Source organism: Falsiroseomonas sp. HC035 (assembly GCF_050563525.1).
Classification (GTDB): Bacteria; Pseudomonadota; Alphaproteobacteria; order Acetobacterales; family Acetobacteraceae; genus Falsiroseomonas.
Window position 1 is genome coordinate 1 of record NZ_JBNXUN010000022.1, and the last position, 57,671, is coordinate 57,671.

Sequence of the window (57,671 nt, forward strand, 5' to 3'; positions counted from 1 at the left end):
GCGGTCGCCGGCACCACCAGCGTCGCCCTCACCGCCACCACCGGCGGCATCAGCCAATCCGCCGCCCTCACCACCCCATCGCTCAGCGCCTCCGCCGCGACCGGCAGCATCGCGCTGAACAGCGCCAACGCCGTCGGCAGCTTCAACGGCGTAGCCGGCGGCGCGCTCGGCTTTGTCTCCACCGACGCGCTGACGGTGACCGGCGCCAGCGGCACCATGGTGACAATCACTGGCCCCGCGCTGACGGTGCAGGGTGCGGTCGAGGCAGGGACCACCGCCAATCTCACCGCCGCCCTCGGTGCCATGGCCTTCAACGACAGCGTCACGGCCGCCACAGAAATCATGCTGACGGCCGCCGGCGACATCACCCAGACCGCCGCCGGGCGCTTGACGGCGCCACGCTTCACCGCCAGCGCTGGCGGTGGCATCGCGCTGGATCGGGCCAGCAATGGTTTGGATCTAATCAAAGGCATGACCGCGGCCGAGGGCAGCCTGCTGCTGCGCCTGGGCGACAACCCCGCCGTCGTCGACGGAGCACTTGCGGCAACGCAGTTCCTCGTGGTGACGGCAGGGGGCGCTCTGACGCTGAATGAACGACCGATCGCGACCGGTGGCACAGTTGAGATCAGTGCCGGGAACGGCATCACTCTCAACAGCACGGAACTGCGCGGCGCCGAGATCCGTGTCGCAGCCGGTGGCGGCAATCTGACGGCAACCGACGTCCAGGCGAACGCCACCGGCGACCTCGCCTTCACGATCAGGGGCGCCGGCCACACCCTCCGGCTGGATGGCGGCAGCTATCGGGGCGAACATGTAGTCATCGCGGCCGGTCCGGCCGGGGATGCTGCTTCGATCCTTGGCTTCTCCAATACCGACTTCACGGTCGGCACGGTCCTTCTGCTGGCTGCCGGCGGCGGCATCGGAGAGGCCGGCGACCTCCTCTCGACCATCGCCGGCATTGCCACAGCGGCGCGACCCCTGGTGATCTTCGAAACGCGTCGAAGCCCAGGTGCGCTGCGCGACCTCGATCCGGCGGTGTTCACGGCAGCCACCCGGGATAACCCTGCCCTGGAGCCAGGTGTGCAGCCCTGGCAGGTGAACAGCGAGCGCCTGACACCGCGCGCTGGTGGCCGGATCTTCGGCACCGGACTGCCCGGCGGTGATGGCAGCCCGGCGGCGACCCGCAACGCCGCGGGCGACGTCAGGCTTAATCTCGATGCCGGACAGAACCCGATCTTCCTGCTGATCGACGGCGGCGATGCGACCGGACAGGTGGTGGCCGGCCGGATCGGCGTGCATGGCCTGCCGGCGGGCGGGCGCGCGAGCGGAACGCCGGTTGTCGACCTGACGGGGTTTGTCAATGGGTTCGGTGGGACGACGGCGGCCCGGTTCGGCCTGACCACGGCAACACCGGTGAGCGGCCAAGCCCTGTACCGGATCAACGACTGCGTCATCAGCACGCTAAACTGCGTGGCGACGGCGATCGCGCAGCCTCTGGTCCTCCCGCTGCTGAACAACTTCAGCCTGCAGGGCGTGCTGCCCTCCCTCGACCAGGACGTTCTCGTGCCCAACATCGCTGAGGAGGATTACTGACCATGGCGAAAGCAAACAGGCCGCACAGCCGTCGGCGGCTGCCCGCGCCCATCCTCAGCCTTGCCGGCCTGGCCATCGTGGCAGTCGCGGGTTGCGCCGTGCCGCCTGACCAGGCCTATGTGACGCTTGGCGCACGGCAGGTGGCCGAGACGCGCCCTGCCGGCGTCGATGCGACCGGCGCCACCTGCATCAGCCAGGCCAGCCGCGCCCCAGCGCTCGAGCTTCCGGTCGCTGCCGCGCGCGACGTATTCTGCGGCGGTGGCGTACTGCCGGCGGCACGGGTCTTTGCCCTGCGCGGCCCCTCCGGTCCGGCCGACCTCGACCAGATTGCATCGGGCGGAATCTGGCGGCGCTGGCTGGACCAGCGGCTGACCTGCGAGGCACCGCAGCCGATCCGGCTCTCGGATGGCACGGAGGCCCGCCTGCTGCCGTGCCGCCGCTTGCAGAGCAGCCTGATGCATCTGGCCATCGTCACCAGGGGGTCGGATGGCCCTGTCGTCGCCGACGGTTACGGCGCGACGCTGCCCGTCGTGGAACGGATTGCGCGAGGCGCCGACCAGGGCGCAGGGCAGGCCGGTACGCAAGCCGCGGCGCTGAATCTCGCCGTGCAGCAGGCGCTGGCACGTGCCTATGGCCCTGCCGCCGCTTCGGGAGCCGACGACGCCAGGTTCTACGACGAGGCGATGCGCCTGGGGCAGGAACAGAACCTGGCCGAGAACTACGCCGAGGCCGAGCGGGCCTATCGCGCCGCCGTCGTCATCCAGCAGCGCGGCAACCCGAACAATCCCGATGCGATCAACCCCGTCGTGCTGCAGGCCTTCAACATCTCCAACCAGCAGCGATTCAGCGAGGCGGAGGCGCTGTTCCAGCGCGCCGAGACACTGGTGGCCTCGTCGTCCGACCGCACGGCGCGGGCACGGCTGCAGCACTACCGGGGCCTGCATGCATTGAACCTGCGGCAGGATGCCCAGGCGCTCGAACTGCTTGCCGAGGCGGAGGCCGGCTACCTGGACTTCGTGCCGCCGGACCTGCTGACCGCCCGCACCGAGACGCAAAACATCGCGATCGACCCCAGTTTGCCGGTCAACGCCCAGACGGGGGTCATTGGGCTGATCGAGGTACGTCGGGCGCGCGCAACCCTGCTGGCCCGTGGCGGCAGGGAGGATGCGGCCGCCGCCGCCCTGGCAAGCTCCCGCGACCTGCAGCGCCGTGTTGGATATTCCCGTGCGACTGTTACTGGCCGCGCCCTGCGCACCGAAGCGGCACTGCTCTCGGCACAGCGCGTCCCGCAGCAGGCCGCGTCGATCCTGGACCGGGCGGCGGAGAGCTTCGGCCAGGCGGCGCCCGGTCAGCAGCGCTCGGAGGCGCGGACGCTGTTCCTGGCCGGGCAGCGCTGGCTGGAAGCCGGCCAGTTGGACGCCGCGCTGAGCAGCTACCGGGCCGGCACCGAGATCCTCCGTAGCCGGCGCATCTTTTTGGGATCGCAGCAGGTGCTGGGCTATCTGGACGCCCTTGCCGCCGCGGCGGCTCACGACCCGGCCGCGGCGCCATCGCTGCAGGTCGAGATGTTCGCGGCAGCGCAATTCGCGCAGGCCGGCCAGACTGCGCGATTCATGGCAGAATCGGCCGCACGCCTCGCCTCCGGAACAGCTCAGGGCCGTGACGCGGTTCGGCGGATGCAGGACCTCGATCGCGATTTGCGCGACCTTTTCGCGGCGCGGGACAGTGCAGCCTCGCAAGACCGGGTTGCCGAGATCGACGCCCGCATCGCGGACCGCCTGACGCAACGTGCGGAGGCGGAAAGCGAGGTTGCGACGGCAGCGCCGGCCTACCGGCAGTTGTTGCAGGCGTCGCCTGCGGCGAGCGATGTCGCGAGGGTCCTGAACCAGCGGGAGGTGCTGGTGCAGTTCCTGCTCGGCCCGCAGCACGGATACGCCCTCGCGGTGCGACCCGATGGGCAGGTGACCGCCAGCCGGATCGAGCTTGGCGAGGCGGCGGCCGATATGCTCGTGCGCCGGGTGCGCGCCAGCATGGAGGCGAATATCGCGCAACCGGAGGACGTTCCCGCCTTCGATACGGCCGGGGCACATGCCCTGTACCAGCGGCTGTTCGCGCCGCTCGGCGCCGCCATGGCCGGCGCCGACCGCCTGGTGGTGGTCCCGACCGGCCCGCTTCTGGCCCTGCCGTTCGGCCTGATGCTAACGGAGCCGGCGGCGCCAACGGCGTTGCACGACGCAGCGTGGTTGCTGCGCCAGTTTGCCCTGGTGCACACCACGTCGCCGCAGGCGCTGGTCACGGTGCGGAACGGCGCCCCGGCCTCGACCGCCGCGCGACCCTATATTGGGTTTGGCAATTTCCAGCCGCCGACCGCGGCACAACTGGCGGCAAGCTTTCCAAGCGACCGTTGCGGCAACGATGCCCTCGCAGCCAGCCAGTTGAGGGAATTGCAGGGCTCCAGCCTTGAGATCAGCACCGCCGCGGCGCTCCTCAGGGCCGGGCGCGGAGCGACTACCCTTGGGCCAGATTTCACTCTGGCTGCCGTCAAGGCCGCACGGCTGGGCGAGAACCGGATCATCCACTTCGCGACCCACGGGCTCACGCCGACCGATCTGTCCTGCATCGACGAACCCTCCGTCATGGTTTCTGTCGGTCGTGGTGCGCCCGATGCGTCCGCGGCCTTCCTGCGGGCCAGCGAGATCAGTACCTTCCGCCTCGATGCCGACCTGGTCATCCTCTCGGCCTGCAATACCGCAAGCCCGGCAACGGCCGCGGCCGGTGCGGCCGGCGAGGCGCTTTCGGGGCTGGCCCAATCCTTCTTCTGGGCCGGGGCGCGGGGCCTGCTGGTGACGCATTGGAACGTGGCGGAGGTGGCCGCAGTCTACACCATGACCCAGATGCTGCAGCTACAGGAGGAAGGGGCCGATTCCGCCGTGGCTCTGCAACGGGCGCAGCTCGACATGCTGCAAAGGTCCGGTAGCGGCCCCTTCCCCTCCGTCTATGCGCATCCTCGCTTCTGGGCCGGCTTCGCGCTCATCGGCGATGGCCGCCGCTCACCCGCCCAGCGTATGGAGGCCCGGGCGACGTCGCTTTAGAAAAACGTCCCTTCCAGGCCCGCCCGATGTCAGGTCGTGCCGTCACGGCTGACGCTGGCGGGAACCAGGCCGCCTTTGCCGCCGTTGCACGCCGAGGCACGGGAAGGCCGGCGGGATGCCTCCAGGACCCACCGGCACAGGATCGCCGGGAGGCTGGGCGGGCACTGCGCAACGAGGCCGGGGGCTGCCAGGGCATCCGGGCCACACCTGTGCCCGGACCCGCGGGGTAGGGAGTTGGTCGGCATGGCGGATCGTGGAACGGTGGTCATCACGGGCGCCTCCGCCGGCGTCGGGCGCGCCACCGCGCACGCCTTCGCGCAGCGTGGCTGGAACGTCGCCCTGCTCGCGCGCGGTGTGGCGGGGCTTGAGGCCGCCCGCACCGAGGTCGAGCGGGAAGGCGGTGCAGCCCTGGTCCTGCCGCTCGACGTTGCGGACCCCGAGGCCGTGTTTCGCGCCGCCGGGCAGGCGGCTGCGACCTTTGGCGCCATCGATGTCTGGATCAACGCGGCGATGGTCACGGTGCTCGGCGAGGTCGCGGAAACCACGCCCGAGGAGTTCCGCCGCGTCACCGAAGTCACCTATCTAGGGTCGGTCCACGGCACCCTGGCGGCCCTGCAGCACATGCGCCCGCGCAACCACGGCACGATCGTGCAGGTGGGCTCGGCGCTGGCCTATCGCGCCATTCCCATGCAGGCGGCCTACTGCGCCGCCAAATTCGCGATCCGCGGCTTCACCGACTCCCTGCGAAGCGAGTTGATCCACGCCGGCAGCAAGGTGCGGCTGACGATGGTGCAGCTTCCGGCCGTCGACACGCCGCAGTTTGATTGGGCCCGCAACCACATGCCCCGCCGTCCGCGCCCCGTTGCCCCGGTCTTCGCGCCGAAGGCTGTGGCGAAGCATATCCTGCGTGCCGCGGAGGAGGCTCCGCGGGAGTTCTGGGTCGGCGGCCCCGCGGTGCAGGCGATCCTCGGCAACATGGTTGCGCCAGGTCTGCTGGACCGGATGCTGGCCACCAGGGCTTATGCCGGCCAACAGGCGGATGAGCCGGCGCAGGAACGCCCGGACAACCTGTTCGATCCCTTGCCCGGCGACCGCGGTGCACGGGGTCGCTTCGGAAATGAAGCCCGCGCCACCGTCGGCGGCTACGACCCGGCGCTGCTGCGTATCGGCGCCGCGCTCGCCGGGGTCGGGGTGCTTGGTGGCAGCTGGCTGTTGGGAAGGGCGATCGCCAGGGATCATCGCCGAGGGCAGCGAAACACGGCCGCGACTGCCCTGCGCATCATGCGGTCAGCCCGGTAGAGCAGGGTTCGATTGCGGGGATGGCGGGGACCAGCAGGCGGCCTTAAACCGGGCACAGATCTGCTCTCCGTTCCGAAGCATTGGCGATCCTGCGCTATCGGCGTAATCGGGCTGCATGACACCGCACCAGATCGCAGTGGGGGTCGGGCGCGTGCGCCTCGGCAACCATCTTCCCATCGCCTTGATTGCCGGCCCCTGCCAGATGGAGAGCCGCGCTCACGCGCTGGAAACGGCCGCGGCGCTGCGGGACATCGCGGAGCGGCTTGGGATAGGCCTGATCTACAAGACCAGCTTTGACAAGGCGAACCGGACCTCCGCCAGCGCGGCCCGCGGGGTTGGGATGGCTAAGGCACTGCCGGTCTTTGCCGAGATCCGGGAAAGCCTGGGCCTGCCGGTGCTGACCGATGTGCACGACGCCGCCCAGTGCGCGCCGCTGGCCGAGGTCGTGGACGTGCTGCAGATTCCGGCCTTTCTCTGCCGGCAGACGGACCTGCTGCTCGCCGCGGCGGCGACAGGCCGCGTGGTGAATGTCAAGAAGGGCCAGTTCCTGGCACCGTGGGACATGAAGAATGTCGCTGCCAAGCTGATCGGCGCGGGGAACCCGCAGGTGCTGCTGACGGAGCGCGGCGCTTCCTTTGGCTACAACACCCTAGTTTCCGACATGCGGTCGCTGCCCATCATGGCGCAGCAGACTGGCCTGCCGGTGATCTTCGACGCCACCCATTCGGTGCAGCAGCCCGGCGGCCAGGGCACATCCTCCGGCGGCCAGCGTGAATTCGTGGAGACCCTGGCGCGTGCCGCGGTGGCGGTCGGCGTTGCTGGCCTGTTCATCGAGACTCACGAGGATCCCGACAACGCGCCTTCCGATGGACCCAACATGGTGCCGCTGAACCAGTTCGAGGCACTGCTGCGCCGCCTGATGGCGATCGACGCCCTGGTGAAGGCTTTCGTACCCGGCCCCGCCACCGCATGAACCCCATCGTCCTGATCCCCGCGCGCTTGTCGGCGACCCGCCTACCCAACAAGCCGCTGGCGGACATCCACGGCGTACCGATGATCGTGCATGTCTGGCACCGGGCCATCGAGGCCGCGATCGGCGAGGTCGTGGTCGCGACCGATGCGGCCGAGATCGCCGAAGCCATACATCGGGTGGGCGGGCGGGTGCAGATAACCCGCAGCGACCACCCCTCCGGCTCCGACCGCATCCATGAGGCGCTGCAGGCCATCGATCCGGACCGGCGCCATGACGTGGTGGTCAACGTCCAGGGCGATCTGCCGACCATCGCGGCCGTGGCGATCCGGGCGGTGCTGGCGCCGCTGCGTGACCAGGCCGTGGACCTGTCCACCCTGGTCGCGGAGATCCACCGGGAGGAGGAGCGTACCGCGTCCTCGGTGGTGAAGATGGTCGGCTCTCGCCTGACGGAAGGCCACTTCCGCTGTCTCTACTTCACCCGCGCAACGGCGCCCTGGGGCGACGGCCCACTTTACCACCATATCGGCCTGTATGGGTGGCGGCGAACAGCCCTCGACCGCTTCATCGCCCTGCCCCCCTCGCCTTTGGAACTGCGCGAGAAGCTGGAGCAGCTTCGCGCGCTCGAGGCCGGGATGCGGATCGAGGCCGTGGCCGTGGATGATGTCCCCCTCGGCGTGGACACGCCGGCCGACCTGGAACGTGCGCGGGACCTGCTGGCATGACCGACGACCTGCGGCGCGAGGCCATGGTGCGCACCATTTCGCTAGAGGTGGCGGGCCTGCTGGAGTTGCGCCTGTCCCTGGAGGGGGCGTTGGGCGACAAGGCGATCGAAGCGGTATCGCTGATACTGGCGGGGTCGGGGCGGGTAATCGTCACGGGTATGGGCAAGTCAGGCCATGTCGGTCACAAGATCGCCTCGACCCTGGCCTCCACCGGAACGCCGGCGACCTTCGTGCACCCCGCCGAGGCGAGCCATGGGGATCTCGGCATGATCACCCGCCAGGATGTCGTGCTGGCACTCTCCTGGTCCGGCGAAGCGCCGGAACTCGTCGATGTCATTGCCTATTCCCGGCGCTTCGACGTGCCGCTGATCGCGATCACGTCGCGCCCGGAAAGTGCGCTGGGCGGCGCTGCGAACATCCTGCTGGCGCTGCCACGCATGCCAGAGGCCTGCCCGAACGGCCTGGCGCCCACCACCAGCACGACGATGCAGTTGGCCATGGGGGATGCGCTGGCGATCTGCCTGCTACAGGCGCGCGGTTTCTCGCCCGCGGATTTCCGCTCCTTCCACCCTGGCGGCAAGCTTGGCGCGCAACTGAAGCGGGCCCGCGACCTGATGCACGGCGGTGGAGAAATCCCCAGCGTCACCTTGTCGGCGACTTTGAGTGAAGCAATCGTTGAAATGACGTCCCGGCGCTTCGGCATCACCGGGGTTGTCGATCCGGAGGGGCGCCTGGTGGGCGTCTTGACCGACGGCGATCTGCGGCGCGCCTTCCAGGGCGGGTTGAACCTGAACCTGGCCGTGACGCAGGTGATGACCCGCGCGCCGCGCACCACTTCGCCCCAGGCCCTGGCCGCCGATCTACTGGGCCTGATGAATGAGCACAGCATTACCAGCGTCTTTGTTGTAGAGGCGGACCACCGGCCGGTTGGAATCCTGCACCTGCATGACCTGCTGCGGGCCGGCGTGGTGTGATGGTCAGGTTGGAGCCTGCCGCTGCGGTCGCCGCGTATCCGCCTGTCGCATAGAGGCAGTGAGGCGAATATTTCCGCAAGAGGCGCAATATCTTAACAGAGAGTGCAGATCTCCTCTAACAACATGCTAGTGCGGCGCAGCATAGTGTTATACGATGAGTCAAATAGGCGTGACCTAAGCCATCGCCCTCGGAGAATACTGCATGCCGGATCGGGTCGCCCCGTTCCCCACCCGACGCGCCGGAAACGTCGAGTTCCAGTCCCTGCCGATCGATGGCCCGCTGCTGGTCTCCGTGCGGCGCTTCGCCGATGCCCGCGGCGCCTTCGTCGAGACCTATTCGCGCCGGGACTTCGCTTCGGTCGGCATTCCGGATGAATTCGTGCAGGATAATCAATCCGTCTCCGTTTATGTCGGCACCGTACGCGGCCTGCATTTCCAGACGCCCCCGCACGCCCAGGGCAAGCTCGTGCGCGTCCTGCGCGGGCGCATCCTCGACGTCGCGGTCGACCTGCGCCGCGACTCGCCGACCTTCGGCCAGCATGTCGCGGCCGAACTGTCCGGCGAGAACGGGCTGATGCTCTGGGTGCCGCCGGGCTTCGCGCATGGCTTCATCACGCGGGAGCCGGAGACCGAGGTCGCCTACAAGGTCACCGCCCTCTACGCGCCGGAGTGCGACCGGTCACTGGCCTGGGACGACCCGGCGCTCGGCATCGACTGGGGCTTCGACCCGGCCGCCGCGACGCTGTCCGACAAGGACCGACGCGCGCCGCGCCTCGCCGATCTCGGGCCGGCCTTCTGATGCGCGTCCTGGTCGCGGGCCGCGAGGGCCAGGTGGCGCGGGCGCTGGTGCGCCGGCTCGCGGGACATGAGGTCACGGCGCTGGAACCGCCGGAGCTGGATTTGACGGACGACGCCTCCGTCGCCGCTGCCATGAAGGCGGCGCGCCCGGACCTCGTCGTCAACGCCGCCGCCTACACCGCGGTCGACCGCGCCGAGGACCAGGAGGCGCTGGCCTTCGCGGTGAACTGCGCCGGCGCCGCGCGGCTGGCCGCCGCCGCCGCCGCCCACGGCGCGCCCTTCGTGCATTTCTCCACCGACTACGTCTTCGACGGCCGCAAGGGCGCGCCTTACCTGGAAACGGACAGCCCCTCCCCGCTCGGCGTCTATGGCCGCAGCAAGGAGGAAGGCGAGCGTGCGGTGCTGGCCGCCAATCCGCGCAGCGTGGTGCTGCGGACCGCCTGGGTGTGCAGTCCGGACGGCGCGAACTTCGTGAAGACCATGCTGCGCCTGGCGGCGGAGCGCGACGAGCTGCGCGTGGTCGCCGACCAGCACGGCGCGCCGACCTTCGCCGCCGACCTGGCCGAGGCGGTGGCCCACATGGCGCCGCGGCTGCTGGCGGCGCCGGCGGGCGATGCCGCCCATGGCCTGTTCCACCTGACCGGCGCGCCGCACACCACCTGGCACGGCTTCGCCGAGGCGATCGTGGCCGAGGCGGCGCGGCGCGGCCACAAGCGGCCCCGCGTCACCGCCATCACCACCGCGGATTTCCCGACCCGCGCCGTGCGTCCGCCCGATGGCCGTCTGGACTGCAGCCGCATCGGCGCCGTGCATGGCATCGCCCCGGCGGATTGGCGGCAATCCTTGGCCACCTGCCTCGACACCCTGGTCGGACCGGCGTCTTGATATCCCCACACGATCTGGAGACTACGGCATGAAGGGCATCGTCCTGGCGGGCGGCTCGGGCACGCGGCTGCATCCGGCGACCCTCGCCGTCTCGAAGCAGCTGCTGCCGGTGTTCGACAAGCCGATGGTCTACTATCCGCTGTCGGTGCTGATGCTGGCCGGCATCCGCGAGATCATGATCATCTCGACGCCGCACGACCTGCCCCTGTTCCGACGCCTGCTGGGCGATGGCGAACGCTGGGGCCTGAAGCTGGAATATGCCGAGCAGGACAAGCCGCGCGGCATCGCCCATGCCTTCGTCCTGGCCGATGAATTCCTCGGGGGCGAGCCCTGCGCGCTGGTGCTCGGCGACAATTTGTTCCACGGGCACGACCTGGAGGAGCGGATGAAGGAGGCGCAGGCCAACGCCACCGGAAGCGGCGCCACCGTCTTCGCCTACCGCGTCGCCGACCCGCACCGCTACGGCGTGGTGGAGTTCGACGGCCAGAGCCGCGCGCTGACCCTCGAGGAGAAGCCGACCCTGCCGCGCTCCGACTGGGCGGTGACCGGGCTCTATTTCTACGACGGCCGCGCCGCGGCGCTGTCCAAGGCGCTGGAACCCTCGCCGCGTGGCGAGCTGGAGATCACCGACCTCAACCGGGTCTACCTGGACGAGGGCTCGCTGCGGGTGGTCCGCCTTGGGCGCGGCTATGCCTGGCTGGATACCGGCACGCATGACAGCCTGCTGGAGGCCGGCGAATTCGTCCGCGCCATCGAGAAGCGCACCGGGCAGAAGGTGGCGGCCCCCGAGGAAATCGCCTGGCGCATGGGCTTCATCGATGGCGACCAGCTCCGCGCCCTGGCTGCGTCGCTGCGTAACAGCGGCTACGGCACCTACCTTGAAAGCCTGCTGACGCGCGACGCTGACTGACTGCAACCGGTCGAACGAGGAGTCCGCATGAACATCCTGCTGACCGGCGGCCTGGGTTTCATCGGATCGGCCGTGGTCCGCCGCCTGATCGCCAACACGGATCATGTGGTGGTGAACGTGGACAAGGAGACCTATGCGGCGAGCCACGAGGCGCTGGATGGCGCGCGGGGCCATTCCCGGCATGTCCATGTGAAGGCGGACATCTGCGATGCGGAGGCGATATCCGCGGTGCTGGCACAGTGGCAGCCGGAAGTGGTGATGCTGTTGATTTGCACTAAGAGGTGACCCGGGAGGGGTCAGAGTTTTCGCTGAGAAATGACCCGTGGTGGACTTGCCCCGCTTTTGTGGAGAGGCATTGGGTCATGCAGCGGCCATTCTCTCGAACTGGGCGGGGCTTGTGAAGTCGAGCGTGGAATGGCGGCGGATTGGGTTGTAGAAGCTGTCGATGTACCGGCCGATGGCGGCTGCGGCGTCGGCACGCGTGTCGAAGGCGGTGCGCCAGAGGAGCTCGGACTTCAGCGTCTTGAAGAACGTCTCGACCATGGCATTGTCGAAGCAGTTTCCCCGCCCGGACATGGCGATCAGGATGCCGTTTGCCTTCAGTTCGGCCTGGTAGTCCACGGAACAACATTGGGTGGATTCACATGGTCGTCGCAACTTCTTGGCGGAGTGTTGCGCGATGGCGGGTCGGCGGCGTTCGGATCGGGCGTTACGGGACCAGGTGAGGTCGCCCGGGCGGCGTCGGGATGCGGGAACACCGACGCCGGTTCTGGGCGTTCATTGCGGCATGCATGTCGAGCGAGGACGCGGCAATGGAGGTGGGCGTATAACAGCCAGTCGGCTCGAGATGGTTCCGGGTAGCGGGCGGGATGGCGCCGTCGCACTTGTTGCGGTCCGCCAAGGCGCCTTCGGGACGCTACCTCTTGTTTTCTGAGCAGGAGGAGATGGTGGGTGCTGAACGGCTTTGCCCGCGGTCTCAAGCGCGACAAGGACGCCGTGGCTGCCGCCATGGCAACGCCATGGACCACCAGCCCCGCGGAGAGCCAGATCACGCGCCTCAAGGCGATCAAGCGCTCCATGTGCGGCCGCGCCGGCTTTCACCTGCTGCGCCAACGTGTGCTCCTAACCGCATGACCAGGAAGGTATCAGGGCGCCGGCCGTGGCCTCTGGTTCATGCTGGCGGCAACCCTCCGCAACCTCAGTTCCTGCCGCAGCAGAGCTTGTATTTTCGCCCCGACCCGCAGGGGCAGGGCGCGTTGCGGCCGATCTTCGGAACGCGTCCGCGGCTCCGTCTGGTCTTCCAGAACCGGTCGATGGCCACCACGCAGGGCGCGATCATGTCCGGCACCTCGGCGAGCAGTTCGTCGAGGCGATCCTCGTCCACCTCGAGATCGAACTTGTCGGTGCGGCGCCCCAAAGCGGTGGAACGCAGGCCGACAGCTTCGAGAAACTCTTCCGCCCAAAGATCTGCGATGACCTCGCATGTCTCATCGGTCAGGAACAGCGGCTCGAGGATGCCTTCTTCGTCCTGCAGGCCGTGGATGATCTCGTTGTAGCGGGCCATGATGGCACCGAGCACCGCCTCCGCCTCGGCAGCGTCCTCGAATACCGGAGGCTCGTCACCCCACACGAAGTGTAGCCATTCGCTCGGTATGATGATCTATGGACTAACAGCAATGCCAGCCAGAAACCCGTCCAGCTCCGACAGATCCATCGCGTATTCGGGTGCACGGCTGGAGCTAAGCCAAGCCTCAAGCAGATCGAGGCCCAGCCAGTCTGTTCCTGCAGAACGCGGATCCTGCTTCATCGCCGCCCCGTGTCCGAGCGGGCAACGTAGACGTTTGCCCCAGCCGGTCACGAGCGAATGGTCAGTCCAGCAGTTCATGCCGGCGGTTGACGCGCTGACGTGCAACAATCGCCGGAACAAACCAAACAAAATGCGGAAGAGCCCGGAAGCACCGGTCGCTTTCCGGCGGTATCCGCAATCAAGGCAGACCAGCTCGAGTTTTCGCCCGCGCAGTTCGTGGACCAGCCAGGGCGTCATGAGGCCTGTCTCGACCCCGACCGCCGCTCCATCTCCCGCATGCCGCCGAACGGCTTGCTCGATCATTTCTGGTTCCGTCGGGCACTGGCCGCGCCACAGCCGGCGGCCGGTGTCATCCACTACGCAGATCGCTGTCAGCTTCTGCGAAACGTCCAGGCCTACAAACCGGGTCATTGAACAGCCTCCCATCGCGCGAGATGCCGGACGACACCGTCCGGATCGAGGCACTATGAGCAGGTTCCGCCCAGGCCGCGATTACCCGATGTCCATACATGACACAGGGGCCGCCTCGCTCGTTTCGCACGAGTTCCGAGCCTCGCTCTCCCATTGATCCCAGAAGATGGCAGGGATATACTCTAGCGAAATCCTGGGGTGGCCTCATTCGCGGCCGTGTTCGAATATTTGAGAATCATGAAATTATTCGATCCTTTCTCCTTGTGGTGAGACGGCTGGGCTTGGCCAGAAGTTGATTTCGCGCTGTAGGTTGTAGGAAAGTGTGATAGCCAAGTGCCGGCGCGGCGTCGGGTGAACATTGTTTGATAGAGGATTGTTTGATGCCCGCTCCCGATGCCACGGTCTCCCTTGGCAAGGTCAGCTTCGGAAATCACTTGGCGCTGACCGTCATCGCCGGCCCTTGCCAGATGGAAAGTCGCGCCCATGCGCTAGAATTGGCTGTGGCACTGCGCGAGATCAGTACGAACCTAGGAATCGGCCTCGTCTACAAAAGCAGCTTCGACAAAGCCAATCGGACCAGCGCCGCAGGCGCCCGTGGAATCGGCCTTGACGCCGCTCTGAAGGTCTTTGCCGAAATCCGCGAGGGCGTCGGCCTGCCGGTGTTGACCGACGTCCACGACGCTGCGCAGTGCGCCATAGTAGCGGATGTGGTGGACATCCTGCAGATCCCCGCCTTCCTGTGCCGGCAGACCGACCTTTTGCTGGCAGCAGCGGCCACAGGTCGAGTTGTCAACGTGAAGAAGGGTCAGTTCCTGGCGCCGTGGGACATGAAGAACGTGCTGGCCAAGATCACCGGCGCCGGCAACACCCGCGTGCTGGCGACCGAGCGCGGAGTCACTTTCGGCTACAACACCCTCGTGTCGGACATGCGCGCGTTGCCGATCATGGCGGCGATGGGCGCGCCAGTGGTATTTGATGCAACGCATTCAGTGCAGCAGCCGGGCGGGCAGGGCACCTCATCGGGCGGCCAACGGGAGTTTGTTGCAGTGCTGGCCCGTGCGGCTGTCTCGGTCGGCATCGCTGCAGTGTTTATCGAGACGCACCCCGACCCAGATTCCGCCCCCTCCGATGGCCCGAACATGATTGCGCTGAAGGATTTCCCTGCATTGCTCGAGGACCTGATGGCGTTCGATGCCCTAGCCAAGCGCCGGATCGTGTCCGCCTAGGTACCGATTTCGAGTTCCTGCGGGTCCAGGTCCCAGGCCGAAAGCCTTAGTTCCAGTAGCCGTGCCATACCTTATCCGTAGGAAAGCCTACGATCCTAAAGATCTCGAAGTTACGCTAAGAGTGTTTCAGTGATAGAGCTGCTGAATTGTGGTACATTATCCGACCTTGCTGATTCAGTGTGATGCGATGGTGCGATGGTGTCCTGCTGCTCCGTTCGTGAGGTCTCCAGCGATCTAACCAGTCGAGCGGACCATTAAAGTAACGCCTGATGTTTTGAGTCCGGGGGCGAAGAACTTCGGAAGCAGGACAGCAGGGCATCCCTGCAGATGCCGCAACCCATCGAAGCTCGCCGTCCGACCTAAGGAGAGGAAATTTTGGCTGCTGTACTGAAGGGGTCCGTCGACAACACTAGGATCGAGGGGAAGCATTTAATTGTAGAAGGTTGGGTGGCACTCGACGATCAGCCGGTTGACATGCCGCTAGCGTTGCTAGTGAACGGCCGCCGGCTGGAGGCCAAACAGATGGTGATGCCACGCCGGGACCTGGAGCCAGCATTTGGCGAATGCCATGTCCGGCTTGGCTTCCGCCTGACCGCGGTACTGCGCCTCTCGCCCTTCGAGTACCCGACCGAGATCATCGTCCGGCCTGAGGTGCCGGACGACCTCAAGCCGCTTCCGATCCACCGCGACGCCACGATCCATAGCTTCACCCCAGCGATGACGACCGTGCAGGGCTTCTGGAGGCACATCCAGAATCCAGCATCGCGGGAGCGGCATGACGGTACGCTCAGCTTCATGGCGCTGCGGGCGCTAGCGCGCTTCCGCCGGCAGCGCCCGCTGCAGGCTGCGGCGCTCTGCGTACTGATTTGGCGGGACCTTCTAAGCACCGAGGTAGTGGCCGATGCTGCGCGGATCGACCGCTTCGGCCGCTACCTGCTGGAGCTACTGAGCTCGGCCGGAGACGAACTCTCAGTGCGCTGGTACGTCTCGATGGCAAATGCCCTTGCTTTCCTTCGCTACAAGCGCGGCGACATTGCTGGCGCCTGCTGGTACTTCGAGCGTGTGGTTTATCGAACCGAAGCCTTCAGCTGCACTTGGCTGTGCGCTCCGAACGGCCTTTCCGCTAGGTTCATGCTCGGCTACTTGGCGCTGATCCAGAAGGACGAGGCCTCCTGCCTCAGCCACATGAACAGCGTCGTCGCCTTCTACAAAGAACGCCTAGCTTTCGCGGAAGTGGCCAATACTTGGTCGCTGGACGAGGTGACCGAGGCAACGCGCCTGACGCAGCAGGCTTTCCAGATCGCTGAGATGCTGCGAGAGGGTACGAAGTCCCCGCGGCTGAACGCCGGCTCGGACTTTGAGCCCAATCGCATCTCGACGCAGCTAATCGCCCTGTTCTTCTCGCGTGGCCTGCTGCCGGTCATCAAGCTGGCGGATGTCGTCGGCGCCACAGGTTTTAGCCAGGCCACGACTTCCCATCGGGCGCCGGATGGCAAAGAGGCCACTGAAGCGGTATTGATCGGCCGCGAGCGCGAGCTGTTCCTTGGGGGCGGGGCCAACCAGCTGCGCGACCAGCTGACCGGGCGGATGCAGCTGACCAAGCAGCAGCTAGCGGATATTGCCCAGGTGCATGCCGAACGCCGCAGCATTATGCAAGCGGGTGTACATGGCGGTTACGTCCACATCATCGCGCCGAACAAGGAAACAGCGCTGAGCCACCTGCTTCCTGCCGACCTCCGGCTGCAGCAGTTCGACCTGACGCCGGTAAATGCATACCTGGAATCGGTGGCCAGCCGTTCGCACCCGACCGTCTACCGGCCGCACCTTATGCGTCGGCTGCACAATAGCGAACGTAGCTATTACCGCACCGACACGCACTGGACGCATCACGGCACCATCAACTATGTCGCGCACGCGCTCGAAATAGCGGGTATGCCGGAGGTGGCCGCAGCGATTCGGGCGGTGCCAGGTGAGCGCTTTGCCGGCCTGCAACAGGGCGACCTAGGCGTGAAACTGCGGATGCCGCCGGAGGATATTTCCTTAATCCGGCCGGCCCGGCCGAACGGCAGCCAAGTATTCACCAACGGCATCGTAAACGACGGCTCGGTGCGCCTGTTCCGGAACAAGCAGCCGCTAATAAATGAAAAGTTGCTAATGCTGCACGACAGCATGGGTACCTGGAGCCACAGCTTCTGTGCCGAAGTGTTCAGCGAGGTGCTTGCGATCCACTGCCCAGATCTTGATGCTGAGTACCTAAAAAAATATAAACCCAAATACCTGCTTTTTGTTCAAGTAGAGAGATTTTTTATTAGAGTGCCAAACAATGGTATTTCATTTAAAGAAATGGTAGCTCAGAAAGAGCAAGAAAAATCCGCGAAGCAGTCGGCGTTGCCGGTACTACAACAACTTATCGAATTAGGCGCGCCTTAGTCATTCCGGGGGAATCCCATTTATATCGGAGGTTTGCGGAGTAATGCGATGGCGACCACGACCCTAACAATCCCGCGTTGCTTCGGATGGAGCGAATCTAAAGTGAAAAGCAGCGTTGCAGAGCACCAAACGGAACTATTCGGTTACGACGGAGGTTTGCGACGATGTGATGCCAATACGAAATGGTGCGATTGGGCTTAATTTTATGCTTGTCGGTTTCCGAAGCGCTAGACTGATCGAACCGGGTAAACAATCGCCGAAAGCCGTTTGATTTTTTGACTTGATAAAGTAGCTGCTGGATATTTTTCGTCATTGCATGATGCTTAACGTTGAGGTGGATCGTGATGTCGACGGATGTAGAGAATGAGTTGCTGCTGGGTCTGGGATCCGCGCAAATTGGTGCCAACACCGTCGCTGCGGAACGGGCCGGGCTCGACGAACTGATCGAGGCGCTCGGTGGCCCACTTGGCACAGCTTTCAACGCAGCGGTGGAGCTAATCCGCAACGGCAGCCGCCGCATCATCGTTACCGGCATGGGCAAATCCGGCCATATTGGCCAGAAAATCGCCGCAACCCTCGCCTCCACCGGCACAACCGCTTACTTTGTCCACCCGAGCGAAGCAAGCCACGGCGACCTTGGTATGATCCGCACGGACGACGTGGTGCTAGCGTTGTCTTGGTCCGGCCAGACCGCCGAATTGTCGGACATTATTTCTTACACGCGTCGTTTCAGCGTCCCGCTCATCGCTATCACCTCCCAAGCGAAAAGCACATTGGCCATCGCAGCGGATGTCGCGCTGGTGCTTCCGCGCGCCGCCGAAGCCTGCCCGAACGGGCTGGCACCCACCACCTCCACCTTGATGCAGTTGGCGGTTGGCGATGCGCTTGCGGTCGCGCTGCTCTCGGCTCGCGGCTTCACCGCCACCGACTTCCAGCGATTTCACCCGGGTGGCAAGCTCGGCTCTCAGTTGAAGCGGATCGAGGAGGTGATGCGCCCGCTCAAGGACGTGCCGGCAGTATTGGGCGATGCCACGATCGGAGAAGCCTTGATTCGTATGAGTCAGCTTGGGTTGGGATACGCGCTAATCATCGGCCCTAAAAATCGGCTGCTTGGCATCATCACCGATGGCGACCTGCGGCGCAACATGTCGCCCGACCTAGTGGTGCGCCGGGTCGCCGAGATCATGACCCGGAAGCCGAAGATCCTTAACCCCGATCTGCTTGCCGCCGAAGGGCTGGCGCAGCTCAACCACATGGGAGTCACCGCCGCGCCGGTGGTGGATGCCTCAGGCACCGCCCTCGGCGGCGTGCACATGATCGATTTCGTTCAGGCTGGCGTGGTATGAGCGAGACTGGGCTAGCCCGCATCCTTGCCCTCATGCCAGTGCGCCGCGGTAGCGTTCGCATACCGAATAAGAATTTGCAGCTAATGGCCGGTCAGCCGCTGGTAGTCCGTAAGGTAAAGCAGCTTCAGCAATCTCGACACGTCACACAAGTAGTTGTCGGCACCAATTGTCCGGAAGCTCGCTCGCTTGCGCTCGCCGCCGGCGCCAGTGTCGTCGACCGCGACGAGGCAGCCTGCGATGAGGCGGTTTCTCCCGCGAACATTATGATAGGAGATTTCGTCAAGCGGGTAAATGCCGACATTATTGTGTGGTCGCACTGCACCAATCCGTTTCTTTATGCCCGACATTATGATGCCGCAATTGACGCATTCCTCGAAGCCGAAACCGAGGGCGCTGATTCCCTTCTCTCCGTAATTCGGATGCAGAGTCACATGTGGAACGAGCACGGCTTTCCCATCAACTACAACCCCTATGGCCCTAAACACGCATTGGCCAAAACTCTGGCGCCAGTGTTCTTTCAAGACGGCGGTATCTTCATCCAGAGACATGCCAATATGTTACTGAATTCCTATTTTTTTGGCAGACAGCCGAAACTGTTCGAGGTCGAGTTTCCCTACTCGCATGATATCAACGTGCGAAGCGACCTCGAAATTGGCCGCGCTCTCGCGCCGATGCTCGACCAAGTAGAGGGTTTCACCGCCGGCTATGTTTAGCTGAAAATCCACATATGCTGATGGCTCTGAAGCTCCTATATCGGTCGAGTGGTGGCTGGGGACGTTGTGGGCGGGCCGTTTAGCCGGCAGAGATAGCCGAAGATCTCGCGGGCCACGAAGCGTTCGAGACAGCGGATGATCTCGGGCTTACTCTTCCATTCGGAGGTACGCCGCCCGACGTAGTCGAGGGTGGGCTGGTTTCCCCGCACGCGGACGATATCGACTCGGTAGAGGGCGTACGACACCAAGAGCGAGCAACAGCAGGTGGCTCGGGTCGTTCAGCGTACGCACGAGCAGCTGTCACGGCAACGAGTGACGCTTATCAAGGCCCTCTGCGGTCATCTGGCCGAATTCAGTATCCTTGCGCCATTGGGGCCGCAAGCACATTGGGCGCCGGTCGTACAACGCATGTCCCGGCGAAATTGGCATCTTTGACCACGACACCAGCAGTCTCCGACTGCCGATCCCGCTGCCGACCCAGCGCCACCCGACACCTGCTTCCGACTGACGCCGATACCAGAATCAAGCCACGGCGACTTCGTCAGCGAGCTGCTAAGCAGCATTGATCAGCGAAATTATATTGCCTGCATTCACTGGCTCCGGCGCAAACTTCGTTATTCTGCCGCAAGCCACATTTTCTTCTATCTCACCGATGAAATAATCCGGCCTGGAAAGATCCAGCCGCTCAAGATTTGGTAACGCGTAGCTCCACCAGCAGACTCGAAGGTACTGCTCGCATAATGCGTCAGAAAAACGGCGGCGGATAGTGCGGGCTGGATTGCCACCAACGATCATGAAGGGCTCGACGCTCTTCGTCACCACAGAGTTGCTACCGATAATCGCACCATCGCCGATCGTGATGCCTCGCGCCAGCACCACATTGCCACCGATCCACACGTCGTTTCCGATCACCGGCACTGGCTTCTGCGGCGCCTCACAAATGACTGGAAGAGATCCAAAATCTGCTAGTGCGGCCTCGGTAATAAGGTGGTGTCGATCATAGCACAGGACGGAAGTAGTTGCCCGGTTGGTCGGATGCTGGACACCAAACAGCTGCATATGCGCGGCAATTGAACAGTAGCGTCCGATAGTAATGCCTACAGGAAGCCGCGAATAGGAATAAGAAAAGGCCCCCATCGTACAAAGATTGCCAAGAGAAAAAAAACTAGTATAGGGCTCGATAATGGTCGACTTTAACAATAACACAGGCTCGCTTTCATCAATCGCCGGATCGTTCATCCGGTGCCGTCGAAAGATCCGACGCTCGGCAAGGAGCTCTGCCAGCGGCCGCGTTACACGTATCTGGTAGTAGTCTCTATGTTCTTTTAGAAGCATGCATGCAACCTTCGTTTGGGGGGCTCCGAAGAAGCCAGACATCATTCTCGGATTGTGTTTTACAGATTACGTAAAGAGCTGTGCTCTTGATGAGGTTAAGCCGCCGCGTCGGCGGGCCGCAATGGGCAAGCTGACGTAGAGGATTGAACGATACCGCTTCGCTGTGAGAGAGGATGAGGCGGAGCAGGCTCCTGTTTAACAGGGTTGTACCGCACCTACCTTTCTGGACCCGGGATTCACTATGCGGCGCGCCTGAGATTGGTGTCGAGTGGCTCTTTTGCACAAAATGGCCGGAAGGGGGATTCATCTCGTGAATGCAGCATGATAGCTGGACGGTATAAGCAGACCGACACGGCTGACCTACAAGACCAGGAACTGGCCCGCCTACAACGAGGGGCTCAAGCGACGCGGCTCGCTGGCGGTCTGGTCTGATCAAGAGATGACCTGGGAAGCCGCGCCAACCGGCAGACGAGGCCGACAGCCCATCTATAGCGATGCCGCTGTCCAGACCTGCCTGACGATGAAGGTGCTGTTCGGCATGGCGCTGCGCCAGACGACCGGCTTCGTCGAAAGCCTCCTGCGGCTGATCGGCCTCGATTGGACCGTGCCAGATTTCAGCACCCTGCGTTCGAGAAATGGAGGCCGCCATGCGTCATGACCCGGCGGCTGCCGCCGTCACCATCATGCTGCGCAGCCTCAAGATGCACGGCATGGCGCAGGCCGCGGTCGAGCTCACCGAGCAGGGCGCGCCCGCCTTCCAGAGCGCGAGCCCCGTCCTGTCGCAGTTGCTCAAGGCCGAGATCGCCGAGCGAGAGGTTCGCTCCATCGCCTACCACCTCAAGGCCGCACGGTTCCCGACCTACAAAGACCTGACGGGCTTTGACTTTGCCAGCAGCCAGATCAACGAAGCCCTGGTGCGCCAACTGCATGCCGGTGCTTTCATGGAAAAGGCCGACAACGTCGTGCTGGTCGGCGGGCCAGGCACCGGCAAGACCCACGTCGCCACCGCGCTTGGCGTTCAGACGGTCGAGCATCACCGCAAGCGAGTGCGGGTTCCTTCACCCTGCGCCGGTCCTGCCGGGCCTCGACGGCACTGGCTGCCCGCGGCTCGCCCAGGCCGGCAATGGCGTCATGCTTCCAGGCCTCGAGTTCGGCAGGATAGAGCCCCTGCTCACGGCACCAGGAGCTGCGGGCGCCCTCGTCCTTCGCCGCCGTGGTGATCACCGCCTCCAGCCGCGCCGCCGGCGTCCACCGCTGGGTGCTCGTCAAGGCACCCGGTGCTGCCAGTGCCCCGGCTCGCCAACGCTCCAGCGTGGCGACACTGACACCTGCCTCACGCGAGACCACGTCGATGGCCGCGCTCTCCGGCGGCAGCAGCCGCGCCACGAGGCGATCCCTGAATGCTTGTCCATATCGAGCCACTGCTTGATGTCCACGCCCCCTCGTTGCGCGATCCTAAACACGCGACAACTCTCGTGACACAGGGGGGGTCTGGTTCAGGCTCGACCACGCGATCCCCTGAGAAACCAGATGCACCTGGAAAGCGCGCACATCATCGAGGTCCAGCAGTTCCGGCGAGCAGCCGAAATGTCGACTGAACTTTCCCACGGCGTAAAGGTATTATCGTTGGGTCGCCGGCGAGAGGTTGCGGACCGTCATGTCCTCGATCATGCGCCGGCGCAGAGGGCGGATCTCAGCCATCGAATGGCTCCTGTCAGGAGGTGGTGCGGCGCACCAACCTTGTCAGACAGGAGCCTGCTCCGCCTCATCCGCTCTCACCGCGAAGCGGTTTCGTTCAATCCCAAGAGTCTGCAGAACCTTGGCACGAATTCCTGCACCGAGGGCGGCAGCAGCCAGATCTCGTCCACCTTCCAGGGCCGAAAGCTCTTCGTCATTCCGACGAGCGAATGACCGCATGCACTGCTCGTCCAGCAGTTTCATGCGTTACCGGAACCGCTCCTAGGTACCGCGTTCCCCTGTTTGGAGGCTACTTCTGCAAGCCCCACCCTCAGCGGCCCGCTTCAGCCACATCTCCCCCGCCTCAAAATCTGCCGGCGCCGCTAGCCCCTTCATCAGATAGCGTCCCAGCATCTGCTGCGCCGCCGGGTGACCTTTCTCCGCCGCCTGCCGGAACCAGTCCTGGGCACGTGCTCGGTCTTCCGCTACGCCATGGCCGCCGCCCAGAAGCGCCCCGGCCGCGAACATCGCCCCGCAATGCCCGGCTTGCGCCGCGCCTTCGAAAGCCTGCAGCGCTCGGCCCGGGTCTCGAGGCCCACCGCGGCCATTCACCATCATTTCGGCATGGGCCACCGCCGCCTCTACCAATCCTTCCTCCGCCGCGCGCCGCAGCCAGCCGCGCGCTTCGGCCAGGGCCTCCGCATCCCCTACATCCTCTATCAAGAGCCGCGCGTACCAGAACTGGGCATTGACCACGCGCTCCGCCGCCACGCGCAGCAGGCGCCGCGCCTTGTCACGGTCCAGCGGCGCGCCGAGCCCCAGTGCATGGCAAACTGCCAGGTTGTAGGCCGCGACCGGGTCACCGGCCTCCGCTGCCGCGGCGAACCAGCTTTCGGTCTGGATGGGATCCGTCGCCAGCGCGTAGCCCGCGAGCGCCTGCCGCGCCGTGTCCACCTGAGCTACCATGTCGCCCAAGCTGGCGGCCAGAACTAGAAGCCGGCGCCCTTCCACCTCATCCTGCGAAACCCCAAGGCCGAGAAACGAAAGCGTCGCCAGGGCACGTGCCGCCTGGGCGTGCCCCTTGTCGGCGGCTCGGCGAAACCAGGAAGCCGCTTCCAGGTAGTTCGGCGGCAGTTTCCCGCCGCGGGCGTAAAGGTCGCCAACAAGCGCCGCCGCCTCTGCATCCCCAGCCAGCGCCGCGCGCCGCAACCAAGTCTCCGCCTGCGTCGGGTTCGCCGGAGCGCCGTCGCCCTGCAGCAGAGCCAGCCCCAGACGTGCCTGTGCCGGCCGCACGCCATGTTCGGCCGCGCGCTGGAACAGCGCGACGGCCGCCTCTGGGTCCTGCGCCACCCCCTGCCTCCGCTGCAGCATCACGCCGAGCACGTAGCAGGCGGTTGCCAAGCCCGCCGTCGCCGCCAGCCTGACCCACTCGGCCGCTTCCGCCGCTCCGGCCTCGCCGCGCGTGCTCAGCAGCAGGCCGAAGCCGAGCTGCCCCTGAGGGCACCCTGCCGCTGCGGAAGCGCGGTAGTGCCGCTCGGCCTCGCCAAGGTTACGCAACATCTCCGGACCGCTCGACAGAATGTATCCGGCAATCGCCTCACCCTCGGCGGAGCCAGCGTCAGCGGCCCGGCGTGCATGGTCGAGGGCGCGAAGATAATCCGGCTCACTGCGCCGGGTGCCGTCCCGGAACAGCATCGCCGAGGCAGGGCCTTCCGGCTCAGCGAAGGGCATGCCCTGCAGGTACAGCGTGGCCAGCAGGGCTTGCGATCGGCCCGACCCCGAATCGCCCGCCCGCTCCAGCCAAGCGACCGCCTCCGTCAGGTTCGGCGGAACGCCGCGCCCTTCGGCGTAGCAGCGGCCGATTTCATGCTGCGCGCCGGCTAGGCCAGCCCGTGCCGCGCGCAAATCCAGGCGAAAGGCATCCGTATCCTGCCCTACCAAACGCAGCCGCGCTGCGGCCGCGTGGCAGGCGGAAGGCGAGGCAAGGCTTGGCATCCGCAATAGGATGCGGTCGGAAATCCGGGAAGTGGACATGCGCGGCTTCATTTGAATCATTAGGGTTCGCGAAACGCTTCTGTGGCCGGCGGCAAAAGATTCTCGAAGAAGTAGCTCACCAGATTCCGCTCGCCGACCCGGATGTCGACGGTAACTGGCATGCCCGGCACCAGCCGAAAATCGGGCGGCATGTTGCGCAGCGCCACCTCTTCAAGCGTCACACGCGCCCGATAAAAGGGATTAACCAACTGTCCTCCCTCATCCACGCGGAACGAATCGGCGCTGAGCACACGAACATGGCCCCGGGCCTTGCCGTGCCGGATGAATGGGAAGCTTTGAAACTTGACGTCTGCGATCTGGCCAACTTGCACGAACCCGCTGTCGCTCCCGCGGACTTCGGCCTCGACTTCGAGCGCCGCGTTGAGCGGGATCATAGTGATTAATTCGCTCCCCGCAGCCAGAACGGAGCCAGCGGAAACACGGCCGACCGACAGCACAATGCCATCATTCGGCGCGGTGAGTTCGACAAGTTCGCGTCGCAGGCGCGCCTTATTGATCTGCTCCCGCACGTCAGACAGGTCGCGCTGCCGGAGTACCAAATCCTGTGAGGTGCTGGTACGCCACTGCTGCTCGTAGGCGTCGCGCTCCGCCTGGACGCCACGCATGTCATCCTGCGCCACTCGGATTGTCGCCTCCGCACTCGCAAGGGCGCGGGTCATCTCGACGCGCGTGTCCGTTGCAATCAGAGCATTGAGTCGGCTGCCAACCTGGGCCCGCTGCAACTCACGACGCATAGATTCCACCTGCGTGGCAAGCTGTAGGCGCTGCCTCAGATACTGCGCCTCGGCCTCGCCGCGTGCGATGGTAGACTCATAGCTGGCCAACCGCTGCCGAAAGCTTTCAATGCGGAACTCGCGTTCTGCCTTGCGCTGTCGGAAAAGACTGCTCTGTAGCGTTGCTGCAGGGGACTGCGTGACAGGTTGGTAATTGCGCCTCTCGTTTTCTGCCTCCAGTCGCTCCGTTTCCAGCGCGAGCACCGCGGCACGGTCCTCCAGCGCGGCTAGGTCGGCTGTGGCGAAGGTGGGGTCAAGCCGCGCGACAACGTCGCCCGCGCGCACCACCTGGCCAACCCGTACCTCGACCGACCGAACGATCGCCGCCTCGAGCGGCTGAATGTTCATTGTCGGGCTCTGCGATATGACGCGGCCGGAGGCGACCGCCACGCGGTCGATGGGCAGCAGGATGCCGACGGCGATCATGCTCAACACCAGCGCCAGGATGATCAAGGGTATGCTGCGCGCCAAAGCCGGGGGGCGCAGGTTGATCAATGCGGAGGACGGGGAACGGAATTCGAGCAGAACGAGGTCGCCACCGCGTGGTAGATTGACCGGAACCTGCGTGCTGCTCATGGCCCGTCTCCCGTCACCGTTTCGCGCCCTGCTGCATCCAGAGCTTGCGGTAGGTCATCGACCGTTCCAGCAACTCCTCATGCGTGCCAATCGCTTCGACTCCCCCCTTGTCGATGACGAGGATTGCGTCGCAGTTCACTAGCGACGCCAGGCGATGCGAGACGATGACCAGGGTCCGCCCCAACGCCATGCGGCGCAGGCCGGCGCTAACCAACGCCTCACTTTCCGGGTCGAGCGCGCTGGTCGCCTCGTCCAGGATCAGCAGCCGCGGATCGTTGATCAATGCGCGCGCAATGGAAAGCCGCTGCCGCTGCCCGCCGGACAGGTTCGTCGCGCCTTCTTCGATCATCGTGTTGTAGCCGGCCGGCAAACGCTCGATGAATTCCTCAGCGCCGGCCAGGCGGGCAGCGCGGACCGCATCCTCGATCGTCACATGCGGCCGCCCCGCCAGGATGTTCTCGCGTATCGTGCCGCGGAACAGGAAGCTGTCCTGCAGCACGACACCGGTGCTGCGCCGCAGATGGGCAAGGTCGATTTCGCGCAGTTCGACGTCGTCGAACCGGATTAGGCCCGAATAGCCGCGGGTGATGCCCTGCAGCAACCGCACCAGGGTGCTCTTGCCCGAGCCGCTACGGCCAACAACTCCAAGCACGGTGCCAGGTTCAATCTTGAGGTTGAAGTCCTGCAGGGCCGGCATTGCGGCCCCCGGGTAGGTGTAGCTGACATCCTGCAAGCTGATGGCGCCGGTAAGTCGCGGGCGGGCGCCAAGCACGCCGGAAGGCGTTTCGGGCGGCGCATTCAGCACCTCGGCCGATTGTTGAACGGCGGCCCGCACTTCTTCGATATCGGTCAGCATTCGAGAGAAGCTGACGAAGGGCCCGGCCACGCGCATAGACAGCATCATGAAGGCGACGAGGCTTCCCATGGCCATGGATTGCGGGTTCAGGATGACGAGATAGGCCCCTAGCAGGAACAGACCGCGTGACATGAGTTGCTCGAGCGGCAGGGCGAGCAGGGTGGGCCAGACCGCCAGCCGGCCTGCGCGCAGCCGCCCTTCGGTCACATCCGCGACCCGCACATCCCATTCCGCGCGGCGATGCGGCTCCATCGCCAGCGCCTTGATGGTCCGGATGCCGTGCACCGTTTCGACCATGAATGCGTTCTTGCGCGTCTCCGCCTTCATTGCCTCCGCCGAGACACGGCGCAGCGCCGGGACAAAGATGAGCGTGAGGATGCCCAGCAGCGCGGCCGCTACGCAGACGAGGGCGGCAAGGGTGGAATTCAGGATGAACAGCACCGGCAGCGCGAAGATCAGGACGGCGCTGTCCAGGACCGCCGCGCCAATGCGGCCGGTGATGAAGTCGCGCACGCGCCAAACTTGGCCCAGCCGGTGCGTCACGTCGCCCGCCGGGTTGCGCTCGAAATAGTCGAGTGGCAGCCGCAGCAGCCGTTCCAAGACATAAAGGTTGAGCCGCACATCAATGCGCGCCGAAAGGGTTAGTAGCAAGTTGTGTCGCGCGTAGGTCAAGGCGACCTCGTAAAGCACGACCACCAGGAAGAGGACGACGATCATAGTGAGGGTAGCCAGACCCTCCTGCTGCAGCACACGGTTCAACGTGGCCATCACCATCAGCGGTGCCGCGAGGCCCAGCAGTCCCAGCACCAGGGCCGCAACCACCGTGCCGCGGATCAGTGCGCGCTGCTGCAGCACCAATCGCAGGAGCCAGCCGAAGTTGAAAGGCGGTTCGCCCTTACGGTCGGCCTGGCCGCGCCGGAGCAGCACCGCTGTACCATCCCAGAGCGCGGCGAGCCGTGCCTCGTCGACCGGTGTCGGACGACTACCCTCGGGTGCTGCCGGGTCGCGCAGGAACACGGCCTCCCCGGATGGGCTTGCACCCAGCAGAAGCGCCGCGCTTCCATCCTTCAGCAACAGCACTGCCGGCCCATGCACCGGTTCGGCGATCAGATGGCGCCACCGTAGCCGCGCCGCCCGCGCCCAGAGGCCGTTGTCGCGCGCCCAGGCCACCAATGCGGCGGGCGATGATCCGTCGCGGGGTGCTAGGGTGCTGAATGGGTCAAGTTCCACGCCATGGAACCGGGCTGCCATGACCATGGCAAGGAGGCGCTGGTTGCCTGGCGGCGGAGCGGCGGGGATGGTGACCTGTGGTGTCAGCCCGTCTGGGGGTACCATTACCGGCGGTTCCGCCGCATGTGACGTAGCCCACGCATAGCCTGGACTGCCAGCCCGCGGCTGTCGCCGGAGGCGTTGCGGGGCTCGAAACGGGGAGCGTCCATGGCCAAGGCAGCCTCCTGGAATTGCGCGCAGGGGAAGGCGCTGGATCAGTGGTACACGATTTCGCGACGCAATAGCGGCCTTACGCGCCGAGGGAAAGGCTGGCCCGGAAGGAAACTGCACGAATGCTTTCAGACCTCCAAATAAAAAGAACATTTTCCTAATAAATAATTATGTATGCGACTCCTGTGGAATAAGTTTTAATTATCTAAAACTGAAACTGGTCTCAAATAAAAACTAGATCTGGTTGCGTTCCGATGTGTGCTTTCTATGCCCTAGGCTTTAACATTTTTTACTAAGCGCACCAAAGGTCGTTGCGCACCGCAGCATCACGGTGTACACGTTCACCATCAGGTGAGCAAGGGAACCGCGCGTGGCAACGATTTCCGGAGGCGATGGGGTTGAGGTCGGTATTAGTCCCCCCCAACCCGTAGCGCCAGGTGAAGAGGCCGACCCAAGTTTCGGCCAGGCTCTTAGTGGCGTTCAGGCAGCCATCGAGGCTGGCGCTGTCGTCCGAACCTTTAACCCGAACTCGCCGCCGGTCGTGCCGACCGACGGAACCCCCTACGTCCTGCTGATCGACCGTGAGACTCTCGCGGCGGCTGGCGGAACCGACAGGATCGTGGTGCCTGCTGGGGTCGACTACCTTGTTATCGAGGACGGCGTTTCAGTGCCGATCGAGATCCTGGCCAATCCGAATGGGGAGCAGGTCACGGTTGTTGGTGGTTCATCAGCGAACATCTACACTTCCTCTGGATCTATAAACGTCAACGACTCCGGGGGCGACAACTTGGTCGTCATTCGCGATGAGGAACCGGACGGCGAGGCGTTCGGCACAGCGGTGACCGGATCGGAGATCCGCCTAGGTGGCGGCGCCGATACCGTAGTCGCCGGCAGCGGCAACGACACCGTGGTGGCCGGCGCTGGTGACGACATCGTCTTTCTCGGCGCCGGCAACGACGTGACCTATGTCCAGGGCAACGACACCGTCGTGACTGGGTCGGGCAACGACACCGTCGGCGTCGATTTTGGCAACGTCCTCGTCGGTGGCAGCTCCGGCGCAATCACCTTCATCAACGGGTCGGGCACCAGCACTGTCGTCGGCGGCTCCGGGACCACAACTATCTTCGGTGGCACCGGCGGTGGCCTGTATTTTGGCGGCTCCGCCGGCAACAACGTGATGGTCGCTGGCGATGGCGCGACGACCCTAGTGGGCGGCGGGTCCGGCGACGTACTGTTCGCCGCCGGCCCGATCGGGGACCTGCTGGTCGCCGGCCCCGGCAACACTACGCTCAGCGGCGGCTCCTCGACTGGTAACAACACCTTCATCGCCGGCACCGGTAATGATCTGGTCGGTGGCGGCATCGGCAACGATACGATTATTGCCGGTACCGGTGACGATACCTATCGCGGCGGCGGCGGCGAGGACATGTTTGCCTTCTTCAAGGAACTCTCGGCCGGAGGCAATGTGCTGATCGGCGACTTCGCGCCGGGCGCCGACAAGATCACCCTGCAGGGTTACGCGGACAACATCGACGCGCTGGTCGCGGGTCAGGTGAAGTCTGCTGCGGGCGTCACCATCAACCTTTCCGATGGTACGCAGATCACCTTCGCCGGAATTGACGAGTTGAAGCGCGACAACTTCGTCTAGGACACAGGGGCGGCCGCCTAGTGGCCGCCCCACCCACACTCTCCGACTTCAGCGGACACTGGATCACCATGTCTCCCTGAGACAGGAGGCATGGTGCGGGATTTTAGCTAATGCTTGGTTGCCGCGCCGCCCTCTGTCGGCTGTAAGGCTGGGTGATGACATCGACAGACCCGCCCCGCCTCGCCGCCCCCAGCAAGATCAGCAATGCTGTCGCCGAGGTCCGTTCCTCCGCGCACATGCTGACATTGCAGCCAGGGCTCTATTGCATCTCGGTGGCCGAGCGCGGCAAGTCTGGCGACCAAGCCGGATTGCGCCCGACTACGCGGGTTTCCGCGCCGCCCGGGTTGCCCGGCGATCCTCATGACCTTGCCATTGTCGGCCTGCCCTCCTCCGAGTGGCTGGAGGCGCCGGGCCAGGCGATGCTGGTGCGCACGGCCCAGCGCAACACCCGCATCCTGCTGACAAGCTACCTGCCCCGCGGCGACGCAACGGCGACGCCCCCGAAGCTGCACATACAGCGCATCGGCGACATTGCGGATCTCTCGACACCGGTGACCGAGGGTTTGCCGGCGAAGCTGGACGCCGCGGTTCCACTTCTGGCGCCGGCGCAGCCCAGCATCTCGGCCCATCTGCAGGATCTTGGAGACGTACAGCGCGAATTCGGGGACTGGGTCGGTACGCCAGGTAGCGGCCGCTGGATCGAGGGTTTCAGCATCTCGCCCCCGGCTGGAATGGCCGCCGAGGATCTAGAATACCAGGTCGTCCTAGGCCGTGGGTGGCTCTCACCCTGGATACAGGGCGGCGGCTACTGTGGCAGCCGTGGCATGTCCCTGCCCGCACTGGGCCTTCGCCTGCGCCTCAGCCCGGCCGCCGCCGCCCGCTACGCCTGCCAAATCGAGGCGACCTTCGGCGACGGGACACGCATGGGACCTTTTGAGGCCGGCACCCTGTGCGAGGCGCCCAGCTTGGCACCGCTCGAATCCTTCCGCATCCTGTTCGCCGTCCAGGGCCTTGATCCAGCCGAGGCCGCAAGCGCCAATGTCGTCCTAGGATCCCGCCGGACTTCGCGGCGGGGCGTCCGGGCGAAGCTGTGAGGATCGCCGGGGCCGTGGCCGCCTCACGGCGTCGGGAGTGGCGCGCGTGAAATACCTGTTCATTCACCAGAACGCGCCGGGGCAGTACCTGCACGCGATCCAGCGCCTCACCCAGGACCACCACAACGAGGTCGCTACCATTAGCCTTGCCAACACCATAACCGTGCCGGGGACGCGCAAGGCGGTCTACGCGTTCCCACCCCGCAGAGTGGCGGGCGTCCATGCCCATGCGCAGGAGTTCGACGTCGCGGTGGCGCGGGCGGAGACCGTGGCCACGACCTGCGCCGAGCTCAACCGCCTCGGCTTTCAGCCCGACATCATCCTGGGCCATTCGGGGTGGGGAGAGTTGCTGAATGTCAAGGACGTCTGGCCCGACGCGCCGGTGGCCGGCTACTATGAATTTTACTACCGGACCGCCGGTGCGGATGTCGGCTTCGACCCGGAATTCCCGCTGGCTCCAGCGAACCGCGCCCGCGTGCGCGCCAAGAATGCAGTGAACCTGCTGAGCCTGCAGGTCACCGATACCGGGCAGACGCCGACACCGTGGCAGCGCTCGACCTATCCCGCCTGGGCGCGCGGCAAGCTTCGCCTGGTTCCGGAAGGTGTCGACCTGGATGCCTGCAGCCCCGACCCCGCAGCGCGTCTGCAGCCGCTGACGATCGGCAAGATCCCGCCGATCCCTCCGGGGGTGCCACTGCTGACCTATGTAGCGCGCAACCTCGAGCCCTATCGCGGCTTCCACGTGCTGATGCGGGCCTTGCCGAGGCTCCTGGCGACGCGCCCGGACCTTCGCGTTATGATCGTCGGCGCGGATGGCGTGAGCTACGGCAGCGCTCTGCGCAACGGCACATCCTACCGCCAGGCGCTACTGCAGGAACTCGGCAGCGCCATCGACCCAGATCGCGTGCACTTCGCCGGCCGCATCCCCTATGCCCAGCACCTTGCCGTGCTGCGCCGGTCCGACGTGCATGTATATCTGACCTACCCCTTCGTTGCCTCCTGGTCGCTGCGTGAGGCAATCGCCTGCGGCTGCCGCATCGTCGCCAGCGATACGACCCCGGTCCGGGACTTCCTGGTCGACCGCGGGACGGCGCTGCTCACCCCCTTCCTCGACAGCCATGCGCTGGCCGACCGAGTGCTGGAGGTGTTGGAGGACCGGAAGCTCGGCGACCGACTCGCCACGGCGGCGCGGCGCATGGCCATGCGCCGCCTTGGCCTCGACCGGCACCATGCCGCCTTCGATGCCCTTGTCGACGCGACAACAGGGCGCCGCTGAGGTGCCGAAGCCGCGGCCGGAGCCGACGCGCAGCGCCACCGCCGGGGCGCGCCTGGAATCCTGGGGCGAGTGCGGTAATGGCTGGCTCGCCGCCACTGGATGGATGCCTGATGCCGGCATCGCAGCACCTGGCGCCGCACAGGGCATCGTGCATTTCCGCGGCGGCAGCGCCGGCGGGCGCCTTCTGCTCGGCATAGGAGCGCCGGGGATGCGGCGCGGGTTGGCTGGGCACAGCTTCGTCGTCGCCATCGCAGGTGTCGCGGTGCGCGCCGACTTGGTCGCCATGGACATTTGGGACGGCAGCCAGGCGCACCGGCTGCCGGGGGAGGATGCCGCCCACGTCGCCGCCGACGTCATCCGCGTCCTGGCCCGTGCCATCCTGGCAACCAGCGGCGCCGCGCCCGAGGACCGGGCGGAGATCGCCGCGGCGCTGGCGGAGCCGCAGCAGCGCCCAGCGGTCGATGTTGCCGACCTTATGCTGCGCATCCGGCTGGAGATCGAGGGCAGCTTCACGATCCAGCCTGACGGGCTGCTACTGCAGGGCTGGCTGCTCGACCCTACGGAGGGCATCGCCGAGCTGCGGCTGCGGTCGGGTGACCGGGTCACCCCGCTGTCGCGGGAGCGGCGCTTGCCGATCCGGCGGCGCGACCTCGTCGAATCCGTGGCGGTGCCGCAGGGAATCGACGATCCGCATTTGGGGTTCCTGGCCTATTTCCCCGCTGCGCTGACGCCGGGCGCGCCCAGCTTCCTGGAGATTGAGACACGGGGCGGGGAGCTGGCGCGGTATCCAATTCCCGCACCGGGCTATGCGGCCGGTGCGGCGATCCGACGTATCCTCGGCGCGGTGGATCTGCCGCATGGCGACGTCGCGCCTCTGTTCGACAATGTCCTGGGACCAGTCATCCGAGGACTCAACCGCCAGCGCTTAGCCCTCCCCGTGACCTTCGACGAGCGCATCTTCGGTGTGCCGGAGCGCGAGCCGCTCTGCTGCATCGTCGTGCCCCTCTATGGCCGGATCGACTTCATGACCCACCAGTTGAGTCAGTTCGCCGAGGCGCCTCCCTGCCGGTGCGAGATCGTCTATGTGCTGGACGACCCGCGCCTACGCGCGGAGGCGGAGCAGCTTGCCGCGTCACTGCATGCCCGCTTTGGGATCGCGTTCCGGCTGCTGCTGCTCAGCCGAAATGTGGGATTCGCGCCAGCGATGAACCTGGGCGTTGCGGCAAGCCGTGCCCCGTATCTGTGTCTGCTGAACTCCGATGTCTTCGCCACCGAGGCCGGCTGGCTCGAGCACCTGGTCCTGCGGCTGCAGGCTGATGCCGGCCTTGGTGTGGTCGCGCCGGTACTACTGTTCGAGGATGGCACGCTGCAGCACGGCGGCTGCCGGATGTTGCCACGGGAGGAATTCAGCGGCTGGCGCTTTCCGCAGCATGAAGGGAAGGGACGAAAGCCAGCGGCGGCCACTGGTCTTGCCCCGGCCGAGGCGGTGACCGGCGCCTGCATGGTCCTCAGCCGCCTCGTCTGGACGCAGGCGCGCGGCTTTGATGAGGATTACCCCTTCGGCGATTTCGAGGATGCTGATCTGTGCATGAAGCTGGCCGAACAGGGGCTGCGCTGCGGCGTGGACCAGGATGTCCGCCTCTACCACCTGGAACGGCAGTCGCAGTCCCGCGGCGGGCGGTGGCGCCAGCACCTCACGGTGTTCGGAGCCTGGCTCTTCCAAATGCGGTGGCGCCACCGCTTTGCGGTTGCCGCGTGAGTGAGCAGCTCATGTGCAACTTATAGCCACAATACTGAAATGACTTCCATAAATTCACATTCACGTCCTCCTGCAGACTTGATTTGTGTGTTCAAATATCCGACAACCAGCACTCACGTTTAATTTGTCCTTAGCTTCTATCGTCTTCGTCAGGGGTGAGGTTTGGCACGCACTGTAGACATGGTGGCGCCCGGTGCCGCGTTAGCGCGCCGGGTTCGAAGGGTTGCGGCACCAGTGCCGCCGGTCGCGCCAGTGCCGGAGCAACGCGAGTTGCGCGTCCTGGTCATGTCCCATGCAGATCCGCGCGTTTCGCGTGGCGGTGCCGAAATTTCCGCATTTCAAATGTACGAGGAACTGCGTCGCCGCCCGAATACGCGCTGCTTCTTCATCTCTGCATCGGGTGGGCGGTTCTCCGAACGACTAGGGGTTCGGCTGATCCAGCCCTTCGGCGTGGACGAGTACGTCTATGTCGGGCACGCCTACGACCACTACATCCACTCGAATCCCGATGCGGAGTTTCCGGACGAGCTCATGCGTCTGCTGGGTGAGATGCGGCCGGACGTGATTCACCTGCACCATTACGCGAATTTCGGCGTTGAGGTGCTGTTGATGATCCGACGGGCGCTACCGGATGTGCGGGTTGTGCTCACACTTCACGAATATCTTGCCATCTGCAACCACTTCGGGCAGATGGTAAAGCGCCCTAATTTCGCCCTTTGCTACAAGAGCGGCCAGCGCGACTGTGCGCGCTGCTTTCCGGACCGTACCGAGCAGGACTTTTTCCTGCGGGATCTTTTCATCAAGCGCTTCTTCCGGCTGGTTGACCATTTTGTCGCGCCGAGCCGCTTCCTTGCGGACCGATATGTGGCGTGGGGCCTGGATCCGGCGCGCGTCTCGGTTGTCGAGAACGGTATGCCGGTCGCACCGCATGAGGTCCATGCCGATCCGTTCGATAAGATCGACAGCGGTCTGGTAATCGGCTTCTTCGGCCAAATCTCGCGCCTCAAGGGCATCGGCGTGCTGTTCGATGCTGCCAAGATCCTCGCGGATAGTGGTGTCACGTCGCTACGCATCGACGTGCATGGCGACGCGTCCAGCCAGCCGCCGGAGTTCCGTAAAGATTTTGAGGAGCGGCTGGCCGTAGCGCCGGACAACATTCGCTACTGCGGGGCCTACGACAATACACGCGTGCACCGCCTGATGCGCTCGGTCCATGCTGTCATCGTGCCCTCCATCTGGTGGGAGAATTCGCCGCTTGTGATCCAGGAGGCCCTGCTGAACCGGCGCCCGGTGATTTGCTCGGATATTGGCGGGATGGCGGAGAAGGTGCGCGACGGGGTGGATGGCTTTCACTTCCAGGCGGGCAGCGGCTGGGCGCTGGCAGCGCTCCTGAAGCGCCTCGCGCTTGCGCCGCAGATCTTGGCCGATCTCCGTCCTGGCTTGGCGGTGCCACCAAGCATTGCCGAGACGACCACCCAGGTTCTCGCTCTCTACGCCAGCCTGCTGGCTAACCCTTTGTCCACAGCCCAAGCTTCCGCGCCCGCAATGGCCGCGCCGTGAGGCGGGAGCCCGTGCAACACAAGGGTAGGACATCTGCAACTACCAAGGATATAAGCATGACTATTCGCGGTTCGATCGACAATCTGACCTCTTCCGGCGCCAATGGCTGGATCTTTGGCGGCCGCTCCGGAACGCCGCTCGTGGTGCAGGCGCTCGTTAGCGGGAAGATCGTCGGCGAAGCTATCGCGGACGAACACCGATCCGACCTGGAAGCGGCCGGGCTGGGTGACGGTCGCTGCGGCTTCACCATGAGCTTCTACGAGCAGCTCGATCCCATCTTCCTGCCTATGGTGCAGATCAAGCCGCAGGGCAGCGACCTGGACTTGCCGCGCACCAACCTAACCGGCTTCACCGAATTCTTCCAAGCGATCCACGCGCGCTATCCCGGCGCTGGCCGGACCCGTTCCGTCCTTGGCGGTCTATGGGTCGACCGCAACGATGCCGCGAGTGTTCTTGTTGGCCGCATCTCCTCCGGCGCGACGCCCGCCAATCTAGGGGTGCCGCTGGGGCAAATCATCCTCAACGGGATGCTGCTGCTGCCTGATATCGGCCCCAGCGCCGGCCTGTTCGGCGCCGAAGCTGCGACGGAGGTGCCCACGGGCGTTGCCCTGCATCCGAAGCTCGGTACGGCTTCTGAGACGATGCTGAACCAGGTGCCCGGCATAATGTTTCGGGACCCGCTACTGCCGATCCTGCGCGCGGTGCTGGATGACAACCCGCTCGTCTACCGCGTCGTCATGCAGGATGGGGGCGACAGTGCGTTCACCCAGCCTAGCGCCACGGATGCGCTGCCCTCCCCCGGTGAATGTATGCTCGCGGTCAGCGCGGTTGGCGGCACGGTGCTCGTCGACGTCGTGCGGAACAGCAACAACTTCCCGGAGTTTACCAAAGACGGACGGTCACGCTGGCTGGCCGGCGGAGGCGCCTCGATCGACATCGCTGCGGCGCAGGCCGCCTCTATCCAGACCATCCCCTTGTCGCCTAGCGACGTCCTACTAATCGGCGCGGGCACGATCTACCGGGTGCGGTCGGCCACGCATGAGGCCCGGGCCATGCTCATGTGGGTCGCACCGGCGCGGCAGACGCCGGTCCGCTTCCTGCTTGGGCAAGGCGGCACCTTCACAACCAAGCATTTCACCGGCGCAGCCCTGAGCGTCTGAGCCAGCACCGCCACAGATAGGCCGTCCCCTAAAACAGGGGACCATGCTGGGGGCGGTGACTGTGGACTTATTTATACCGTATCAGAAACTTGGCGGAACACGTGCAACCATGGGTCCATGTTGAAGCCCAGCATCAATACCGCGGCCGAAACGCCGAGCGTCGCCGGGTATATCGACTTCCACGGCTATGCTGCCGCTGCCGGCGGCTGGCTGTTCTGCGGCTGGGTCACCCGCCGCTGGGCGGATAATCTACCCGCGGATGCCGTCGTTGCACATTTCGAGCGTGGACAGCTTTGCGCCACGATCCTCAACTCCTGGCACGACCGGCCCGATATTGCCGGCCGCGGCATCGGGATTGTGGTCTTCCTCGGCGCGACCGGCCGGATCCTTGGCGATTTTGTTGGCCTCGAGGTGCGGAGCCCGGACGGAACGCTGAGGATTCAGGCGGCGCAGACCCTTGCGCATCTTAGGGAAGCCGACCTGGTCGCCCGGACAAGGCCCCTGGTGGTCTCGGGGACCGGCTCCAGCCGCGTGCGGCTGCTGGCCCTGCTGTCACGACAGATCTACGAGGGAGCCAGCACGCTGGCGCGGCTGCCGGTTGCGATCCACCTGGCTGTGGATGAGAGCATCCTGGTGCCACCCGACGGGATGCTGCTAATCGGCTGGTTCATCGACCCGACGCAGAGTGTCCGCAGCATCAGGCTGCGATCGGGATCCGCCATGTCGGACCCGCTCCAGCTTCGCTGGGTGGGGGTGGACCGGCCCGACATCGTCGCGGCGCTGGAGCCGAAATACGGCAGCCTGGATCGGCGATGCGGGTTCGTCGCCTATGCACCCGCGTCCGTCGCCGACCTCGACCGGCTCTACCTGGAGGTGGAGCTGAAGGATGGCGAGATCGGCTACGAGATGGTGCCACGGCCGGTGCGGCGTGGCCTGCCGGCGATACGACGTGTGCTCGAATGCATCGAGCTGACGCCAGACGAGCTGGAGGCGACCTTTGACAAGGTTATCGGCGCGCCCCTGGTCACCATCAACCGGCTGAGGCTGGCCGGCGAGCGTCGCGTCACCGAGATGTCCTTTGGACCGCAGCCGGACAGCCCGGTCTGCTCGGTGATCGTGCCGCTCTACGGCCGTATGGATTTCGCCATGTTCCAGCTCGCACTGTTGTCCGAGCACGGATTCGCCCACCATGAGCTGATCTACGTGCTGGACGACCCGCCGCGGAAGCGAGAGCTGTTAGACTTGGCACAGTCCGCCTACGCCCGGTTCGGCCTGCCCTTCCGGATCGTCCTGTTGGACACCAATCTCGGCTATGCGCCGGCCAATAACGTGGGCCTGGCGCGCGCCCGCGGCGAGTTCATCTGCTTCCTCAACTCCGACGTCATGCCACGGGAGCCTGGCTGGCTCGACCTTATGATTGATGATCTTCGCCAGGACCCAACGCTTGGGGTCCTCGGCGCAATGCTGCTGTTCGAGGATGGCACCGTCCAGCATGACGGTATGACCTTCACGCCGCTCCCGCAGTTCGCCGGCTGGCAATTCCCGATGCATCCGGGCAAGGGACGGATGCCGTCCCGCGTCAGCGGCGTACGGCGCGCCGAGGCGGTGACTGGCGCCTGCATGACGATGCGCCGCGCCCTTGCGCAGGATCTGCGCGGCTTTGATGAGGACTACATCACAGGGGATTTTGAGGACACCGACCTGTGCCTGAGAGTCCGGGATCGCGGCCTTTGGCCTGCCGTTGATGCGCGCGTCGTCCTCTACCACCTGGAGCGCCAGTCGCAGGTGACGCCGGACCGGCGCTGGCGCAGCTATCTGAGCCTGCTCAACGCCTGGACCCACACCCGGCGCTGGTTCCGCCAACCCAGCCCGCCCTCGTGTCGGATATGAGAAGCGCACGCGGGCGTCGTGGCGCGGAGGCGTTCGTCGGAGCACCGCGGAATTGATCGAGTCGGTACGGCTCTGGCACCTGGGTGACTCCGCGGGCGGGATCCGTGCCGTAACGGCGTGGGGCAGCGCTACCGGGCATGGCGTTCGCGTGGCGGTGGTCGATGACGGCTTCGAGCTGGGCCATCCTGATCTCGCCGGCCGCATCGACCTGGTCAACAGCTTCGATTTTGTCGACCGCGACACCACACCGGCGGCTGCACGCAACCAGGCTCATGGCACCGCGGTGCTAGGCTTGGTCGGTGCGGCAGCGGATGGACAGGGCGTTGTCGGCGCCGCGCCCGGGGCCACCCTGGTTGGTATTAGGACCGTCTTCGGTCAAGGGGCGGCGTCGCTGGCCGAAGCCGTCGCCACCGCCGCCACCCGGGCCGAGATCGTCACCAATAGCTGGGGCTTCTACGGCGCTTTCGCCGATGCGCCTTACGAGCCGGGGCGGCAGGCGCTGCTTGAGGCGCTTTCTGCCGCGGCGGCCGGCGGCCGTGGCGGGCTCGGCACTCTCATCGTGTCGGCAGCCGGCAATACGGACCGAACCCAAGCTGGCAACGTGACTGGCCACAGCGCCATCTCCGGACTGCACGAGGTCATTGTCGTGGCGGCCAGCAATATGGCCGGCAAGGCCGCCACCCAATCCACGCCCGGCGCCGGCCTGCTGGTCGCGGCGCCTGGCGAGCGCGTGCTGACAACGGACTTGTTGGGCACCGCCGGCTTCGGCGTGGGATCCGAAGCCGTCGTCTCAGGCACCTCCTTCGCCGCACCGCTGGTCTCAGGCATTGCCGCACTGATGCTGGAGGTGGAGCCGAGGCTGGGCGTGCGGGACGTACAGGCAATCCTGGCGGCAACTGCGCGCCCGGCTGCCGACGCCGTGACCAATGGCGCAACTGACTGGAACGCAGGAGGGGCGCGGTTCTCCACGACGCTCGGCTATGGCATTGTTGATGCCGCCGCGGCCGTCCGGCTGGCCGAGACTTGGCTCGCATCCGGATCAGGCCCGGCGACCTTCGCCAATGAGGCGGCATTGACCGCCACGGCGCCGGGCCGTTTTGTCCTGCCGGAAGCGGTACAGGCTGCCGGCAGGCCCCTAGCCCTGGCGCTCACAGGCGATCTGAGGGTGGAGGCGGTCTCGCTGAGCCTAACTCTGGACCCTGCCGCCGCGCTCGCCACCCGGTTGGCGCTCGTCTCGCCTTCGGGCGCGCGTAGCGAGCTCCTCGGCACCGGCATCAGGCCGCAGGCTGCCGCAGCGACACCGATGCCGGAACGCTGGACGATCACGTCCCAGGCTTTCCGCGGCGAGGCGGCGGCCGGCACCTGGACGCTGCTGGCGCTAGACACCAGCCTAGACGGCATCGAGGCCGGCATCGCCGATATCGTGCTAACCGCCTATGGCACACAAGCGCCGCGCGACGACCGCTGGATCTTCACCGATGCCCTGGCGAGCGGCGGCACTCTCGGTGACTATGATGGTGGCCGCGATGTGTTAAATGCGGCCGCCATGACCGGCGCCCTCGTGCTCGACCTTGCTGCCTCGGCGCAGCGGCTGGGCGCCGCCGCCATCACCCTTGCAACGCCGGGCGCCATCGAGAATGCGATCGGCTCTGCCGGCCATGACCAGATTGCCGGGACCGACGCCGCGAACATGCTGGCCGGCGGCGGCGGCAACGACACGCTGCTTGGCCAGGCCGGCAATGACACGCTGTGGGGCGGCACAGGGGACGACCTGCTGATCGGCGGCTCAGACGAGGATGTCGCCGGGTTCGCAACTCCGCGAGCGGAGATGACGTTCGGCGGCAGCGCGAGCCTGATGGTGGTGGAGGGACCGCAGGGCCGCGACACGTTGGAAGGCATCGAGTGGATTGAACTGGTAGATGGTAGTCGGCTTGCCACTGCAGCGGTTGCCGCCCAAGGCGGCTTCGCGGATACGGCCGCGCTGCAGCGCGGTGGCGTCCCAATGCTCGTGCTAATGCGCGACTATGTTGGGCCGGTCACTTGGGTGCAACGTGAACTAATTGGCTCCGATCAGGGTGAGGCGGTTGTCGCCTCCCCGCATGCCGACTTCCTGAACCTGCTTGGCGGTGACGATGCTGCCGTGGGCGGGGCTGGGGACGACGTGCTGGACGGCGGGCTTGGCTCCAACTTCCTATCGGGCGGCGCGGGCCGAGACGTGTTCTTTGTCGATGGCCGCGGTGGTGGCCAGACATGGAGCACGATCAGCGACTTTTGCATCGGCAGCGAGCAGCTTTCCGTCTGGGGTTGGCGGCCCGGCGTGAGCCGCAGCAGCTGGGAAGCCTGGTCAGGTGCACCGGGCTGGGAGGGCGCGACACTCAGGCTGGATCTGGATGGTGACGGACAGGTAGAATGCAGCGTGACCTGGACCGGCCTGCAGACTGACAGCCTGCCGCGCCCCGTTACGGTCGATGGGTTGCTTTGGTTTGTGTAGATTTGCGTTGTTCATAAGCAACGAAATAAGCCACCACGGTTGCTCACGCCAGCAGGCCGCACAATGTTCCAACCTAGTACTACTGTGTCATATAGTTGTGGCGCTGGGTGAGGAGGTGGCAGCAGGGACATCGCGGGATGCTGCGGGCGAATTGGCGAGCGATGCTGATCCTCCACGGTTTTCGTAGACGGGTTACGCGACGCTTGCTGTTTGCCGTTCTGCTTGGTCCGGCGGCCGGTAGTCCAGGGCTGTCGGCCCCGTTTGCCGGTCGACGCCGCCTCCCAAGTCATCTCGCGATCGAGCCATAACATCACCGAGCCGCGTCGCTTGAGTCCGTCGTCGTAGGCAGGCCAGTTCCTGGTCTTGTAGGTCGGCCGTGTCGGTCTGCTCATGCTGTCCAGCTATCACGCTGGATTAACGAGATGAATCCGCCTTCCTGCCAATTGTGCAACAGAGCCCTTGTGCGGCCACATGAACAGCAGCATTAGCCGCCCAATTTACTATTTTTATTAATGAGCTCTCGCAGAAGAGCATTTGTTGAACTTTGTTCTACAATAATAAGGTCGCTTTTCCTAATGAATTCCTGCATAAGCTGCGAAATTGTTGCAATTTCGCGGCGCGTTTGTCCGAGTATCGCAATAAGCTGGCTGTTATCGGCATCTGATCCTCTATAATATGACGACATAATATTTTCCTTCAACAATATGCAGCGACCACGCTTACCGAATGGCTGAGCGTCCGAATGGGTTCCGCGGCAGGGGCCGAAAAAACAAGCCAGCTAGAGGCTTTCGCCGAGGTCTGATGGCAAGAATCATGATAGGTTGGTCACGCATCATGTATCAGTATCTAAAATTTCCACCATCATCAACAGTTACAGCACGGTCGCAGGCGGAGTTCAACGCGCCGAGGCAATCAGGCAACATCTGCTCACGTCCCGACTCGAGCAAGGCGAGACAGGCTGATGGGCGCCGGGCTCCACCGCCAGCCGGCGCAGCGCGGCTCCGAAGTCACCGGACGGGTCGCTGGTAGTCAGGTTCTGGCGAAAAAGGCTGTTTAGATCGGGCGCCGGCGCTGCTTGAGTACTCCTGGTAGAGGAGGGCACGGCCATAATGGGCGAGTGGCAGGTGCGGCAGGAGGCGCTGTTCTATGGCTTCAGCCTTAAATGAGCATGTGCCCCCCGATCGGCTCTGTTGCACAAAGGAGCTGACGGTCAGGGTTCCCCTATCCCCGGACAGCTTCATCCCACGGCTTCAGTGACGGGGATCCCGAGCGCGGTGAAGCCATTCAGGACGGCCACACGAACCTGGAACTCGGCGACCTGACGGTCGAAGTCCCTCGCGGTCAGGCGTTGGCCCAGGAGTTTGACGCAGTGCATCTTGGTCTCTGCGCGGCTTCGGCGGTGATAGCCGCTCCATCGTCGCCAGATGGTCCGACCGAAGCGCCGCGATGCACGGAGGGCTTCATTCCGTGCGATCGCCCCGGCGCCATCGGCCTTCCAAGGCCTGGCGTTCCTCCGGGGCGGTATGATCGCGGCGGCGCCGCGGGCTGCGATGGCGTCGTGGCACCTGCGGGTGTCGAAGGCGCCGTCAGCGGTGACACTTGCGATCTCCTGGTCAGGCGGGATCTGATCGAGCAGCTCGGGCAGCATCGGTGCGTCCCCCACATCGCTGGTGGTGAACTCCGCCGCCCGGATTTCCAGCGTCTGCTCGTCAATTCCGATGTGTATCTTCCGCCAAACCCGGCGTTTGGCGCCGCCGTGTTTGCGCGCGCTCCACTCTCCTTCGCCCTCGACCTTGATGCCGGTGCTGTCGATCAGCAGGTGCAGCGGACCCTGCGACCCGCGATAGGGGATGTTGACCTTCAGGGTCTTCTGCTGTCGGCTCAGGGTGCTGAAATCCGGCACAGTCCAATCGAGGCCAATCAACCGCAGGAGGCTTTCGACGAAGCCGGTCGTCTGGCGCAGCGCCATGCCGAACAGAACCTTCATCGTCAGGCAGGTCTGGACAGCGGCATCGCTATAGATGGGCTGTCGGCCTCGTCTGCCGGTTGGCGCGGCTTCCCAGGTCATCTCTTGGTCGAACCAGACCGTCAGCGAGCCGCGTTGCTTGAGCCCCTCGTTGTAGGCGGGCCAGTTCCTGGTCTTGTAGGTCGGCCGTGTCGGTCTGCTCATGCCACCCAGCTATCACGCTGGATTCACGAGATGAATCCCCTTCCGGCCATTTGTGCAACAGAGCCCCCCGATCACCTGCTGCGTGCCAGCGACCGCTTCGTCGAACTGAGCGACATCCGCCGTCAGCTCGATCCCTTTTACAGCGCGATTGGCCGGCCGTCGGCCGATCCGGAGCTCATGATCCGGATGCTGCTGATCGGCTACTCCTGCGGCATATGCTCCGAGCGGCGCCTGTACGAAGAGGTCAACCTGAACCTTGCCTATCAGCCCGTTGACGAACTCGCCGCGGCCTGGTTCTGACGCCTGCGGCGAGTGGGAGCGGGTATCAGATGGCGCTGGGTCGGCAGCGGGATCGTCAGTCGGAGATGCCGGTGTCGTGGTCGGAGATGCCTCGCTCGCCGGGAATGCGTTCTACGACCGGCTGCAGGCCGAGCTCATCGCGGCCGGGTTCGACGGCTTCGTCGAGGGGCTGTGCGCGGCGCACTACTCGGAGGGGCGCGGCCGTCCGTCGCTGGCGCCGGGGCGCTACTTCCGCATGCTGCTGGTCGGCTACTTCGAGGGCATCGACAGCGAGCGCGGGCTGGATTGGCGCTGCGCCGACAGCTTGTCGCTGCGCGAGTTCCTCCGCCTCGGCGAGCGCGAGCGGGTGCCCGACCATTCCTGGCTGAGCCGGACACGCCCGCGGCTGCCGCTCGAGCTGCACGGTGCGATCTTCACCTGGGTGCTGCAGCGCCTGGCCGAGCGCGGCCTGGTGAAGGGCGAGCGAATCGGCGTCGACGCCTCGACGATGGAGGCCAATGCGGCGCTGCGTGCCATCGTCCGACGCGGCAGCAGCGAGGGCTACCGCGAGATGCTCACCCGCATGGCCCGCGAGAGCGGCATCGAGACGCATCCTCCGCCCCGCCCGGCGCCCTGCGCTGCGTCGACCTGTGCTGCCCCAGCACCGCGCAGGCCTTCCGCTCCAACGCGCCGAGCTCACGGACAACATGTTCGACGCAGGCCCGCCGTCGGGCGGGGATTACCACTTTCCCGATGTGGCTTCCTTGAGAACGATCTTCTCGAGCGTCAAATCCGACACCGCCTTCCGAAGGCGCGCGTTCTCCCGCTCAAGCTCCTTCAGCCGCCTCACCTGGTCCAGCTTCAGACCGCCAAACTCGGTCCGCCAACGGTAGTAGGTCGGCTCCGTCACCCCAATCGCTCGAACCGCATCGGCCACCGTTTTGCCCTGACCAATCAAGACCTCCGCCTGACGAAGCTTCGCCGCAATCTGGTCCGGCGTGTGCAGCTTTCGCCGCGCCATCAACGCCTCCCCTCGCAGTCGCCGCACTATATTACCGGCGGACTCATTCTGGGGGGGGCAGGTCAGAGCCCATCTCGGCCGGTGCTTGCGCCGCCACGACAACATCGCGAAACTCGTGCGCCGCCTCTAGGCTGCCCGCGTTCTTCTCAACGCTGTCGCTCTCGCCTAATCGAACAGTCCTCGAGATTAGCGCATCCTCATCCTGACTTCTGCGACATTGCCGTAGCAAACGGCAGCTTTCAGCTGTTGGCCGTGGTACAGTGACTGATCCCAGCGCATATGAATACACACACCTCCTCGCACCAAGAATCTGGTCTTTTCTTATCGGGGCATAAGCATAACATGCAGATAGGTTACATCCTTGTATCGGATTTCAACAAGCGCCTGCAACGCGAAGCTTTTTCGAAGGTGGGATGCAAGGTATTTTTTGAGGATTATGAGGATTCGGATCCTACTTCGGATTTGCCGGGTCTGCGTTCTGCTTTAGCGCGCCTCGGGCCCGACGACACGCTGGTCGTATGGAAGATAAGTCATCTAGGCAACTCTCTACCGCATTTTTTTGAGATTATGAGATATATTGATGAAAAACATGCCGTCTTGGTGTCCATTACGGAGGAGATAAGGCTGGACTCAAAAAATTCCTCGGAAGCCTTCAAATTAATTAGGACACTCGCAGAATTCGATCGAATCAAAAGTGAGGATCGAACGAGAGCGCGCATCACAGCAGCCAAATTGCGAGGTCGACGACTTGGGCGTCCAAGGAAATTGAACCGGGATCAGGTCTCCTATGCGTGCACCGCTATCAAAAATGGCCTTATGGCGCCAACTGATCTAGCTAAAATTTTCGACGTAAACATATCTACACTGCTGCGCTCCATTCGGCGAGCAAGCTGTGCCGACGGTAATGAATTGAAATCATGTCCAAGGTCATGAAGTTATAGCGCTTTACGTAATTTGCGTGGCGTTGACCTGCGTGGACGGCGGAGCATAAACTTGCGACGGCACCGTCAAATTAGAGCCTGGTAGCGCCTGAGCCAGTCGGCGGTGGCGGCGAGGCAGAGGACGCCGAGGAAGGAAGCGGCGGTTTTCGGCTATCCGGATTTCCCTTAGGAACGGGCAGCGCCAGTTCCTGTCATCCGTGTAATTTGCGCCGCCTGAGGTGACGGCCGGGCTATGAGGCCGGGCCGGTGTTTTAGACCGAGGCGGTGCACCGCGTACCCGGTCTCTGTTGCCAGAGGCCGGGGCCCGGGATCCGTCGCCTTTAGGCGCGGATGCGGGCGGCGAACGCCAAGTTTCGCCGCTTTGATGGCCCGGTGGAGTTCGCCCCACCCTTTCGGTTGCTGCGGCATGGCCGCGGTGGGCACTCCCTCATCCTTCCGTAGGCGAGAGAGCACCTCATCCGAGAGGGCTGGCAGAAGCTCCTTGTTCTTGTTGCCCGCGGCGAGGCCGCGGCGGGCAATTTCGGTGGCTGCCGCGCAGGCGTCACGCAGCGCGAAGGCGAGGTTGCCGATGGTGGTCGAATAGCCTGACCAGACTTCGACGACCTTAAGGCCCGCGAGGCGAGCCTTGCGGGTCAGCATGTGGACCAGGATGGTCCGCGCCCAGGCGTTGAGGCGCCAGTTGAGGGCGCGATTGCGTCCGCCGGAGCGCAGCTTGCCGAGGCCGCTCTCGATGGCGATGACGCCGGCGCGCTGGTGGCGTGCAGTGTCGATGATGCGTCCGCACAAAGCGGCCAGGGCTTCGCGGACTTGCTCTGACGATGCCTTGCGGTCGAGGCGCAGTTGCACTAGCGCGTGGTCCAGCACGCGCGTTTCGTCGAGCGACAGGACGTTGCCTGTGTTCTCGACGACGGAGATCCCGACCCAGTCTGGATTGAGGTCAATTCCGAAGGCCCGCCCCGGCAGGGCCGGGATCGGGCGTCGCCATTCTGAGTGGTTCGGCAGGTCCTGGGGATCGATGGTGATGTGGAGGTGGCTGGCGTCGATCCGGAAGGTGACGTTGATCGCCTTGGCCGCCGCTAGGGCGGCGGCCTGACGCAGGATGACGCCTGCGTTGCCTGTCATCGCCGGGAGGTCGAGTACGACTTCCCGGCCGTAGATTGTGAAGCGGCAGTGGCTGGCGTCTGGCGAGAGCCGGAAGTGGCGGTTGCCGAGATAGAGCCGGTCACCCCGCGTGCAAAACGGCCTTAGCCGATGGGCGCGCCATTCGTCGCGGGAGATGAGGCCGGCTTGGCGGCGTTCGAAGTGCCGGCGGGAGCCGAAGATCATGCGCTCGTCGGGGCGGGCCTTGCGGAGATCGCGCCCCTCGAGGGTTGCGCAATGTAGCGACCAGGCGTCGAGGATCCGCTGTCCCGCGAAGCGTGCTTTTACGAGATGCCGGAGGTCTTTCTCCGGCACGGTTTTGCCGTCACTAGAAGTGGCGTTGGCATAGGCCGTCCGCAGCGCGGCGGCGTAAATGCGGCGGCGGTCAGCGATGGCCGCCGCGCCGGCATCGTCCGTGCGGTAGGGGACGGAGATTGTTTGCATGAGCGCAATCTGTTCCGCCTTCGTTCACTCGTCAAGTGCGACCGGAACGCGTCAGCATTGCTGCCGCTTTCTACAGGTTAATCCGGATAGCCCGGTTTTCTCGTAGTGGGTGGCGACGGCGCGCCACTCCTTCAGCCTCGCCCAGAGGCGCTCGACGCGGTTGCGGTTGTTGTAGATCGGCTTTGGGCAGGCGACCGGCGCCTCGTTGACCTTCGGCGGGATTGCGGGGCGCGCTCCGAGGCTCCAGGCTTGGTCGCTGAATGCGTGACTGCTATAGTCGCGATCGGCCACGACGGCTCTGTTGCAAAAATGAACTGGCGGTCAGGGTTCCCCTTTCCCCGGGCAGCTTCATCCTACGGCTTCAGTGACGGGTATGCCGAGTGCGGTGAAACCGTTCAAGACGGCCACACGAACCTGGAACTCGGCGACCTGACGGTCGAAGTCCCTCGCTGCAGGCGTTGGCCCAAGAGTTTGACGCAGTGCATTTTGGTCTCTGCGCGGCTTCGGCGGTGATAGCCGCTACATCGTCGCCAGATGGTCCAACCGTAGCGCCGCGATGCACGAACGGCTTCATTCCGTGCGACCGCCCCTGCGCCGTCGGCCTCCCAGGGTCTGGCGTTCCTTCGGGGCGGTATGATCGCGACGGCGCCGCGGGCGGCGATGGCGTCGTGGCACTTGCGGGTGTCGAAGGCGCCGTCGGCGGTGACACTCGCGATCTCCTGGTCAGGCGGGATCTGATCGAGAAGCTCGGGCAACATCGGTGCGTACCCCACTTCGCTGGTGGTGAACTCCGCCGCGCAGATCTCCAGCGTTTGCTGAGCTTCAGGGACTTCTGTCGTCGGCTCGGGGTGCTGAAGTTCGGCACGGTCCAATTGAGGCCGACCAGCCGCAGGAGGCTCTCGACGAGGCCGGTCGTCTGGCGCAGCGCCATGCCGAACAGCACCTTCATGGTCAGGCAGGTCTGGACAGCACCATCGCTATAGATGGGCTGTCGGCCCCGTTTGCCGGTCGGCGCGGCCTCCCAAGTCATCTCGCGATCGAGCCATACCATCACCGAGCCGCATCGCTTGAGCCCGTCGTCGTGGGCGGGCCAGTTCCTGGTCTTGTAGGTCGCCCGTGTCGGCCGGCTCATGCTGTCCAGCTATCACGCTGGATTCACGAGATGAATCCCCCTTCCGGCCATTTGTGCAGCAGAGGCGGCATACTCGGGCAAAAATAGATTTGACTTCGAGCCCGGCCCAACGAACTTGGCTTTTGCAAATTCCTGATGTAACACAACGCCAGTGCCTTTAAGGATTTTTTGCCGTGGCCATGAAACCGAACATCGACCTGGATATGCTGACTGTGCCGGAGTTGACAGCGCTGATCAAAGCGGCCGGAGCTAAGCGGGATGCCAAGATGTCTGAGGCCAAGGCCTCCCTTCTCGCCGAATTCGAGGCCCGCTCCGCCGAGTTGGGGATGTCTTTCGACGAGTTGCGCGCCCCCACCGGCTCCCAATCCGGCCGCAAACCACGCAAGGATGCAGGAACACCTGTCGCACCGAAATTCCGTGGGCCCAATGGCGAGACCTGGACAGGCCGTGGTCGCAAGCCAGGCTGGCTGACGGTTCTGGAATCACAAGGCAAGATGGCCGCGGATTACCGGATCTGAGGCGTCGGTTTCTGGACGTCTTCGATTCGGTGCTGTCGCGGAAGTGGTGGGAAACCGGAGTGGCGTAGTCTTCGGCGAGTTCAACACGCCAATCCCGGCGTTGGCGTGCCGGGCGAAGACCACGCCCCGGAGCAGGATAGCGTTGAAGGGTCGGCCCTGTTTGCTGGGGAGGCCTGGTTTGATCCGATCGAGGCCGGGATCCGAGGCCGGATCCCCGGGCTGATCGAGGAACTGGTGGAGCAGGAATTGGCTGCGGCGCTGGGCCGCGGCCGCTATGAGCGGGGCGAGGCGGCGGGACACCGGCACGGGCACCGGAGGCGGCGCCTGACCGGCTCCTTTGGCCCGGTGGAGATTGCGGCGCCGCGGGCGCGATTGCGCGGGCCGGAGGGGACTGAGCGGGAGTGGCGCAGCGTGGTGCTGCCGCACTACGCGCGCCGGACCCGGCAGATGGAGGCGCTGATCGCCTCGGCCTATCCCTCGGGCACCAACACGCGACGGGCGCAGCGGGCGCTGGCGGCGCTGTTTTGCGGCGCGGTCGGCAAGGACGTGGTCAGCCGCGCCTGGCGCATGGCAAAGGCGGACTGGGATGCCTGGTGCCGGCGCGATCTCCGGACCGAGGACGTTGTCCGGCTGGTGCTGGACGGCACGGTGATGAAGGTGCGGCTCGACCGCAAGGCCACGACCATCTCGCTGCTGGTGGTGCTTGCCATCCGCCGCGACGGGCAGAAGGTGCTGCTGGCGGTGCGCAACATGGGCGGCGAGAGTGAGGCCGCCTGATGCGCGGTATTGGACGATCTCGTGGCGCGCGGGCTGCGGACGCCGGAGTTCCTGATCGTCGACGGCGCGGCCGGTCTCGAGAAGGCGCTGGCCGCGCTAGACCACTTTGATGTTGCACGGAATCGCGGGTTCTGATTCGACGCTGGTGATGCAGCGTTGAGGCGATGATGGCGGCATCTTTGTCTACGGACCTCCGGCGGCGCCTGGTCCCCGCGGTTGAGACGGGCAGCACGGCGCGGGAGGCGGCGCGACGTTTCGAGGTGAGCCCCTCGGCGGCGATCAAGCTGATGCAGCGGGTGCGCGAGACGGGCAGCGCGGCGCCGGCCAGGGTCGGCGGCTACCGAAAGCCCCTGCTGGCCGGGCACGAGGTCCTGTTGCGCGAGCTGACTACGGCGAAAGCGGGCATCACCCTGGCTGAGCTGCAGGCGGAGCTTACCGAGCGCGGCATCGAGGCAGGCTCACTGACGACCATCTGGGCGACACTGCGCCGACTTGGCCTGCGGCGTAAAAAAAGTCGCTGAGGGCAGCCGAGCAGGACCGACCCGACGTTGCCGAACGGCGCTGCCACTGGCGGGTGTGGCAGCGTTTCATGGACCCGGCGCGCTTCGTGTTCCTTGATGAAACCGGCGCCACCACGAACATGGTGCGCCGCTACGGCTGGGGACCACGCAACGAGCGCCTGGTGGATGCTGCGCCGCACGGCCACTGGAAGACCACCACCTTCGTCGCCGGCCTGCGCAGCACCGGCATCGTCGCGCCGCTGGTGCTGGATGGGCCGATGACGGGCGAAGCCTTCCGCGCCTATGTCGCGCAGTTCCTGGTGCCCACGCTGGCACCCGGCGACGTGGTGGTGATGGACAACCTCGCCGCCCATAAGGTGGCCGGCGTGCGCGAGGCCATCCGAGCGGCGCGTGCCCACGTCATGCTGCTGCCAGCCTACTCGCCTGACTTGAACCCCATCGAACAGGCCTTTGCCAAACTCAAGGCCGGGCTCCGCAAGGCGGGCGCCCGCACGCGTGAGGCGCTGTGGAACACCATCGGCCAACTGCTCGATACCTTCAGCCCCACCGAGTGCCGTAACTACCTTGCCAACTCTGGCTATGCATTCGAGTAAACCAAAAATGCTCTGGCGCCGCGGCCGCAAGCCGAAACACCCACCCGGCGTGCCGAAGCCCAGCGCCCAGCGCAACTTCACCGATCCGGAGAGCCGGATCATGAAGGGCCGAGACGGTTTCGTTCAGGCCTACAACGCCGAGGCCGCGGTGGATGCGGCCGCGCAGGTGATCGTGGCGCATGACCTAAGCAACAACGCCGCCGACCACGACTCGCTGGCGCCACTGCTCGACGCGGTCACCGCCAACACCGAAGCAACACCGATCGAGGTTTCGGCCGACAGCGGCTACTGCTCCGAGGCGAACCTGGCTGATCTCAACAGGCGCGGGATCCGCGGCTATGTCGCCACTGGCCGCGCCAAGCACCCCGATGAGGGTGAGGAGCAGCGCCGCGGGCCGTTGGTCTCGGCGATGCGTAAGCGGCTCAGACGCGCAGGTCGACGCAGCCGCTACCGAATACGCAAGCAGGTGGTTGAACCCGTCTTCGGGCAGATCAAGGGAGCACGAGGGTTCCGACAGTTCCTGCTCCGCAGGCCTCGGGAAGGTGAAACACGAATGGGCGCTGGTCTGCACCGCCCACAACCTCACCAAGCTCGCCAGGATGGCCGCAGCCTGACCCGCAGCTGCTGCACAGCTGCGATGACTATCGCTCAGGTCCCAGCATCATCAGCCCGAAATGCCGTTACCGGGACGCGCTCCTAGTTCGCCGCAGGACCAGGCCAGCCAAGTCCTGGCGCTGATTGAGCGACGGCTGGCCGATCCCTCGGCTGGCTAGCGACAGCGGCTCCGTTTCCCGGCCCTGGACCGGCCAGTCCTTTTCAGTTCACCTTGTGCCAATCGCGGAACCACGACACGAAGCGGGGAATGCCTTCCGCAAGGGTCGTCCGCGGCTCGAAGCCGGCCAGGCTGCGGATTGCCGAGATGTCCGCGAAGGTCTCTTCCACATCGGCGACGGGACGCGGCGTGTCCTGCACCACGGCACACCGGCCCAGTCCTTCCTCGAGCAGCCGTACCAGGGTCGCCACCTTCTCGGCCCGATGGTTGCCGATGTTCAGCAGCCTGGCGCACTCCCCGGCCGCCGGCGGGTGCGGCAGGCAGCCCAGGATGCCCTGGACGATGTCGTCGATGTAGGTGAAGTCGCGCTTCAGCTGTCCGCCATCGTACAGCGTTATCGGCGTGCCGGCGACGATGGCCCGGGCGAAGCTGTAATAGGCCATGTCGGGCCGGCCCCAGGGGCCATACACTGTGAAGAAGCGCAGCCCGGTCTGCGGCAGCCCGTACAGGTGGCTATAGGCCTGGCCCATCAATTCGTCCGCCCGCTTGGTCGCCGCGTAGAGCGAGACGGGCAGGTCCACGGGATCGGTCTCACGGAAGGGCAGGCTCGTGTTGCCGCCATAGACGGAGGAGGAGGAGGCATAGACGAAATGCCGCAGTGCGGGCATGCGGCGCGCCGCCTCCAGCATCACGACATGGCCCATGACGTTGGAGGCAACATAGGCATAGGGGTCGATCATCGAGTAGCGCACGCCGGCCTGGGCGGCGAGGTGGATCACCTCGGTGATCCCGGCATTCGCCTCCGCCAATGCGGCGAAGACCGCCTCGCGGTCGGCCAGGTCCACCTTCACGAAGCTGAAGCCTGGCTGCGACGTGAGCCGCGTCAGACGCGCCTCCTTCAAGGCCACGTCATAGTAGCTGTTGACGTTGTCGAGCCCGATGACCTCGTCGCCGCGCGCCAGCAGCGCGGCCGCGACGAAGGAGCCAACGAAACCCGCGACGCCCGTGACCAGGATCGTCATTCTGTGCCGACTGTCCGCATGAGGCGGCCATAGCGCGTTCAAAGCCCGGCCCGCGTCAAGGCTCGCGCCGGCCGGGAGCGGCGGAAAGGACTGGCCTGTCCAGGATGTGAAGCGCAATGAAGCTGGTGCTCTCGACCATCATGCGTGGCGGCCTCGGTGCTTCCCACTCCCGTTAGAGAGGAGCGCTCCAGCCGCCGCCGGACGCCTGTGTGCAACGACGGCGGCGGGATGTGCCGGGCAATCTGGCCGCTGACCCACGGGGTCACGCGGCTGCGATCAACATAAATGTTTATCCATTCTTATATAACTGTGTGCGGCGGAGGGAAAGTCGGCCACTGGAGCGGCGGCGTAGTGCGGCTGCGGGCGGAGTAAAACCCGGCCAGTGGGAGGCGGCCTACCCTGAGGGATCAGGGTGGGGCGCCGGGAGATGTTCGTGGTGGAGACCTACGCGGCGGTCCGGCGGTTCGTGTTCCTGGAGGGACATAGTCGGCGGGAGGCTTCCCGGGTTTTTGGGTTGAGCCGGGACACGATTGCCAAGATGTGCCGGTATTCGGCGCCGCCGGGATACGTGCGGACGCGGCCGGCGGACAAGCCCAAGCTGGGATCGCTGACGCCGGTGATCGAGGCGATTCTGGAGGCGGACCGGACGGCACCGCCCAAGCAGCAGCATACGGCCAAGCGGATCTTCGAGCGGCTGCGCGATGAGCATGGCTATGGCGGCGGCTATACGGTGGTGAAGGATTATGTGCGGCGGCAGCGGGCGCGCGGGCGGGAGGTGTTCGTGCCGCTGTCGCATCCGCCGGGCCATGCGCAGGTGGACTTCGGCGAGGCGGTGGCGGTAATCGGCGGAGTTCGCCAGAAGGTTCATTTCTTCTGCCTGGACCTGCCGCAGTCGGACGCCTGCTTCGTGAAGGTCTATCCGCGGGAGACGACGGAGGCGTTCCTTGACGGGCACGTCTCGGCTTTCGCGTTCTTTGGCGGCGTACCGCTGTCGATCCTCTACGACAACCTCAAGCTGGCGGTGGCCAGGATCTGCGGCGACGGCCGGCGGGAACGGACGCGGGCGTTCACTGGCCTGGTCAGCCACTATCTGTTTCAGGACAGGTTTGGCCGTCCCGGCAAGGGCAACGACAAGGGAAAGGTCGAGGGGCTGGTGAAGTTCTCCCGGTCCAACTTCATGACCCCGGTGCCGATCGCGGCCAGCCATGAGGCGCTCAACGCCATGCTGGCGGAGCGTTGCCGCCTACGGCAGTCCGATCGGGCAGGCCGGCATGCCGAGACGATCGGCGTGCGCCTGGTGGCGGATCTGGCGGCGCTGCGGCGCCTGCCGGACACGGTCCTGGAGCCGTGCGAGACGATCAGCGCGCGGGTGTCCTCGACCGCGCTGGTTCGCTACCGCGGCAACGACTACTCGGTGCCGACCGCGCATGGGTTCCAGGCGGTGCTGGTGAAGGGTTTCGTCGACGCGGTGCTGATCCTCTGCGACGGCGTGCCGATCGCCCGCCACGCCCGCTCCTATGGCCGTGGCGAGTTCGTCTACGACCCCTTGCACTACCTGGCGCTGCTGGAGACCAAGCCGGGTGCGCTGGACCAGGCGGCGGCGCTGCAGGGCTGGGCCTTGCCGCCAGTGTTCCAGCACCTGCGCCGCCTGCTGGAGACGCGCATGGGCAACCGCGGCAAGCGGGAGTGTCAATGCTGAGGTCGAATTCCTCAAAAGCGCTGGCTGAAAATTCCCCAGTTTGGCTGGTGGCTACGTTGCGGCGGTGGCCTCCACGGTGCGTATTTTGGGTGGCCGGCCGCGTCGGCGCGGCGGCGGTTCGGGCTGATGAGCGGGTCGCGCGGCTGAGCTGTCCGGCAGCAGGTCGGCGTGGCGGCGCAGGCGGTAGCTTGCGCCTTCAATGCGCACGACGATGGCGTGGTGGAGGAGGCGGTCAAGCAACGCTGTGGCGACAACGGTGTCGCCGAAAACCTCGCCCCATTCGGCAAAGCCGCGGTTGGAGGTGAGTATCATCGCGCCGCGCTCGTAGCGGGCATTCACCAGCTGAAAAAACAGGTTTCCGCCGCCGGCGATGACGGGCAGGTAGCCGATCTCGTCGACCACGAGGAGCTGCGGCCGGCAGAGGAACCGGATGCGCTCGCGGAGCGTGCCCTCGCGCTCGGCCTTGGCGAGCGAGCCGATGAGCTCGGCCAGGGTGGTGAAGTAGACGCTGCGGCCTGCCTTCACCGCCTCAACGGCCAGCGCGATGGCCAGGTGCGTCTTGCCGCAGCCTGGCTGGCCGAGGAAGTGCAGCACCTCGTGGCGGCTGATGAAGTCGAGGCCGGCGAGGGTGAGGATGCGGTTGCGGTCGAGGGAGGGCTGGAACGAGAAGTCGAAGCCTGCGAGCGTCTTGATGTTCAGCAGCCGGCCCATTTTGAGGGCTGCCTTGACGCGGCGCCCCTCGCGCAAGCTGAGTTCTTCGTCGAGCAGCTGGTCGATCGCCTCGAGGGCGGAGATCTCGCCGCGCTCGAGCTGGCGCAGGAGGTGCTCCAGCACCTCGAGGGAGCGTGGCATTCTGAGGCCGACCAGATGGTGGCGGATCCGGTCGAGAGTGGCGGGTGCCGTGTTCATCGCGCCGGCTCTCCGGCGGCGAGGCGGCGGCCGATGGCCTCGTAGATGGCCAGCGACCGGGGCGCCACGCCGGCGGCCGCGGCGGGTGCTGATGGCGATGCCGAGGCGCCAGCGCGGGTCGTGGTGCTGTTGTGCGGTGGCGGCAGGCTGCGGTGGCCCTCGGCGATGCGACGCCGGCCGCGGCCCTCGAGCACGGGATGCGCGGCGACCAGCCGGCCATCCTCCAGGATGTGGATTTCGGAGGCGGTGACCTGAACTTCGACGGGACGGCGCCGCGTGCCGTCGGGGACGGAGTAGAGATTGCCGCCGACCGAGATCATGCCCTCGTGCGAGATGCGTCGCTCCAGACGGAGCACGGCGTTGAACGGCCCGGCCGGCAGCCGCCGGAGGGTGGGCTGTTCCTCTGCGAAGTGCTCCGTGACGATGCGCCCCGTGGTGCCGTGCAGGCGGCGATTGGCGACCTGGTCGAGCCACTGGGTGAACTGCGCGTTCAGGTCCTCGAGGTTGCGGAAGCTCCGGGCAAGGAAGAAATCCTCGCGGACGTAGCGGAACGGCCTCTCTACCTTGCCTTTGGTTTTGGCCCTGTAGGGACGGCAGGCTTTCGGAAGGAAGCCGTAGTGGGCGGCAAGCGCGAGGAGCTTGTCGTTGTAGACGATGCCACGGTCGTCGACTTCGCCAAGGACGGCGGTGCGCATGCGATCGTAGAGGATCTCCTGCGGTACGCCGCCGAGTGCGGTAAAGGCGGCGACGTGGCAGCGCAGCACAGTGACGAGGTCCTGCTGGGCGACGAAGCGGGCCCACATCATGCGGCTGTGGCCGAGGACGGCGGAGAACAGCCAGACGATGCGCTCGGCGCCGGGCTCATCCTCAAAGCGGACCTTGAAGAAGGCGAAGTCGACCTGCGCCTGGCGCCCCGGTGGGGTCTCGAAGCGACGTTCGAAGGCGGCGGGTTCGGCAGGCGGGCGGATGGTGCGCAGGAAGTCGGTGACGGTGGCGTAGCCACCCCCGAAGCCGAGGTCGCGGATCTCCCGCCAGAGGCGCCGGCCGGTCAGCTCGGGAAAGCGGCCGATGCGCTCGCGCAGGAATGGCTCGAAGGGCGCCAGCGGCGAAGGTGCCGGCTCCCGGGGTTTGTAGGCCGGCGGCTCCAGGCCGCGCGCGATGTAGGTGCGGATAGTCTTGCGGTCGCGGCCGGTGCGCCGTGCGATGGCCGAGACGCTGAGGCCCTGCCGGGCGAGATCCAGGATCATGACGAGCTCCCCAAGGGTGACCACCGGCTGCTCCCATGACGCCGGTCGGCATCCTGGCGCATGGCCGGCGCCACCCGCGCCCGGGGGCTCGCCCCCGGGCGCGGGCAGTCGCGCTGGACTGGGGAATTTTCAGCCAGCACATCCAGGGAGAATTCACGCAGCAGCTACAGGGAGTTCATCCAAGTGCTGCGGCTGCTGGAGATCGCCGCCAAGGAGGTGGTGACTGCCGCGGTGGCCGAGGCCATCCATCTTGGCGCGATCGGCTTTGACGCGGTCCGGCAGATCGTCCTGGCGCGGATCGAGCGACGCCCGGCCAGGCTTGACCTGACCGCCTATCCCTATCTGCCGGGTACCGACGTGCGCATGACACGCGCCGCCGACTACGCCGCACTGCTGCGGGAGCAGGTGGCATGACCGCGGCCGATGAGATGCCGCATGGCACCAGCCAGGGCACGCCGCAGGTCCTGCTGGCGCATCACCTCAAGCAGCTCCGGCTGCCGACGGTGCTGCGCGAGTACGACAAGGTGGCCGGCGAATGTGCCCGCGACGGCGTCGATCATCCCCGCTACCTGCTGCGGCTGCTCGAGCTGGAGTTGATCGACCGCGAGCGGCGCCTGGTCGAACGGCGGATCCGCCAGGCGCGGTTTCCCGCGACCAAGAGCCTGGACAGCTTCGTGTTCAACGCCAATCCAAGCCTCAACAAGATGTTGGTCCTGGAACTGGCGCGCTGCGAGTACATCCTGCGACGCGAGAACATCATCGCGCTCGGTAACAGCGGCACCGGCAAGAGCGAGCCAGCTTCACGCCCCGGCAAGGGCAGTATCTCGCCTTCATCCTTGCCTATCAGCGCCTGCACGGACGCGCTCCCGCCGAGGCCGACATCCAGCGCTACTTCCGCGTCAGCCCGCCCACCGTTCACCAGATGCTGCTGACGCTCCACAAGGCCGGGCTGATCACGCGTCAACCAAGCCAGCCTCGCTCCATCGTCCTCGCCGTCGATCCGGCAGCGCTGCCGCCGCTGCCGGACCAGCCCAGCCAACCAGTCAAAATCACAGTGCCGAGGTACTAGTTTGGCCCGAAGAAGAAGCCGCGGAAGCTTCAAAGATCGACCTGGGACGTATTGCTACAATCTGAGGTTGCGCAGTGGTGAGTGCCTCAGGCTCCTTCGGAGGTCGCCTGGGGAAGTAGGGCGGGAGCGACGGAACGAATTTGGTTTCAGCTCGTTCAAGCCACTCCAGACATCAGGAGGACGGGCAGATGATCAAATGGGCCATCATATTCGCGGTCGCCGCGCTCGTGCTTGCTCTGCTGGGCTTTGGGGGTCTCGCCGGGGCGGCTATGGAAATTGCCAAGATCCTGTTCTGGCTGGCGGTTATCATCGCCGTGATCCTGTTCGTTCTCGGCTTGACCATCTACAAGAAGGTAACGTAGCGGCCAGATTTGCACTGCCGCTGGTCCACCAAGGTGTACCAGCGGGCTCATGTTTGCGGGCCTGACCGTCGTGCATCACCGCCAAGCCGAGTTGCTTCGTAAGCGCGGCGACGAGGCCCGCCTTCCGGCGCGGGGGTTGAGTATGCTTGGTCTGCCTGGAGCTGGGAGCTTCGGGCCGACGTTATGGTCGACGTTAATGACGACGCGAAGGGTGGCGGGTATCGACGGGTTGAGGTTCTGACGGGGCCTGGCCGACGACGAAAGTGGTCTGACGAGGACAAGGCGC

The 57,671-nt window shown here is 65.3% G+C and carries 43 protein-coding genes and 15 pseudogenes (1 of these 58 running past the window's edge); 39 read left to right on the plus strand and 19 right to left on the minus strand.

Annotated elements, in window-relative coordinates; translation table 11 throughout:
- Positions 1-182 (minus strand): hypothetical protein (locus tag ACLF3G_RS26080; RefSeq protein ID WP_430672328.1); only part of this gene is annotated, 182 nt, incomplete at its 3' end.
- Positions 183-195: 13 nt separating this feature from the next.
- Between ACLF3G_RS26080 and ACLF3G_RS26085 the strand changes: the two genes are divergently transcribed.
- The 10 genes from ACLF3G_RS26085 (at position 196) to ACLF3G_RS26130 (ending at position 11,531) form a co-directional block, all read left to right on the plus strand.
- Positions 196-1,593, plus strand: coding sequence for a hypothetical protein (locus tag ACLF3G_RS26085; protein ID WP_430672329.1), 1,398 nt, complete (start codon positions 196-198; stop codon positions 1,591-1,593).
- A gap of 2 nt (positions 1,594-1,595) precedes the next feature.
- A complete protein-coding gene (locus ACLF3G_RS26090) occupies positions 1,596-4,685 on the plus strand; it encodes a CHAT domain-containing protein (protein WP_430672330.1) in 3,090 nt (1,029 codons plus the stop codon).
- 243 nt (positions 4,686-4,928) lie between these two features.
- Entirely contained in the window at positions 4,929-5,984 is a 1,056-nt protein-coding gene (locus ACLF3G_RS26095; protein WP_430672331.1) for an SDR family oxidoreductase, read from the plus strand.
- Between the two features lie 115 nt (positions 5,985-6,099).
- A complete protein-coding gene (gene kdsA / locus ACLF3G_RS26100; RefSeq protein ID WP_430672332.1) occupies positions 6,100-6,957 on the plus strand; it encodes a 3-deoxy-8-phosphooctulonate synthase in 858 nt (285 codons plus the stop codon).
- Positions 6,954-7,679 carry a 3-deoxy-manno-octulosonate cytidylyltransferase gene (locus ACLF3G_RS26105; protein WP_430672333.1) on the plus strand — a complete coding sequence of 242 codons (726 nt, stop codon included), beginning with the start codon at positions 6,954-6,956 and terminating at the stop codon, positions 7,677-7,679. The genes kdsA (ACLF3G_RS26100) and ACLF3G_RS26105 overlap by 4 nt, the downstream gene beginning before the upstream one ends.
- The gene (locus ACLF3G_RS26110) at positions 7,676-8,653 is read left to right on the plus strand and encodes a KpsF/GutQ family sugar-phosphate isomerase (RefSeq protein WP_430672334.1); all 978 of its coding nucleotides are present in this window, start codon (positions 7,676-7,678) and stop codon (positions 8,651-8,653) included. Before ACLF3G_RS26105 ends, ACLF3G_RS26110 begins: the two co-directional genes overlap by 4 nt.
- Positions 8,654-8,855: 202 nt before the next feature.
- Positions 8,856-9,452, plus strand: coding sequence for a dTDP-4-dehydrorhamnose 3,5-epimerase (gene rfbC, locus ACLF3G_RS26115; RefSeq protein ID WP_430672335.1), 597 nt, complete (start codon positions 8,856-8,858; stop codon positions 9,450-9,452).
- Entirely contained in the window at positions 9,452-10,336 is an 885-nt protein-coding gene (gene rfbD, locus ACLF3G_RS26120; RefSeq protein WP_430672336.1) for a dTDP-4-dehydrorhamnose reductase, read from the plus strand. The genes rfbC and rfbD overlap by 1 nt, the downstream gene beginning before the upstream one ends.
- Before the next feature lie 28 nt (positions 10,337-10,364).
- The gene (rfbA, locus tag ACLF3G_RS26125; protein ID WP_430672337.1) at positions 10,365-11,246 is read left to right on the plus strand and encodes a glucose-1-phosphate thymidylyltransferase RfbA; all 882 of its coding nucleotides are present in this window, start codon (positions 10,365-10,367) and stop codon (positions 11,244-11,246) included.
- A gap of 27 nt (positions 11,247-11,273) precedes the next feature.
- Positions 11,274-11,531, plus strand: a complete 258-nt coding sequence (locus ACLF3G_RS26130; protein WP_430672338.1) for an NAD-dependent epimerase/dehydratase family protein — start codon at positions 11,274-11,276, stop codon at positions 11,529-11,531.
- 75 nt (positions 11,532-11,606) lie between these two features.
- Here the strand turns inward: ACLF3G_RS26130 and ACLF3G_RS26135 are convergent.
- Positions 11,607-11,972, minus strand: a pseudogene (locus ACLF3G_RS26135) (IS3 family transposase); the annotation flags it as partial.
- Here ACLF3G_RS26135 and ACLF3G_RS26140 point away from each other — a divergent pair.
- Positions 11,926-12,193 (plus strand): annotated as a pseudogene (locus ACLF3G_RS26140) (IS30 family transposase); the annotation flags it as partial. The pseudogenes ACLF3G_RS26135 and ACLF3G_RS26140 sit on opposite strands and share 47 nt — an antisense overlap.
- Before the next feature lie 7 nt (positions 12,194-12,200).
- Positions 12,201-12,380: pseudogene (locus tag ACLF3G_RS26145) on the plus strand (ISL3-like element ISMdi2 family transposase); the annotation flags it as partial.
- A 64-nt stretch (positions 12,381-12,444) separates the two neighbouring features.
- On the opposite strand, the gene ACLF3G_RS26150 reads toward ACLF3G_RS26145, so the two are convergent.
- Both ACLF3G_RS26150 and ACLF3G_RS26155 read right to left on the minus strand, forming a co-directional pair.
- Positions 12,445-12,906, minus strand: coding sequence for a UPF0149 family protein (locus tag ACLF3G_RS26150; RefSeq protein ID WP_430672369.1), 462 nt, complete (start codon positions 12,904-12,906; stop codon positions 12,445-12,447).
- Positions 12,907-13,464: a hypothetical protein gene (locus ACLF3G_RS26155; RefSeq protein WP_430672339.1), complete on the minus strand. Its 558-nt coding sequence runs from the start codon at positions 13,462-13,464 to the stop codon at positions 12,907-12,909.
- A gap of 380 nt (positions 13,465-13,844) precedes the next feature.
- Here ACLF3G_RS26155 and kdsA (ACLF3G_RS26160) point away from each other — a divergent pair, with 380 nt between their 5' ends.
- The 4 genes from kdsA (ACLF3G_RS26160) to ACLF3G_RS26175 all read left to right on the plus strand — a co-directional run bounded on the left by kdsA (ACLF3G_RS26160) (position 13,845) and on the right by ACLF3G_RS26175 (position 19,179).
- Complete coding sequence (gene kdsA, locus ACLF3G_RS26160) at positions 13,845-14,690, plus strand: 3-deoxy-8-phosphooctulonate synthase (protein WP_430672340.1); 846 nt, start codon at positions 13,845-13,847, stop codon at positions 14,688-14,690.
- Between the two features lie 447 nt (positions 14,691-15,137).
- A complete protein-coding gene (locus tag ACLF3G_RS26165; protein WP_430672341.1) occupies positions 15,138-17,120 on the plus strand; it encodes a hypothetical protein in 1,983 nt (660 codons plus the stop codon).
- Between the two features lie 344 nt (positions 17,121-17,464).
- Positions 17,465-18,466, plus strand: coding sequence for a KpsF/GutQ family sugar-phosphate isomerase (locus ACLF3G_RS26170; protein WP_430672342.1), 1,002 nt, complete (start codon positions 17,465-17,467; stop codon positions 18,464-18,466).
- Entirely contained in the window at positions 18,463-19,179 is a 717-nt protein-coding gene (locus ACLF3G_RS26175) for a cytidylyltransferase domain-containing protein (RefSeq protein ID WP_430672343.1), read from the plus strand. Before ACLF3G_RS26170 ends, ACLF3G_RS26175 begins: the two co-directional genes overlap by 4 nt.
- 552 nt (positions 19,180-19,731) lie before the next feature.
- Here ACLF3G_RS26175 and ACLF3G_RS26180 read toward each other — a convergent pair.
- Positions 19,732-20,418: a CatB-related O-acetyltransferase gene (locus ACLF3G_RS26180; protein ID WP_430672344.1), complete on the minus strand. Its 687-nt coding sequence runs from the start codon at positions 20,416-20,418 to the stop codon at positions 19,732-19,734.
- Between the two features lie 433 nt (positions 20,419-20,851).
- On the opposite strand from ACLF3G_RS26180, the pseudogene ACLF3G_RS26185 reads away from it, so the two are divergent.
- Positions 20,852-21,148 (plus strand): annotated as a pseudogene (locus tag ACLF3G_RS26185) (transposase); the annotation flags it as partial.
- A 13-nt stretch (positions 21,149-21,161) separates the two neighbouring features.
- Positions 21,162-21,566, plus strand: a pseudogene (locus ACLF3G_RS26190) (ATP-binding protein); the annotation flags it as partial.
- Here ACLF3G_RS26190 and ACLF3G_RS26195 read toward each other — a convergent pair.
- From ACLF3G_RS26195 to ACLF3G_RS26215, 5 genes are all read right to left on the minus strand, one after another.
- Entirely contained in the window at positions 21,454-21,936 is a 483-nt protein-coding gene (locus ACLF3G_RS26195) for a transposase (RefSeq protein ID WP_430672370.1), read from the minus strand. The pseudogene ACLF3G_RS26190 and the gene ACLF3G_RS26195 sit on opposite strands and share 113 nt — an antisense overlap.
- Positions 21,937-22,257: 321 nt before the next feature.
- Positions 22,258-22,455: a hypothetical protein gene (locus tag ACLF3G_RS26200; RefSeq protein ID WP_430672345.1), complete on the minus strand. Its 198-nt coding sequence runs from the start codon at positions 22,453-22,455 to the stop codon at positions 22,258-22,260.
- A gap of 18 nt (positions 22,456-22,473) precedes the next feature.
- Positions 22,474-24,225 (minus strand): tetratricopeptide repeat protein, encoded by a 1,752-nt coding sequence (locus tag ACLF3G_RS26205; RefSeq protein WP_430672346.1) that lies wholly within the window; start codon positions 24,223-24,225, stop codon positions 22,474-22,476.
- Between the two features lie 20 nt (positions 24,226-24,245).
- The gene (locus ACLF3G_RS26210; RefSeq protein ID WP_430672347.1) at positions 24,246-25,595 is read right to left on the minus strand and encodes an HlyD family type I secretion periplasmic adaptor subunit; all 1,350 of its coding nucleotides are present in this window, start codon (positions 25,593-25,595) and stop codon (positions 24,246-24,248) included.
- 13 nt (positions 25,596-25,608) lie between these two features.
- Entirely contained in the window at positions 25,609-27,708 is a 2,100-nt protein-coding gene (locus ACLF3G_RS26215; RefSeq protein ID WP_430672348.1) for a peptidase domain-containing ABC transporter, read from the minus strand.
- Positions 27,709-28,261: 553 nt separating this feature from the next.
- Here ACLF3G_RS26215 and ACLF3G_RS26220 point away from each other — a divergent pair.
- The 8 genes from ACLF3G_RS26220 (at position 28,262) to ACLF3G_RS26255 (ending at position 40,769) form a co-directional block, all read left to right on the plus strand.
- Positions 28,262-29,539: a calcium-binding protein gene (locus ACLF3G_RS26220; protein ID WP_430672349.1), complete on the plus strand. Its 1,278-nt coding sequence runs from the start codon at positions 28,262-28,264 to the stop codon at positions 29,537-29,539.
- A gap of 155 nt (positions 29,540-29,694) precedes the next feature.
- The gene (locus ACLF3G_RS26225; protein ID WP_430672350.1) at positions 29,695-30,633 is read left to right on the plus strand and encodes a hypothetical protein; all 939 of its coding nucleotides are present in this window, start codon (positions 29,695-29,697) and stop codon (positions 30,631-30,633) included.
- 46 nt (positions 30,634-30,679) lie between these two features.
- Positions 30,680-31,909, plus strand: coding sequence for a glycosyltransferase (locus ACLF3G_RS26230; RefSeq protein WP_430672351.1), 1,230 nt, complete (start codon positions 30,680-30,682; stop codon positions 31,907-31,909).
- On the plus strand, positions 31,875-33,668 hold the full coding sequence (locus ACLF3G_RS26235) for a glycosyltransferase family 2 protein (RefSeq protein ID WP_430672352.1): 1,794 nt from the start codon (positions 31,875-31,877) through the stop codon (positions 33,666-33,668). The genes ACLF3G_RS26230 and ACLF3G_RS26235 overlap by 35 nt, the downstream gene beginning before the upstream one ends.
- 270 nt (positions 33,669-33,938) lie before the next feature.
- Positions 33,939-35,228: a glycosyltransferase gene (locus ACLF3G_RS26240; protein ID WP_430672353.1), complete on the plus strand. Its 1,290-nt coding sequence runs from the start codon at positions 33,939-33,941 to the stop codon at positions 35,226-35,228.
- A gap of 56 nt (positions 35,229-35,284) precedes the next feature.
- A complete protein-coding gene (locus tag ACLF3G_RS26245; RefSeq protein WP_430672354.1) occupies positions 35,285-36,388 on the plus strand; it encodes a hypothetical protein in 1,104 nt (367 codons plus the stop codon).
- Between the two features lie 117 nt (positions 36,389-36,505).
- Entirely contained in the window at positions 36,506-38,278 is a 1,773-nt protein-coding gene (locus ACLF3G_RS26250) for a glycosyltransferase family 2 protein (protein ID WP_430672355.1), read from the plus strand.
- Between the two features lie 52 nt (positions 38,279-38,330).
- Positions 38,331-40,769 (plus strand): S8 family serine peptidase, encoded by a 2,439-nt coding sequence (locus ACLF3G_RS26255; RefSeq protein WP_430672356.1) that lies wholly within the window; start codon positions 38,331-38,333, stop codon positions 40,767-40,769.
- 245 nt (positions 40,770-41,014) lie between these two features.
- On the opposite strand, the pseudogene ACLF3G_RS26260 reads toward ACLF3G_RS26255, so the two are convergent.
- Together ACLF3G_RS26260 and ACLF3G_RS26265 are read right to left on the minus strand one after the other, a co-directional pair.
- Positions 41,015-41,161 (minus strand): annotated as a pseudogene (locus ACLF3G_RS26260) (IS5/IS1182 family transposase); the annotation flags it as partial.
- 845 nt (positions 41,162-42,006) lie between these two features.
- Positions 42,007-42,939, minus strand: coding sequence for an IS5 family transposase (locus ACLF3G_RS26265; RefSeq protein ID WP_430672357.1), 933 nt, complete (start codon positions 42,937-42,939; stop codon positions 42,007-42,009).
- Between the two features lie 63 nt (positions 42,940-43,002).
- Here ACLF3G_RS26265 and ACLF3G_RS26270 point away from each other — a divergent pair.
- A pseudogene (locus tag ACLF3G_RS26270) lies at positions 43,003-43,206 on the plus strand (transposase); the annotation flags it as partial.
- A 109-nt stretch (positions 43,207-43,315) separates the two neighbouring features.
- Positions 43,316-43,618: pseudogene (locus ACLF3G_RS26275) on the plus strand (transposase); the annotation flags it as partial.
- Between the two features lie 211 nt (positions 43,619-43,829).
- Here ACLF3G_RS26275 and ACLF3G_RS26280 read toward each other — a convergent pair.
- Positions 43,830-44,239, minus strand: a pseudogene (locus ACLF3G_RS26280) (transposase); the annotation flags it as partial.
- 279 nt (positions 44,240-44,518) lie between these two features.
- On the opposite strand from ACLF3G_RS26280, the gene ACLF3G_RS26285 reads away from it, so the two are divergent.
- Positions 44,519-45,172, plus strand: coding sequence for a recombinase family protein (locus ACLF3G_RS26285; protein WP_430672358.1), 654 nt, complete (start codon positions 44,519-44,521; stop codon positions 45,170-45,172).
- Between the two features lie 173 nt (positions 45,173-45,345).
- Here the strand turns inward: ACLF3G_RS26285 and ACLF3G_RS26290 are convergent, their stop codons facing one another.
- The 3 genes and pseudogenes from ACLF3G_RS26290 to ACLF3G_RS26300 form a co-directional block, all read right to left on the minus strand.
- A complete protein-coding gene (locus tag ACLF3G_RS26290; protein ID WP_430672359.1) occupies positions 45,346-46,764 on the minus strand; it encodes a hypothetical protein in 1,419 nt (472 codons plus the stop codon).
- Between the two features lie 51 nt (positions 46,765-46,815).
- A pseudogene (locus ACLF3G_RS26295) lies at positions 46,816-47,058 on the minus strand (transposase); the annotation flags it as partial.
- Between the two features lie 54 nt (positions 47,059-47,112).
- Positions 47,113-47,896 (minus strand): annotated as a pseudogene (locus ACLF3G_RS26300) (IS5 family transposase).
- A 179-nt stretch (positions 47,897-48,075) separates the two neighbouring features.
- Between ACLF3G_RS26300 and ACLF3G_RS26305 the strand changes: the two are divergent.
- From ACLF3G_RS26305 to ACLF3G_RS26320, 4 genes and pseudogenes are all read left to right on the plus strand, one after another.
- Positions 48,076-48,414 carry an H-NS family nucleoid-associated regulatory protein gene (locus ACLF3G_RS26305; RefSeq protein ID WP_430672360.1) on the plus strand — a complete coding sequence of 113 codons (339 nt, stop codon included), beginning with the start codon at positions 48,076-48,078 and terminating at the stop codon, positions 48,412-48,414.
- Positions 48,415-48,570: 156 nt separating this feature from the next.
- Positions 48,571-49,290, plus strand: a pseudogene (locus ACLF3G_RS26310) (transposase); the annotation flags it as partial.
- A 68-nt stretch (positions 49,291-49,358) separates the two neighbouring features.
- A protein-coding gene (locus tag ACLF3G_RS26315) for an IS630 family transposase (protein ID WP_430672371.1) occupies positions 49,359-50,305 on the plus strand; the annotation gives its coding sequence in 2 pieces (ribosomal slippage) (positions 49,359-49,697 and positions 49,700-50,305; 945 coding nt in all).
- Between the two features lie 7 nt (positions 50,306-50,312).
- Positions 50,313-50,919: pseudogene (locus ACLF3G_RS26320) on the plus strand (transposase); the annotation flags it as partial.
- A 202-nt stretch (positions 50,920-51,121) separates the two neighbouring features.
- Here the strand turns inward: ACLF3G_RS26320 and ACLF3G_RS26325 are convergent.
- Positions 51,122-52,099 (minus strand): NAD-dependent epimerase/dehydratase family protein, encoded by a 978-nt coding sequence (locus ACLF3G_RS26325; protein ID WP_430672361.1) that lies wholly within the window; start codon positions 52,097-52,099, stop codon positions 51,122-51,124.
- Between the two features lie 427 nt (positions 52,100-52,526).
- Here ACLF3G_RS26325 and istA (ACLF3G_RS26330) point away from each other — a divergent pair.
- Positions 52,527-53,786 (plus strand): annotated as a pseudogene (gene istA / locus ACLF3G_RS26330) (IS21 family transposase); the annotation flags it as partial.
- A 63-nt stretch (positions 53,787-53,849) separates the two neighbouring features.
- Here the strand turns inward: istA (ACLF3G_RS26330) and istB are convergent.
- Positions 53,850-54,707, minus strand: a complete 858-nt coding sequence (istB, locus tag ACLF3G_RS26335; RefSeq protein ID WP_430672362.1) for an IS21-like element helper ATPase IstB — start codon at positions 54,705-54,707, stop codon at positions 53,850-53,852.
- Positions 54,704-55,978, minus strand: a complete 1,275-nt coding sequence (gene istA, locus ACLF3G_RS26340; protein ID WP_430672363.1) for an IS21 family transposase — start codon at positions 55,976-55,978, stop codon at positions 54,704-54,706. Before istA (ACLF3G_RS26340) ends, istB begins: the two co-directional genes overlap by 4 nt.
- Before the next feature lie 144 nt (positions 55,979-56,122).
- Between istA (ACLF3G_RS26340) and ACLF3G_RS26345 the strand changes: the two are divergent.
- From ACLF3G_RS26345 to tnpA, 5 genes and pseudogenes are all read left to right on the plus strand, one after another.
- Positions 56,123-56,368 (plus strand): annotated as a pseudogene (locus ACLF3G_RS26345) (IS21 family transposase); the annotation flags it as partial.
- A complete protein-coding gene (locus tag ACLF3G_RS26350) occupies positions 56,365-56,886 on the plus strand; it encodes an ATP-binding protein (protein WP_430672364.1) in 522 nt (173 codons plus the stop codon). The pseudogene ACLF3G_RS26345 and the gene ACLF3G_RS26350, both read left to right, overlap by 4 nt.
- Positions 56,805-57,023, plus strand: a complete 219-nt coding sequence (locus ACLF3G_RS26355) for a helix-turn-helix domain-containing protein (RefSeq protein WP_430672372.1) — start codon at positions 56,805-56,807, stop codon at positions 57,021-57,023. Before ACLF3G_RS26350 ends, ACLF3G_RS26355 begins: the two co-directional genes overlap by 82 nt.
- Positions 57,024-57,211: 188 nt before the next feature.
- Positions 57,212-57,385, plus strand: coding sequence for a DUF1328 domain-containing protein (locus ACLF3G_RS26360; RefSeq protein ID WP_430672365.1), 174 nt, complete (start codon positions 57,212-57,214; stop codon positions 57,383-57,385).
- 183 nt (positions 57,386-57,568) lie between these two features.
- Positions 57,569-57,671: the beginning of an IS66-like element accessory protein TnpA gene (gene tnpA / locus ACLF3G_RS26365; RefSeq protein ID WP_430672366.1), read on the plus strand. Its footprint extends 305 nt past the window's final position; 103 of the gene's 408 nt are visible here — the first part of the coding sequence; its start codon is at positions 57,569-57,571; the stop codon falls past the right edge of the window.

Coding starts and splice junctions, on each gene's coding strand:
- ACLF3G_RS26090 (WP_430672330.1), top strand. CDS start 1,596: ATGGCGAAAGCAAACAGGCCGCACAGCCGTCGGCGGCTGCCCGCGCCC.
- ACLF3G_RS26095 (WP_430672331.1), top strand. CDS start 4,929: ATGGCGGATCGTGGAACGGTGGTCATCACGGGCGCCTCCGCCGGCGTC.
- kdsA (WP_430672332.1), top strand. CDS start 6,100: ATGACACCGCACCAGATCGCAGTGGGGGTCGGGCGCGTGCGCCTCGGC.
- ACLF3G_RS26105 (WP_430672333.1), top strand. CDS start 6,954: ATGAACCCCATCGTCCTGATCCCCGCGCGCTTGTCGGCGACCCGCCTA.
- ACLF3G_RS26110 (WP_430672334.1), top strand. CDS start 7,676: ATGACCGACGACCTGCGGCGCGAGGCCATGGTGCGCACCATTTCGCTA.
- rfbC (WP_430672335.1), top strand. CDS start 8,856: ATGCCGGATCGGGTCGCCCCGTTCCCCACCCGACGCGCCGGAAACGTC.
- rfbD (WP_430672336.1), top strand. CDS start 9,452: ATGCGCGTCCTGGTCGCGGGCCGCGAGGGCCAGGTGGCGCGGGCGCTG.
- rfbA (WP_430672337.1), top strand. CDS start 10,365: ATGAAGGGCATCGTCCTGGCGGGCGGCTCGGGCACGCGGCTGCATCCG.
- ACLF3G_RS26130 (WP_430672338.1), top strand. CDS start 11,274: ATGAACATCCTGCTGACCGGCGGCCTGGGTTTCATCGGATCGGCCGTG.
- ACLF3G_RS26155 (WP_430672339.1), bottom strand. CDS start 13,464: ATGACCCGGTTTGTAGGCCTGGACGTTTCGCAGAAGCTGACAGCGATC.
- kdsA (WP_430672340.1), top strand. CDS start 13,845: ATGCCCGCTCCCGATGCCACGGTCTCCCTTGGCAAGGTCAGCTTCGGA.
- ACLF3G_RS26170 (WP_430672342.1), top strand. CDS start 17,465: ATGTCGACGGATGTAGAGAATGAGTTGCTGCTGGGTCTGGGATCCGCG.
- ACLF3G_RS26175 (WP_430672343.1), top strand. CDS start 18,463: ATGAGCGAGACTGGGCTAGCCCGCATCCTTGCCCTCATGCCAGTGCGC.
- ACLF3G_RS26180 (WP_430672344.1), bottom strand. CDS start 20,418: ATGAACGATCCGGCGATTGATGAAAGCGAGCCTGTGTTATTGTTAAAG.
- ACLF3G_RS26200 (WP_430672345.1), bottom strand. CDS start 22,455: ATGAAACTGCTGGACGAGCAGTGCATGCGGTCATTCGCTCGTCGGAAT.
- ACLF3G_RS26205 (WP_430672346.1), bottom strand. CDS start 24,225: ATGTCCACTTCCCGGATTTCCGACCGCATCCTATTGCGGATGCCAAGC.
- ACLF3G_RS26210 (WP_430672347.1), bottom strand. CDS start 25,595: ATGAGCAGCACGCAGGTTCCGGTCAATCTACCACGCGGTGGCGACCTC.
- ACLF3G_RS26215 (WP_430672348.1), bottom strand. CDS start 27,708: ATGGTCATGGCAGCCCGGTTCCATGGCGTGGAACTTGACCCATTCAGC.
- ACLF3G_RS26225 (WP_430672350.1), top strand. CDS start 29,695: ATGACATCGACAGACCCGCCCCGCCTCGCCGCCCCCAGCAAGATCAGC.
- ACLF3G_RS26235 (WP_430672352.1), top strand. CDS start 31,875: ATGCCCTTGTCGACGCGACAACAGGGCGCCGCTGAGGTGCCGAAGCCG.
- ACLF3G_RS26245 (WP_430672354.1), top strand. CDS start 35,285: ATGACTATTCGCGGTTCGATCGACAATCTGACCTCTTCCGGCGCCAAT.
- ACLF3G_RS26250 (WP_430672355.1), top strand. CDS start 36,506: ATGTTGAAGCCCAGCATCAATACCGCGGCCGAAACGCCGAGCGTCGCC.
- ACLF3G_RS26265 (WP_430672357.1), bottom strand. CDS start 42,939: ATGAGCAGACCGACACGGCCGACCTACAAGACCAGGAACTGGCCCGCC.
- ACLF3G_RS26285 (WP_430672358.1), top strand. CDS start 44,519: ATGAATACACACACCTCCTCGCACCAAGAATCTGGTCTTTTCTTATCG.
- ACLF3G_RS26290 (WP_430672359.1), bottom strand. CDS start 46,764: ATGCAAACAATCTCCGTCCCCTACCGCACGGACGATGCCGGCGCGGCG.
- ACLF3G_RS26305 (WP_430672360.1), top strand. CDS start 48,076: ATGAAACCGAACATCGACCTGGATATGCTGACTGTGCCGGAGTTGACA.
- ACLF3G_RS26325 (WP_430672361.1), bottom strand. CDS start 52,099: ATGACGATCCTGGTCACGGGCGTCGCGGGTTTCGTTGGCTCCTTCGTC.
- istB (WP_430672362.1), bottom strand. CDS start 54,707: ATGAACACGGCACCCGCCACTCTCGACCGGATCCGCCACCATCTGGTC.
- ACLF3G_RS26350 (WP_430672364.1), top strand. CDS start 56,365: ATGACCGCGGCCGATGAGATGCCGCATGGCACCAGCCAGGGCACGCCG.
- ACLF3G_RS26360 (WP_430672365.1), top strand. CDS start 57,212: ATGATCAAATGGGCCATCATATTCGCGGTCGCCGCGCTCGTGCTTGCT.